Annotated in this window: 57 protein-coding genes (2 of these 57 cut by a window edge); 41 read left to right on the top strand and 16 right to left on the bottom strand. The window is 56.2% G+C overall.

Translation table 11 applies throughout. From position 1 onward, the window contains the following. The 10 genes from AC0L7R_RS01550 to AC0L7R_RS01595 form a co-directional block, all read left to right on the top strand. Positions 1-264, top strand: partial view of a hypothetical protein gene (locus AC0L7R_RS01550; RefSeq protein ID WP_473658499.1) — the 3' portion only. Its footprint begins 234 nt before the window's first position; only the last 264 of its 498 coding nucleotides appear in the window; the start codon falls outside the window, past its left edge; its stop codon occupies positions 262-264. Between the two features lie 16 nt (positions 265-280). After that, a complete protein-coding gene (locus AC0L7R_RS01555) occupies positions 281-1126 on the top strand; it encodes an ATP-binding cassette domain-containing protein (protein ID WP_473658501.1) in 846 nt (281 codons plus the stop codon). 39 nt (positions 1127-1165) lie between these two features. Then, positions 1166-2086, top strand: coding sequence for an ABC transporter permease (locus tag AC0L7R_RS01560; protein ID WP_348107030.1), 921 nt, complete (start codon positions 1166-1168; stop codon positions 2084-2086). Further along, positions 2083-2922, top strand: a complete 840-nt coding sequence (locus tag AC0L7R_RS01565; protein ID WP_473658503.1) for an ABC transporter permease subunit — start codon at positions 2083-2085, stop codon at positions 2920-2922. The genes AC0L7R_RS01560 and AC0L7R_RS01565 overlap by 4 nt, the downstream gene beginning before the upstream one ends. A gap of 55 nt (positions 2923-2977) precedes the next feature. After that, on the top strand, positions 2978-3970 hold the full coding sequence (locus tag AC0L7R_RS01570) for an ABC transporter substrate-binding protein (protein WP_348107032.1): 993 nt from the start codon (positions 2978-2980) through the stop codon (positions 3968-3970). A 164-nt stretch (positions 3971-4134) separates the two neighbouring features. Further along, complete coding sequence (locus AC0L7R_RS01575) at positions 4135-6126, top strand: hydantoinase/oxoprolinase N-terminal domain-containing protein (RefSeq protein ID WP_473658505.1); 1992 nt, start codon at positions 4135-4137, stop codon at positions 6124-6126. 74 nt (positions 6127-6200) lie between these two features. After that, positions 6201-6830: a CDP-alcohol phosphatidyltransferase family protein gene (locus tag AC0L7R_RS01580; protein ID WP_473658507.1), complete on the top strand. Its 630-nt coding sequence runs from the start codon at positions 6201-6203 to the stop codon at positions 6828-6830. A 3-nt stretch (positions 6831-6833) separates the two neighbouring features. Then, the gene (locus AC0L7R_RS01585) at positions 6834-8030 is read left to right on the top strand and encodes an ABC transporter substrate-binding protein (RefSeq protein ID WP_348107034.1); all 1197 of its coding nucleotides are present in this window, start codon (positions 6834-6836) and stop codon (positions 8028-8030) included. 21 nt (positions 8031-8051) lie between these two features. Next, entirely contained in the window at positions 8052-9746 is a 1695-nt protein-coding gene (locus AC0L7R_RS01590; RefSeq protein ID WP_473658509.1) for an ABC transporter permease subunit, read from the top strand. Next, a complete protein-coding gene (locus tag AC0L7R_RS01595) occupies positions 9739-10377 on the top strand; it encodes an ATP-binding cassette domain-containing protein (protein ID WP_348107036.1) in 639 nt (212 codons plus the stop codon). Before AC0L7R_RS01590 ends, AC0L7R_RS01595 begins: the two co-directional genes overlap by 8 nt. Before the next feature lie 75 nt (positions 10378-10452). Here the strand turns inward: AC0L7R_RS01595 and crtC are convergent, their stop codons facing one another. After that, positions 10453-11322 carry a carotenoid 1,2-hydratase gene (gene crtC / locus AC0L7R_RS01600; RefSeq protein WP_348107096.1) on the bottom strand — a complete coding sequence of 290 codons (870 nt, stop codon included), beginning with the start codon at positions 11320-11322 and terminating at the stop codon, positions 10453-10455. Further along, positions 11319-12824 (bottom strand): 1-hydroxycarotenoid 3,4-desaturase CrtD, encoded by a 1506-nt coding sequence (gene crtD / locus AC0L7R_RS01605; protein WP_473658511.1) that lies wholly within the window; start codon positions 12822-12824, stop codon positions 11319-11321. The genes crtC and crtD overlap by 4 nt, the downstream gene beginning before the upstream one ends. Positions 12825-12918: 94 nt before the next feature. On the opposite strand from crtD, the gene AC0L7R_RS01610 reads away from it, so the two are divergent. The 14 genes from AC0L7R_RS01610 to dxs all read left to right on the top strand — a co-directional run bounded on the left by AC0L7R_RS01610 (position 12919) and on the right by dxs (position 25080). Continuing rightward, positions 12919-13797, top strand: a complete 879-nt coding sequence (locus tag AC0L7R_RS01610; RefSeq protein WP_473658513.1) for a polyprenyl synthetase family protein — start codon at positions 12919-12921, stop codon at positions 13795-13797. Then, positions 13797-14939: a methyltransferase gene (locus AC0L7R_RS01615; RefSeq protein ID WP_473658514.1), complete on the top strand. Its 1143-nt coding sequence runs from the start codon at positions 13797-13799 to the stop codon at positions 14937-14939. Before AC0L7R_RS01610 ends, AC0L7R_RS01615 begins: the two co-directional genes overlap by 1 nt. Positions 14940-15043: 104 nt before the next feature. After that, positions 15044-15982 carry a chlorophyll synthesis pathway protein BchC gene (bchC, locus tag AC0L7R_RS01620; RefSeq protein WP_473658516.1) on the top strand — a complete coding sequence of 313 codons (939 nt, stop codon included), beginning with the start codon at positions 15044-15046 and terminating at the stop codon, positions 15980-15982. Then, positions 15979-16980, top strand: a complete 1002-nt coding sequence (locus tag AC0L7R_RS01625; protein ID WP_473658518.1) for a chlorophyllide a reductase iron protein subunit X — start codon at positions 15979-15981, stop codon at positions 16978-16980. Before bchC ends, AC0L7R_RS01625 begins: the two co-directional genes overlap by 4 nt. Continuing rightward, on the top strand, positions 16967-17113 hold the full coding sequence (locus AC0L7R_RS01630) for a hypothetical protein (RefSeq protein WP_473658520.1): 147 nt from the start codon (positions 16967-16969) through the stop codon (positions 17111-17113). Before AC0L7R_RS01625 ends, AC0L7R_RS01630 begins: the two co-directional genes overlap by 14 nt. Continuing rightward, positions 17103-18686 (top strand): chlorophyllide a reductase subunit Y, encoded by a 1584-nt coding sequence (bchY, locus tag AC0L7R_RS01635; protein WP_473658522.1) that lies wholly within the window; start codon positions 17103-17105, stop codon positions 18684-18686. Before AC0L7R_RS01630 ends, bchY begins: the two co-directional genes overlap by 11 nt. Next, complete coding sequence (bchZ, locus tag AC0L7R_RS01640) at positions 18686-20146, top strand: chlorophyllide a reductase subunit Z (protein ID WP_473658524.1); 1461 nt, start codon at positions 18686-18688, stop codon at positions 20144-20146. Before bchY ends, bchZ begins: the two co-directional genes overlap by 1 nt. Further along, positions 20143-20367 (top strand): cytochrome PufQ, encoded by a 225-nt coding sequence (gene pufQ, locus AC0L7R_RS01645; protein ID WP_247127855.1) that lies wholly within the window; start codon positions 20143-20145, stop codon positions 20365-20367. Before bchZ ends, pufQ begins: the two co-directional genes overlap by 4 nt. A gap of 122 nt (positions 20368-20489) precedes the next feature. After that, positions 20490-20648: a light-harvesting antenna LH1, beta subunit gene (gene pufB, locus AC0L7R_RS01650; protein WP_473658525.1), complete on the top strand. Its 159-nt coding sequence runs from the start codon at positions 20490-20492 to the stop codon at positions 20646-20648. Positions 20649-20660: 12 nt separating this feature from the next. Then, entirely contained in the window at positions 20661-20825 is a 165-nt protein-coding gene (gene pufA / locus AC0L7R_RS01655; protein WP_247127853.1) for a light-harvesting antenna LH1, alpha subunit, read from the top strand. Between the two features lie 128 nt (positions 20826-20953). Beyond that, positions 20954-21802: a photosynthetic reaction center subunit L gene (gene pufL / locus AC0L7R_RS01660; RefSeq protein WP_247127852.1), complete on the top strand. Its 849-nt coding sequence runs from the start codon at positions 20954-20956 to the stop codon at positions 21800-21802. Continuing rightward, positions 21795-22721: a photosynthetic reaction center subunit M gene (gene pufM / locus AC0L7R_RS01665; protein ID WP_473658526.1), complete on the top strand. Its 927-nt coding sequence runs from the start codon at positions 21795-21797 to the stop codon at positions 22719-22721. The genes pufL and pufM overlap by 8 nt, the downstream gene beginning before the upstream one ends. A gap of 11 nt (positions 22722-22732) precedes the next feature. Next, positions 22733-22969, top strand: coding sequence for an RC-LH1 core complex protein PufX (gene pufX / locus AC0L7R_RS01670; protein WP_247127850.1), 237 nt, complete (start codon positions 22733-22735; stop codon positions 22967-22969). A 188-nt stretch (positions 22970-23157) separates the two neighbouring features. Beyond that, on the top strand, positions 23158-25080 hold the full coding sequence (gene dxs / locus AC0L7R_RS01675; RefSeq protein WP_473658527.1) for a 1-deoxy-D-xylulose-5-phosphate synthase: 1923 nt from the start codon (positions 23158-23160) through the stop codon (positions 25078-25080). Here dxs and AC0L7R_RS01680 read toward each other — a convergent pair. From AC0L7R_RS01680 to chlG, 5 genes are all read right to left on the bottom strand, one after another. Next, positions 25073-26176, bottom strand: coding sequence for a methyl-accepting chemotaxis protein (locus AC0L7R_RS01680; protein ID WP_473658528.1), 1104 nt, complete (start codon positions 26174-26176; stop codon positions 25073-25075). The two genes, dxs and AC0L7R_RS01680, sit on opposite strands and share 8 nt — an antisense overlap. A gap of 68 nt (positions 26177-26244) precedes the next feature. Further along, positions 26245-26778: an isopentenyl-diphosphate Delta-isomerase gene (gene idi, locus AC0L7R_RS01685; RefSeq protein ID WP_473658529.1), complete on the bottom strand. Its 534-nt coding sequence runs from the start codon at positions 26776-26778 to the stop codon at positions 26245-26247. Next, positions 26775-27956: a geranylgeranyl diphosphate reductase gene (locus AC0L7R_RS01690; protein WP_473658530.1), complete on the bottom strand. Its 1182-nt coding sequence runs from the start codon at positions 27954-27956 to the stop codon at positions 26775-26777. The genes idi and AC0L7R_RS01690 overlap by 4 nt, the downstream gene beginning before the upstream one ends. Positions 27957-27958: 2 nt before the next feature. Continuing rightward, the gene (locus AC0L7R_RS01695; RefSeq protein ID WP_473658531.1) at positions 27959-29239 is read right to left on the bottom strand and encodes a PucC family protein; all 1281 of its coding nucleotides are present in this window, start codon (positions 29237-29239) and stop codon (positions 27959-27961) included. 1 nt (position 29240) lies between these two features. Then, complete coding sequence (gene chlG / locus AC0L7R_RS01700; protein WP_473658532.1) at positions 29241-30146, bottom strand: chlorophyll synthase ChlG; 906 nt, start codon at positions 30144-30146, stop codon at positions 29241-29243. A 144-nt stretch (positions 30147-30290) separates the two neighbouring features. On the opposite strand from chlG, the gene AC0L7R_RS01705 reads away from it, so the two are divergent. The 10 genes from AC0L7R_RS01705 to AC0L7R_RS01750 all read left to right on the top strand — a co-directional run bounded on the left by AC0L7R_RS01705 (position 30291) and on the right by AC0L7R_RS01750 (position 41257). After that, positions 30291-31979 (top strand): glycosyltransferase, encoded by a 1689-nt coding sequence (locus AC0L7R_RS01705; RefSeq protein ID WP_473658533.1) that lies wholly within the window; start codon positions 30291-30293, stop codon positions 31977-31979. A gap of 58 nt (positions 31980-32037) precedes the next feature. Then, positions 32038-32823 (top strand): hypothetical protein, encoded by a 786-nt coding sequence (locus tag AC0L7R_RS01710; protein WP_473658534.1) that lies wholly within the window; start codon positions 32038-32040, stop codon positions 32821-32823. Positions 32824-32829: 6 nt separating this feature from the next. After that, positions 32830-34200, top strand: a complete 1371-nt coding sequence (locus AC0L7R_RS01715; RefSeq protein WP_473658535.1) for a tetratricopeptide repeat protein — start codon at positions 32830-32832, stop codon at positions 34198-34200. Beyond that, complete coding sequence (locus AC0L7R_RS01720; protein ID WP_473658536.1) at positions 34197-34598, top strand: DUF6165 family protein; 402 nt, start codon at positions 34197-34199, stop codon at positions 34596-34598. The genes AC0L7R_RS01715 and AC0L7R_RS01720 overlap by 4 nt, the downstream gene beginning before the upstream one ends. Then, a complete protein-coding gene (locus tag AC0L7R_RS01725; RefSeq protein WP_473658537.1) occupies positions 34595-35362 on the top strand; it encodes an FkbM family methyltransferase in 768 nt (255 codons plus the stop codon). The genes AC0L7R_RS01720 and AC0L7R_RS01725 overlap by 4 nt, the downstream gene beginning before the upstream one ends. Positions 35363-35444: 82 nt before the next feature. Then, a complete protein-coding gene (locus AC0L7R_RS01730) occupies positions 35445-36293 on the top strand; it encodes a flagellar motor protein MotB (RefSeq protein ID WP_473658538.1) in 849 nt (282 codons plus the stop codon). An 84-nt stretch (positions 36294-36377) separates the two neighbouring features. Beyond that, positions 36378-37682: a flagellar hook protein FlgE gene (locus AC0L7R_RS01735; protein ID WP_247127837.1), complete on the top strand. Its 1305-nt coding sequence runs from the start codon at positions 36378-36380 to the stop codon at positions 37680-37682. A gap of 23 nt (positions 37683-37705) precedes the next feature. Further along, positions 37706-39142, top strand: a complete 1437-nt coding sequence (gene flgK, locus AC0L7R_RS01740) for a flagellar hook-associated protein FlgK (RefSeq protein WP_473658539.1) — start codon at positions 37706-37708, stop codon at positions 39140-39142. 1 nt (position 39143) lies between these two features. Further along, positions 39144-40151: a flagellin gene (locus AC0L7R_RS01745; RefSeq protein ID WP_473658540.1), complete on the top strand. Its 1008-nt coding sequence runs from the start codon at positions 39144-39146 to the stop codon at positions 40149-40151. A 14-nt stretch (positions 40152-40165) separates the two neighbouring features. Next, positions 40166-41257 carry a flagellar basal body P-ring protein FlgI gene (locus AC0L7R_RS01750; protein WP_473660337.1) on the top strand — a complete coding sequence of 364 codons (1092 nt, stop codon included), beginning with the start codon at positions 40166-40168 and terminating at the stop codon, positions 41255-41257. A gap of 177 nt (positions 41258-41434) precedes the next feature. Here AC0L7R_RS01750 and trhO read toward each other — a convergent pair whose 3' ends face one another. After that, on the bottom strand, positions 41435-42340 hold the full coding sequence (trhO, locus tag AC0L7R_RS01755; protein ID WP_473658541.1) for an oxygen-dependent tRNA uridine(34) hydroxylase TrhO: 906 nt from the start codon (positions 42338-42340) through the stop codon (positions 41435-41437). Between the two features lie 87 nt (positions 42341-42427). After that, on the bottom strand, positions 42428-43678 hold the full coding sequence (locus AC0L7R_RS01760) for an Hsp70 family protein (protein ID WP_473658542.1): 1251 nt from the start codon (positions 43676-43678) through the stop codon (positions 42428-42430). A 138-nt stretch (positions 43679-43816) separates the two neighbouring features. Here AC0L7R_RS01760 and AC0L7R_RS01765 point away from each other — a divergent pair, with 138 nt between their 5' ends. The 7 genes from AC0L7R_RS01765 to AC0L7R_RS01795 all read left to right on the top strand — a co-directional run bounded on the left by AC0L7R_RS01765 (position 43817) and on the right by AC0L7R_RS01795 (position 47877). Then, a complete protein-coding gene (locus AC0L7R_RS01765) occupies positions 43817-44347 on the top strand; it encodes a P-loop NTPase family protein (RefSeq protein ID WP_473658543.1) in 531 nt (176 codons plus the stop codon). Positions 44348-44357: 10 nt separating this feature from the next. Next, positions 44358-44948 (top strand): bifunctional nicotinamidase/pyrazinamidase, encoded by a 591-nt coding sequence (gene pncA, locus AC0L7R_RS01770; RefSeq protein ID WP_473658544.1) that lies wholly within the window; start codon positions 44358-44360, stop codon positions 44946-44948. A gap of 63 nt (positions 44949-45011) precedes the next feature. Beyond that, the gene (locus AC0L7R_RS01775; RefSeq protein WP_473658545.1) at positions 45012-45467 is read left to right on the top strand and encodes a hypothetical protein; all 456 of its coding nucleotides are present in this window, start codon (positions 45012-45014) and stop codon (positions 45465-45467) included. 1 nt (position 45468) lies between these two features. Beyond that, complete coding sequence (locus AC0L7R_RS01780; RefSeq protein WP_473658546.1) at positions 45469-46047, top strand: hypothetical protein; 579 nt, start codon at positions 45469-45471, stop codon at positions 46045-46047. Continuing rightward, positions 46044-46589, top strand: a complete 546-nt coding sequence (locus AC0L7R_RS01785) for an SCO family protein (protein WP_473658547.1) — start codon at positions 46044-46046, stop codon at positions 46587-46589. Before AC0L7R_RS01780 ends, AC0L7R_RS01785 begins: the two co-directional genes overlap by 4 nt. 3 nt (positions 46590-46592) lie before the next feature. Next, positions 46593-47057, top strand: a complete 465-nt coding sequence (locus tag AC0L7R_RS01790; protein ID WP_473658548.1) for a rhodanese-like domain-containing protein — start codon at positions 46593-46595, stop codon at positions 47055-47057. After that, the gene (locus tag AC0L7R_RS01795; RefSeq protein ID WP_473658549.1) at positions 47041-47877 is read left to right on the top strand and encodes an alpha/beta fold hydrolase; all 837 of its coding nucleotides are present in this window, start codon (positions 47041-47043) and stop codon (positions 47875-47877) included. Before AC0L7R_RS01790 ends, AC0L7R_RS01795 begins: the two co-directional genes overlap by 17 nt. A gap of 1 nt (position 47878) precedes the next feature. On the opposite strand, the gene mdoH is transcribed toward AC0L7R_RS01795, so the two are convergent. The 7 genes from mdoH to AC0L7R_RS01830 all read right to left on the bottom strand — a co-directional run. Beyond that, complete coding sequence (mdoH, locus tag AC0L7R_RS01800) at positions 47879-49777, bottom strand: glucans biosynthesis glucosyltransferase MdoH (protein WP_473658550.1); 1899 nt, start codon at positions 49775-49777, stop codon at positions 47879-47881. After that, a complete protein-coding gene (locus AC0L7R_RS01805) occupies positions 49765-51285 on the bottom strand; it encodes a glucan biosynthesis protein (RefSeq protein ID WP_473658551.1) in 1521 nt (506 codons plus the stop codon). The genes mdoH and AC0L7R_RS01805 overlap by 13 nt, the downstream gene beginning before the upstream one ends. Continuing rightward, positions 51282-52505 carry an OpgC domain-containing protein gene (locus AC0L7R_RS01810; protein WP_473658552.1) on the bottom strand — a complete coding sequence of 408 codons (1224 nt, stop codon included), beginning with the start codon at positions 52503-52505 and terminating at the stop codon, positions 51282-51284. Before AC0L7R_RS01810 ends, AC0L7R_RS01805 begins: the two co-directional genes overlap by 4 nt. 24 nt (positions 52506-52529) lie before the next feature. Beyond that, on the bottom strand, positions 52530-53903 hold the full coding sequence (locus AC0L7R_RS01815) for a tetratricopeptide repeat protein (RefSeq protein ID WP_473658553.1): 1374 nt from the start codon (positions 53901-53903) through the stop codon (positions 52530-52532). A 149-nt stretch (positions 53904-54052) separates the two neighbouring features. Next, positions 54053-55234, bottom strand: coding sequence for a CoA transferase (locus tag AC0L7R_RS01820; protein WP_473658554.1), 1182 nt, complete (start codon positions 55232-55234; stop codon positions 54053-54055). Continuing rightward, the gene (locus AC0L7R_RS01825; protein WP_473658555.1) at positions 55234-56847 is read right to left on the bottom strand and encodes a thiamine pyrophosphate-binding protein; all 1614 of its coding nucleotides are present in this window, start codon (positions 56845-56847) and stop codon (positions 55234-55236) included. The genes AC0L7R_RS01820 and AC0L7R_RS01825 overlap by 1 nt, the downstream gene beginning before the upstream one ends. A 28-nt stretch (positions 56848-56875) precedes the next feature. Then, positions 56876-57229: the 3' portion of a DUF302 domain-containing protein gene (locus AC0L7R_RS01830; protein ID WP_473658556.1), read on the bottom strand. The gene runs 111 nt beyond the window's last position; the window shows 354 of its 465 coding nt (coding positions 112-465); the start codon falls outside the window, past its right edge — the gene reads right to left on this strand; it ends in the stop codon at positions 56876-56878.

The following is a 57229-nucleotide window of genomic DNA, read 5'->3' on the forward strand; positions in this document are numbered from 1 at the left end:
GAAGAAATGGGTGAAGACACACGCACAGCCGAAGAGGCGCTGATCGCGAATGGCTACACAGTCGACACCATGAAAAACGAAGTCATGATGATGGAGTTTCACACATCCGGCCCGAAACGCTTGATCAAGATTATCCCGGCTGTGAACCCTACCGCATGGCCGCAATACCCCGAATCCGCTGGTGCGCCGCAATGGATATTGCATCACCCGCTCGCGATGACGGTCGCCGCTTTTGTTGGACCCCAAGACACCTATACGATCTGAAATAGAAAGAACGCGCATGCCCACAGTCGCCGAATTGGCCGCGAAACAACTAGGCTCTGGCCCGACAGGAACAAACCCTGCGGCAAGCGCTGTGATCACGGCCCGTAATCTGGATCTGACGTTTCAGACAAACGACGGTCCGGTGCATGCGTTGAAAGACGTGAACCTTGATATCAACAAGGGTGATTTCGTCAGTTTTATCGGGCCATCGGGCTGCGGAAAGACCACATTCTTGCGCTGCATTGCGGGCTTGGAAACGCCAACGGCAGGCGACATTTCGGTAAACGGTATGACGCCAGATGAAGCGCGACGCGCGCGCGCCTACGGCTATGTTTTCCAAGCAGCGGGTCTATATCCATGGCGCACAATCGGGGGCAATATCCGGCTGCCACTTGAAATCATGGGCTTCGACAAGGCCGAACAGGCCAAGCGCGTGGAACGGGTGCTTGATCTGGTGGACCTCAACGGATTTGATCGCAAATTCCCATGGCAGTTGTCAGGTGGGATGCAGCAGCGGGCGTCGATTGCGCGTGCGCTTGCGTTTGATGCCGACATCCTGCTGATGGACGAACCCTTTGGTGCGCTTGATGAAATCGTGCGTGATCACCTCAATGAACAATTGTTGCAGCTTTGGGCGCGGACCGAAAAAACCATTGGCTTTGTAACCCATTCGATCCCAGAGGCGGTGTATCTATCCACCAAGATCGTCGTCATGTCCCCACGTCCGGGGCGTATTTCTGACGTCATCGAAAGCACGCTGCCCCGCGAACGCCCCTTGGATATCCGCGATAGTCCCGAATTCATCGAAATTGCCCACCGCGTGCGCGATGGACTGCGGGCGGGGCATCAAGATGATGCGTAAGATCATGGTGTTTTGCACAAATAAAACAGAGGGCCGCGCATGAAGTCGATCCTTCCGGTTTTGACCGTCATCGGCGCGATCCTGTTGTTTTGGATCGTTTGTGTTCCAATGATGAACATGCATCTGGTTGCGGATCAGGCGCAGCGCGACGAACTGGTCGTCACGCCTGACACACCCGCCGCGCGGCAGGATTATTCGGGTGCGGGGCTTGCACTGCGCAACACACATTTGATCCCGCTGACCTACACCTTCGTGCGCCCCCGTCTGCCGTCACCGCATCAGGTGGCGGGCGAGATGTACGACACGATCATCGACAAGAAAATCACGTCGAAACGCAGTCTGGTTTATCACGGCTGGGTGACGCTCGCGCCTACTCTACTTGGGTTCCTGATCGGAACGGGGCTGGGCATTCTGCTGGCCGTGGGGATCGTTTACAGCCGTGTGATGGACAAATCGGTGATGCCGTGGGCGATCGTTAGTCAAACCATCCCGATTTTGGCGCTTGCCCCAATGATTATTGTCGTCCTCGGATCAATGGGCATTCAGGGGCTTTTCCCGAAATCGATCATCGCGGCCTACCTGTCGTTCTTTCCGGTCGTGGTCGGCATGGTTAAAGGATTACGTAGCCCTGACGGGATGCAGCTTGATCTGCTGCGCACATATAACGCTTCGAAATCACAAGGGTTCTGGGCACTGCGTTTGCCAGCCTCCGCGCCCTATCTGTTCGCTTCGCTCAAGATCGGCATCTCGGCTTCACTCGTTGGGACCATCGTGGCTGAACTGCCGACAGGCGCAAAAGCAGGCTTCGGTGCGCGCATGTTGGTAGGCGATCAATACGGGCAACCGCTTGTTTCGTGGGCGGCGCTGTTTGCGGCTGCATTGACGGCAGCGGCGCTCGTCGGACTATTCAGCCTCATCGAACGGATCACGCTGAAACGTATGGGGATGGCCGCGACATGATCGTTTTATATGCAATCCTGATTTGGGCCGCCGGATGGTGGCTGAATGTGAAGCTGGCCAATGGGCCGCAATCCGAAAACCCGATTGTAAAGGTACTGATCCCCGCGATTTTCGGGATCACCGTTATCATCGTGTGGGAACTGTTGGTGCGCGGGTTCGATGTGAACCCCGTAATCCTGCCTGCGCCGTCATCCATCGGGGCGCGGTTGATGGTCGAAGGACCGCGGCTGTGGGCAGATTTCCAACAGACGATCATCAAAGGGGCGATGACCGGATATATCTTCGGCGGGCTCGCAGCGTTTGGTGTGGCCATCTTGGCCGACAGGTCCGATTTCCTAACGCGCGGTATTTTGCCTGTCGGTGGCTTTATGGCCGCTTTACCGATCGTCGGCACCGCGCCGATTTTTGTGAAATGGTTGGGCAGCGATTGGGAATCCAAAGCCGCAGTCGTGGCCGTGATGGTCTTTTTCCCGATCCTCGTGAACACCGTCGCGGGGCTGAAAGATACCAGTGCGATGCAGCGCGACCTGATGCGGACATATGGGGCAGGTTATTGGCCGACGCTGTTCAAACTGCGCGTGCCTGCGGCGATGCCGTTTATCTTTAACGGGCTTAAGATTGCGACCACTTTGGCGCTGATCGGGGCCATTGTTGCTGAATTTTTCGGCTCTCCCACGGTCGGGATGGGTTTCCGGATATCAACCAGCTTTGGTCAGCTTGCGCTGGACATGGTCTGGGCAGAGATTGTCATCGCAGCCCTTGCGGGTAGTGCGTTTTATGGCGCGATGACTTTGATCGAAAAGCGGGTAACGTTTTGGCACCCGTCTCAACGATAGGACGACGATAAAAACGACGCCAAAATGGCGCGCATTTATGAACAAGGAGAGAGACATGAACAAGATTATGATCGCGGCTGCAATGGCGGCTGGTATGGGCACATCCGCTTTTGCGGACGGCCACGCAAACACCGTGACGCTGCAGTTGCAGTGGGTGACACAAGCGCAGTTCGCGGGGTACTACGTCGCACTCGATAAGGGTTTCTACGAAGAAGAAGGCCTTGATGTGACTGTTCTGGCCGGTGGCCCAGACATCGCACCGCCACAGGTTCTGGCAGGTGGCGGGGCTGACGCGATGCTGAACTGGATGCCGTCCGCGCTGGCCGCCCGTGAAAAGGGTCTGCCCGTTGTGAACATCGCGCAGCCGTTCAAAACATCCGGCCTAATGCTGACTTGCTGGAAAGACACCGGCATTGAAACCGTCGCGGATTTCAAAGGTAAAACCATCGGCGTTTGGTTCTTCGGCAACGAATATCCGTTCCTGTCATGGATGTCCCAAGAAGGCATTTCAACTGATGGCGGCGAAGACGGCGTGACGGTTCTGAAGCAAGGCTTCAACGTTGATCCGCTGTTGAACCGCGAAGCTGATTGTATCTCAACCATGACCTATAACGAATATGGTCAGGTGCTGGACGCAGGCGTGAACCCTGATGAACTGGTCACGTTCAAGTACGAAGAACAAGGCGTCGCGACGTTGGAAGACGGCATCTACGTGCTGGAAGAAAACCTTGAAGATCCAGTGTTCGTCGACAAAATGGTCCGCTTTGTACGTGCGTCTATGGAAGGCTGGAAATACGCGGAAGCCAATCCAGAAGAAGCAGCTGGGATCGTTTTGGATAACGACGAAACCGGTGCACAAACTGAGGCAGCTCAGGTGCGCATGATGGGCGAAATCGCGAAACTGACAGCAGGTTCCGACGGCACGCTTGATCCGGCGGACTACGAACGCACGGTGGCGACGCTGCTGGCTGGCGGGTCTGATCCGGTGATTTCTGCGGCTCCGGAAGGCGCATGGACACATGCGATCACGGACGAAGCGCTGAAGTAAGCAGGTTTTCGTTGAAATGATGCGCCTCGGTCTTTGTGCCGGGGCGCTTTTTCGTTTGTGCGGGAGCCTCCGGCGGGGATTTGGAAAGACCCAAAGAAACCAGATGTCGCATTTGGACTGGCAAGCCTTTGCGATTGCGGCATATCTGGCGCAAAGGAGAGCATATGGCTTATCTACTCGGCGTCGATACTGGCGGGACATATACCGATGCGGTCATCTTGGATGAAGCAGCTGACGCGATCGTCGCAACCGCGAAATCGCTGACTACGCGTCCTGACTTGTCCTTGGGCGTCGGGGCCGCGATGGATGCGGTGCTGGAAACCATTGATCCGGCGGACATCGCTATGGTGTCGCTGTCCACGACACTTGCCACGAACGCGCTGGTTGAAGGGCAAGGTGGGCGGGTTGCCCTGATCCTGATTGGTTTTGAAGAGGCAGAGCTGAACCGTGCAGGCCTGAATGACGCGTTGCGCGGTGATCCGGTTGTGTTTTTGGCGGGTGGGCATTCCCATGCAGGTGCGCCACTGCATGACTTGACCGAGGATGATGTCGCGACTGCCATCGCGGATTTACCTGATGGGTTAACCGGATTTGCAGTTGCCGCCAGTTTTGCCACCCGCAATCCCGAACATGAAATCATCGCGCGCGACACCCTTCGCCGCGCAACAGGTCTGCCTGTGACTTGCTCGCACGAATTGTCCCAAGCGCTGGGTGGTCCGAAACGTGCCCTGACCGCTTTGCTGAACGCCCGTCTCATCGGAATGATTGATGGGTTAATCACGGCTTGCGAAACGCACATGGCCGGACGCGGGATCAATGCGCGGCTGATGGTTGTGCGGGGCGACGGGGCGTTGGTGTCTGCCGACGTGGCCCGCGAAAAACCGATTGAAACGATCCTAAGTGGGCCAGCGGCGTCGATCGCGGGGGCTGCTTGGCTGACTGGCGAACAGAACGCTTTGGTTAGCGATATCGGTGGGACGACGACAGACGTTTGCCTGTTACGCGACGGACGCCCGCAAATTGACCCGCAGGGCGCGCGCGTCGGTCCGTTTCGCACGATGGTCGAAGCGGTGGCAATGCGCACAAGCGGGCTGGGTGGCGATAGCGAAGTCCATGTCGTCGAAGGGTTGCAGGCTGGGTTGCGGCTTGGACCGCGCCGTTTGATGCCTATCGCGCTTGCCGCCACCCATTGCCCCGACATCGTGCATTTCGCGCTTGATCAGGCGTTAAGTGTGGACCGTCCGCCGGTCGACGGTGGGCAGATTGTGATCCCGCTTTGGCCGACGTTCCCGCAAGGCTTAGACCCGCGCGAAACCATCGTTGCAGAACGGCTGCGGGAAGGGCCTGTCCGTTTCGGAGAGGCCGTGACGACGCGGATGGAAAGCCCCGCGTTGATGCGCCTTGTGGGTCGTGGTCTGGTGATGTTGGCTGGGGTGACGCCGTCTGACGCGGCACATGTCCTTGGCCGCGTCGCGACGTGGGATGCAGACGCCGCCGAAAAGGCGCTGATCCTGTTTGCGCGCAAACGCAGCGGCAGCGGTGACAAGATCGCACCTGACGCGCAGCACTTGGCGCAGATGATTGTTGATCAACTGACTGTGCAAACTGTTGATTGCCTACTCGAGGCGGCTTTTGCGGAAGACCACCGGAATTGGGACATGGACCCCGCTGAGCTAAGCCGGCACGCGTTGACCAAAGCCGGGCTTGATCAACATCGCGGGGTTATCGAGACGACTGTGAAACTCGGCGTGCCTGTCATCGGGCTTGGTGCGTCGGCGTCGTCCTATTACGGGGCGGTCGGCGACCGGTTGAACACGCGCATGATCCTGCCAGAACATGCAGGCGTGGCGAACGCCATCGGCGCTGTCGTGGGGCAGGTCGCGATGCATGAAACCGGCACGGTCACCAGCAACGGGGCAGAACACTTCGCGGCACTTGGGCAAAGCTTCACGGACCAAACCGCTGCGATGGCGGCACTTGAAGCACAATTAAAATCGACCGCGATCGACAAAGCAAAAGCCGCCGGTGTCGAAGACATCAGGTTCACCATCAGTCGGGACATCAAAGAAGCCACCGTCGAAGGGCAGCCCATGTTCCTTGAGGCAACCATCAAGGTCACGGCGCAAGGGCGACCGCGGATTGCCGATACGGCATAACCCGCCACTAACAGTTGTCTCACAATTCCGTCAGTTCAGTTGCGCGGATAGGGGGGATAGGTCAGAACAGCGGCATGATAGATGGCCGCGTTCGCACTTTAATTGATCCACCACTGAACGCCTTCGGGCGGTCGCTTGCCGCGCGCGGTACGACTGCAAATGGTGTGACGCTGGCAGGTCTCGGGATCGGTCTTATCGCGGCCCTGATGATCAGCTGCGGCCTACCGGGTCTTGCGGTGGTGCCGCTTCTGATCAGTCGGATCGCTGACGGGTTGGACGGTGCGGTCGCACGTGCGACACAGAAAACGGACTTCGGTGGATACCTTGATATTGCTGCAGATTTTCTGTTCTACGGGATGATCCCACTGGCGTTTGTCGTGATGGCCCCCCAAACAAACGGGCTGGCCGGTGCGTTTCTGCTGACGTCGTTCTACTTTAACGGAACGTCCTTCCTTGGCTTCGCGATCCTCGCGGAAAAGCATGACATGACGACACGGGCGCAGGGCGAAAAATCACTCTATTACTCCAACGGCATTCTGGAAGGCACGGAAACGATTGTCTTCTTCGTGCTCCTTTGCCTGCTGCCAGCATGGTTTGTGCCAATGGCTTACCTCTTTGGGACAGCTTGCTTTGCAACTGGAATCCTGCGCATCTATGGGGCCCACCGGACCTTTTCGACGACGACCACTCACCATGAGGACTAAACTATGAAATACCTTGCCGTTCTTGCAGCTTTGACGCCCTTCGCGGCCTACGCTGACGTTGATCCTGCTGATTGGGATGCGGTCATCGCCGAAGCTGATGGGCAAACTGTTTATTGGAACGCGTGGGGGGGATCGACCAACACCAACGATTTCATCGCATGGGTCGGTGAACGTGTGTCCGAGGAATACGGCGTCACGCTCGAACACGTCAAATTGACGGACACGGCCGACGCTGTGACCCGCGTCTTGTCTGAAAAGCAAGCAGGCGAAAACGACGACGGTGCGGTCGACATGATCTGGATTAACGGCGCAAACTTCGCGGCGATGAAAGACGCGGACCTGCTGTTTGGTCCATACGCAGAACAACTGCCGAACTGGGCTTTGGTCGATGTCGACGGTAAGACCGTCCAGACAGATTTCACAGTGCCAACAGACGGTTACGAAAGCCCGTGGGCGATGGCGCAGGTGGTGTTCGACTACGACACGGCAGACATTGACGCACCGTTGGCGTCCATGAACGACATTCTGGAATGGACCAAAGCAAACCCCGGTCGTTTCACCTACCCACAGCCGCCTGATTTCCTTGGCACGACATTCCTCAAGCAGGTTCTGGTTGATATCCTGCCTGACCCGTCCGTTTTGCAGGTCGCAGCAACCGATGAAACCTACGATGACGTCACCGCACCGCTTTGGGCGTATCTTGATGAACTGACGCCAAATTTGTGGCGCGAAGGACGTGCATATCCGCCAACAGGCACCGCGATGTTCCCGATGATCGCAGATGGCGAAATTGATCTGTCGATTTCGTTCTCTCCGGGGGCGGCATCTGCTGCAATTGCGAACTTCGAATTGCCCGACACGGTGCGGACATTCGTCTTGGAAAAAGGGACAATCGGCAACGCATCCTTCGTCGCGATCCCTTACAATTCAGGGTCCAAAGCCGCGTCCATGGTTGTGGCGAACTTCATCATGTCACCAGAGGCACAGGCGCGCGCGCAAAACCCTGATTTGCTTGGCTACGGCACCGTTCTGAACATGGATGCGCTGGACGCAGATGACCGTGCGCTGTTCGACGCGATTGAACTGGGCGTTGCGACACTGTCGCCTGCCGAACTTGGCGCGGCTGTCGCAGAACCACACCCAAGCTGGATGACACGCATTGCAGACGACTGGGCAGGCCGCTACGGCGTTGCGCAATAAGCTATTGGCGGGGCTACATAAATGAAGTCCCGCCGTTTTCTACCAATCCTGCCCGCGCTGACGCTACTAGCGATGCTCGGGCCGGTTTTGGCGGGGCTGTACGGAACTGTTTTACCGGCATTCGGACACTTGCCAGCGGCAGGTGAAACGGGTCCAAACCTAAATGCGTTCCGCGCCCTGTTCGTTTGGCCGGGCTTGGCAGACGCCGCGCGGCTATCGGTGACAACAGGTCTGCTGGCAACTGCGATATCGCTGTTGATCGTTATGCTCATCACCGCAGGTTGGTCCGGCACACCGGCCTTCCGCGCGCTCGAACGTCTACTGTCTCCACTTCTTTCCGTCCCCCATGCGGCAGCGGCCTTCGGTCTCGCGTTTCTCATTGCGCCATCAGGCTGGATCGCACGCCTGTTTTCGCCTTGGCTAACAGGCTGGGACCGCCCACCCGACTTGTTAATCGTGCAAGATGAATGGGGGCTGGCCCTGACGCTCGGCATGATCACAAAAGAGGTGCCATTCTTATTGCTGATGACCCTTGCGGCGCTGGGCCAAGCTGACGCTGGGCGGTCCGTGACCATCGCACAGGCCTTGGGCTACAGCCGCATGACCGGATGGCTGAAAACGGTGTTTCCAAGGGTCTATGCGCAGATCAAATTACCGATCTACGTCGTGTTGGCCTACGCAATGTCCGTCGTGGATGTTGCGGTGATCTTGGGGCCTAATACGCCACCTACGCTATCCGTCCAAATCGTCAAATGGATGTCCGACCCTGACCTTGCCATGCGTCTACAGGCCGCCGCGGCAGCGCTTGTGCAACTTGGTCTTGTCATCGGTGTGCTCGCCTTTTGGTGGTGCGGTGAAAAGGTGGTAGCGGCGCTGGGCAGGCGTTGGATCGCAGCGGGCGGTCGCGGTCGCGCGGACCGCGTGATCAGCGGCATCGCGATGGTGCTAGGCACGACATCCGCCCTCATGATCCTACTCGGCATTACGATCCTCGCAACATGGTCTTTCGCCGCACAATGGAGCTTTCCAAACGCGCTTCCCGATACCTTCACGTTGCGTTCATGGATGCGACATGGACCGGGGACAACCGATGCGCTGATCGAAACGGCGATTATCGCGATCGCGACGACATTCATCGCCATCACGCTGACCATTGGCTGTCTTGAGGCGGAATGCCGTTACAATCTCAAGTTCGGCAAAATCGGCACTTGGCTGCTATACTTACCGCTCCTCATTCCCCAAATCGCCTTCCTGCCAGGTCTACAAACACTGTTCCTTAATGTGGGGGCCAGCGTCGGGCGTTGGCCGGTTATCGCGGCACACTTGATCTTTGTTTTGCCCTACGTTTTCTTGTCGTTAGCTGATCCATTCCGCGCGTGGGATCCACGCATGGGCACCATCGCAGCAGCCTTGGGAAGCAGTCCAGACCGTATTCTGTGGCGGATCAGACTACCGATGCTTTTGCGCCCGATATTGACGGCAATGGCCGTCGGGGTCGCGGTGTCAGTGGGGCAATATCTGGCAACATTGCTGATCGGCGGCGGGCGTGTCGCAACACTCACGACCGAAGCGCTGGCGCTTGCATCGGGGGGCGATCGGCGTGCAATCGGGGCATACGGATTGATGCAAACAGGTGCGGCACTGGTGCCTTTTGCACTGGCGCTTTTGATCCCGACATTGGTCTGGCGGAACCGAAAAGGATTACGACATGGATAAAGGTTTGACGCTATCGGACGTGCAGATCCATAAGGGCAACAAACCTTTGGTTGGCGTGTCGCGGCACATCGCACCAGGCGAAGTTTTGACGATCATGGGTCCTTCTGGCGTCGGGAAATCGACATTGCTTGCTTTTGTGACCGGTACGCTGGCATCTGATTTCAAATCAACCGGAGCGGTCATTCTGAACGGCAAAGATATCACCGCAACGCCACCGCATCTGCGGCGCGTCGGTATTTTGTTCCAAGACGATTTGCTGTTCCCACATCTTTCTGTCGGGGCGAACTTGTCGTTCGGATTGCCGCCCGGCGGCAGCAAATCAGCGCGCAACGCAAAGGTGGATGAAGCGCTGCAAGAAGTAGGTCTTGACGGTTTCGCCGATCGCGATCCTGCGACGCTTTCAGGTGGGCAAAAAGCACGCGTGGCATTGATGCGCATGCTGCTTTCCGAACCCTGTGCGTTGTTGCTTGATGAACCGTTCTCTCGGCTGGATACCGCGTTGCGCGCGCAGGTGCGCGAGATGGTGTTCGCGCGGGCCAAGGCACGGGCGCTGCCGATCTTGATGGTCACTCATGATGCAGAAGACGCGCAGGCGGCAGGCGGTGACATCATCGTTCTCGAAGCAACCTAGATTTCGGTCCGCATACAGTCCCTCGGGCGTTAACACATTGTAACCGCAACGGGCGTCTTCCCCGCGGGGAAGGTTTCACCACGCCCAAGCCGCCCGACGTGGAACACGACAGGCCAGCATCGGCTTCAGAAACGGCGATCTAAAACGGTCCAAATCTAACGCTTCGTGTACGCCGGTGACGACTTCGCCATTGATTTGGGTTTGAACGGCAGACCGCGAATAGAATGGCGCATCTAGCATCGGCAGCACTTGTTTAGGCACGACGCCGACGTCGGCCCGCGTTGTGCGTTTGACCTGCCAAAGTGACCGTTTGAATGGCACTGCTGGCGGTGCGTCAATCAACTGCGCAGCGCCCGTTCGATCAAATGCAATTGCGGTATCAATGACAGTGCCATCGCGCCGTTGTGCATCATAGATACAGGTCGCACCGGCAGCAGTCGGATACCGCCCCCATGTCCAGAATGAAAAGTCTGTTTCAAGCGCACGTGTCCCGAAGTTCGCATCGAAATACCCGTGCCCGTCCCATTGCCAACCCTCCGCTTCTAACGCCACTGATATGTCGCTATCCGGTGCAAATGGCCGCCAGATATGTGCGCCATCTTCGGTCAGCGCTAATTCGACCGATGTGATCGCTTTGGGTGTTACGGTGATTGTCCCTCGCACGCGTGACACAAGCGGTAAGCTGCTGATCTCGTTGATCGAAATGATCAGCTTATTACCATCCCAGTGCATCTCTGATGGGCCAACTTGCAGCGTGTCAACGGACGTGCGCAGCGCGTCGCGCCCCCTGTCCGTCATGGTGAAACGCCCGCCCTTGCCATAGGTCGCGACGTTGATGCAGCAGTGGTTCGCAGGGTCGCGCCGCCCTGACCATTTGTACCACGGCGAAAAAACCGACCCGATAAAGCCGATGACGGAGACGGCCTTTGTCCCGCACGCGCTTATGCCGTCGACATACCACCATGCATAGCCATCTGACGGAACCGCGAGGTCAAAGTAAGGTCGGTCATGATCGCGTCTGCCACGTGCCGTCCTGAGAGCGTCGCCATCGGCACCCCCGCCCCCGGATGTGCCCCGCCGCCGCACAGGTACAGCCCCTTGATCCGGGTGCGTGCCGTCGGACGTTTGAAAGCTGCCATCATTCCACGTGGGGACCGCCCGTAAAGGGACCCCAGACTGCCGGGAAACAGCGTCGCAAAGTCTTGTGGCGTGGTCAGCGCGTCCACTTGCGGCGCGTGATCGAACGTGAGGCCAAATGCCTCTAACCTTTGGAAAGTCTGCGCGTGACATTCTGCGATCTCCTTTGGCGATTGCGACAGATCGGGGGGTGCGTTGCGAATAATCTCAATGCGGCCCGTACCTGTTTCGGGGTGGTCCTGCGAACACAGATAAAGGGTCGCATCATCAGGTGTGCGTCCGGCGGATAGGGCTTCAAATTCGGCGCGTTCGTTTTGCGCGAAAAATACCGTGTGATGCGCCAAAGGTAAGCCTTTCGGGGTCGCGGCAAAGGTATGAACATGTGCCGACAAGCTCCTTGGTGCGACGGACACTTCTGGCACGGCTGACGTGATTGCGTCCCCCAGCAGGCCCGTTTGCAAAGCGCGGGGATCGCCGTTGAAAATGACAGCGTCAGCACAGATGCGCCCTGTAGGGGTTTCAACGCCAGCGGCCCTTCCGCCTTGTTGGCTGATCCGCAATGCTGGTGTGTCGTAATGAAACGTCGCGCCTTTCGTCTCTGCTAGGGCGGCGATTGTCTGCGCGATCTGATGCATGCCGCTTTTGACCGACCAGACTCCTGCGGCTTCCGCATGCCAGATCAGCGAAAGAAGGGCTGGCGACTGAAACGGTGATCCGCCGACATATGTGGCGTACCGGCCAAAGAGCTGCACCAATTTCGGATCGCTGAAAGAGTTGCGCAGCAGTGTATGCAGCGACCGGTGCGGTGCCATGTCAGCCACCAGTTTCGGTTGCCGCAAGACGCATTTCGCAAGCGCCATCGGCTGCGGCGACGGATGCTGCATCATCGGTGCGTCAAAAGCCGAAAACAGACGCCTCGCGCGGTCTGAAAAGGTCAGGAATTCTTCGCGGGCGCGGATGCCCAATGCTTGTTCGATCTCCTCTGCTGACGCGTCGATATCTGCCATCAGGTCAAGCGTTTGACCGTCGTCCCAGTAGTGGCGCGCCAAGGTATCAAGCGGTTGTAACGTGATGTGGTCGCTTAGTGTTTCGCCCACATCCGCGAACAGATCTTCGAACACATGTTTCATCGTCAACACGGTTGGACCCGCATCAATCGGCCCCGCGGCAGATGGCACCGTCCGCATTTTCCCGCCCGGTCCGCTGTGGGCTTCCAACACCGTCACCTCATAGCCCACGTGCGCCAATCGCAGCGCTGTGGCTAACCCGCCGATGCCCGCGCCGATGATGATGACCGATGGTGTTTTCATGACTGCTCCTGTCCAGAGTGTTGACTCGTTGCAGTAATATGTCCAGTTTAGTTTACATATACGCTGTCATGCGTAAGTGACACACGAGGATATCATGAAGATAGCGGAACGGATCGATGCGACGATGGCAGACGCTATTCGGTCGGGGCAGGGCGGGGTCGCGCCAGCCAAATTGTCCGCTGCGCTGAACTATGCGGTCACGCCGGGTGGTGCGCGCATTCGACCGACGATCTTGACGTCGGTTGCTTTAGCCTGTGGAGACGACAGGCCCGCGTTGACAAATGCCGCTGGCGTGGCGCTTGAACTTATTCATTGCGCCAGCCTCGTGCACGACGATCTGCCTTGCTTCGATGATGCGGACATGCGGCGCGGTAAACCCGCACTGCACAAAGCGTTTTCCGAACCGCTAGCGGTTTTGGCGGGCGATAGTTTGATTGTCATGGGGTTTCAGATTTTGGCCCGCGCTGCAGGCGATGTGCCACAGCGCACCTTAGGCCTGATCGATATCTTGGGCACCCGAACGGGAATGCCCTTTGGGATTTGTGCGGGGCAGGGATGGGAAAGCGAAGCGACGATTGATCTTTCCGCCTATCACCAAGCAAAAACAGGTGCATTGTTCATTGCGGCGACGCAGATGGGGGCGGTGGCCGCTGGACAAGAACCGGGACCATGGGAAGAATTGGGTGCGCGTATTGGCGAGGCGTTTCAGGTCGCAGACGATTTACGGGACGCCTTATGTGATGAGGTAACACTGGGCAAACCCGCAGGTCAGGATGATCTGCATGGGCGTCCAAATGCTGTTGCTGTTTACGGCGTGCAGGGTGCGATCCAACGGTTCGATAACATTTTGGGCGGGGCAATTTCGTCCATTCCCGCTTGTCCGGGGGAAGCCGCCTTGGCTCAAATGGTGCGCGCTTATGCGGATCGATTGGTTCCTGCAGATGCACGACGGCCGCGTGTTGCGGGCGAATAATGGCGGACACCGCATTTCCAGCCGATAAAGTGACCACGCAGAGCGGACCTAAGACCAGCCGCTGGTTGCGTCTTCTGGCGAACCCGAAATTCCAGACATGGGCGGCGCGTTTCCCGCTGACGCGACGGTTGGTGCGGCGCGAAGGCGAGGCGATGTTTGATATCGTCGCGGGGTTTTGTCATGCGCAGATTTTGCAGGCCGTCGTAAAATTTCAATTGCCTGATTTGCTGCTTGAACAACCAATGCCAGCCGATGCGCTGGCACGTGCTTGCAACGTTCCGAATGAACGGATGATTGTCCTAATCAACGGCGCTGCTGCGCTAAAGCTGGTTAAGGTACGACGCGACGGCTTGATCGGTTTGACGAGCAGGGGTGCAGCGCTTGCTGGGGTGCCCGGTCTACAGGGGATGATCGCCCATCATGATGTCCTTTACCGTGATTTATCTGATCCAGTTGCGTTTTTTCGCGGTGAAACCGAAACAGAACTAGCCGCATTTTGGCCTTACGTGTTCGGCGCAGATGGTGCGACGGATGCGTCAGTCACCGCGCGCTATTCGGAATTGATGGCTGATAGTCAGTCTTTGGTTGCCGCCGACACCTTGGATATTGTCCCGCTTCACGGGGTGCGCCGTTTGATGGATGTTGGCGGCGGAACGGGTGCGTTTTTGTCTGCTGTCGGCGCGCGCTATGGCGATATGAACCTGACGCTGTTTGACCTGCCTGCCGTTGCGCCTTTTGCGCAGGATCGATTCGATAAGCTTGGTTTGACCGGGCGCACGCGCATCGTTTCGGGGTCATTTCGCAACGATCCTTTGCCTGATGATGCCGACATGATCAGTCTGGTGCGGGTGCTTTACGATCACGACGACGACACAGTTCGGCGGCTTTTACGCGCGGTTTTTGCGGCGTTACCGGCAGCAGGACGGGTCCTGATTTCTGAACCGATGACGGGCGGGGTACAGCCGGAAAAGGCCGGAGATGCCTATTTCGCACTGTATTGCATGGCGATGCGGACAGGACGCGCGCGGTCGTCTGCCGAAATCGCAGCGTTGCTATCCGATGCAGGTTTCACCGATGTCCAAATCCCCCGTGCGAAGCGTCGTTTCATCACGTCCGCTGTCGTCGCTGTAAAGCCAGCCTGACACAAGTGCTGTCCATAATGATTGACATAGTGATGTGTCAGGCTAAACTGACACAAAGACAAAATGTCGCATCGTGATTCACGCACCGCGACGGGGAGAAATAGTTGGAAACGCAGGCGGTTATCTTAAACGCACCGGGCAAGCTTGATCTTGATGTCGTGGGTATGACGCCGCCAACTGCGACCGATATTGTTGTCGCCGTCCGCCATTCTGGCATCTCTACCGGTACTGAAAAACTGTTTTGGTCAGGTGACATGCCGCCGTTTCCGGGCATGGGGTACCCGTTGATCCCGGGCTACGAAGCGGCTGGTGAGGTCGTCGAGGTGGGTCGCGATTCCGGTTTTCGGGTCGGCGAACATGTGTTTGTACCGGGTGCCAGTTGTTACGAAGGTGCGTTTGGTCTGTTTGGCGCTGCCGCGGCGACTCTTGTCACCGATGCGGACCGTGTGACGCGGATTGATCGCGGTCTGGGGGCTGCTGGCGCGTTGCTAGCGCTTGCCGCGACTGCGCGACATGCCATGGCTGGTGAAGGAAAGGCGGTTCCTGACCTGATTGTCGGGCACGGTGTCTTGGGGCGGCTCTTGGCCCGTTTGACGGTTGCCGCCGGTGCGCCTGCCCCGACAGTTTGGGAAATTGATCCGGCCCGCATGCATGGGGCGGATAGGTACGATGTTGTGCGCCCCGAAGATGACGCGCGCCGCGACTACCGGTCGATCTACGATGCCTCCGGTGATGCCGGCCTGTTGAATGACCTGATGGGCCGTATCGCTAAGGGCGGCGAAATTGTTCTGGCGGGTTTCTATACGGCCCCGATCAGTTTTGCGTTTCCGCCTGCCTTTATGAAAGAGGCGCGTTTGCGGATCGCGTCAGAATGGGTCGCTGACGACATGACTGCGACGAAGGCTTTGGTCGAAAGCGGGACGTTGCGCCTTGATGACCTGATCACGCACACCGACACGGCTGCCAATGCGCCGGACGCTTACACGACGGCGTTCACGGACCCCGCATGCCTGAAGATGATTTTGAATTGGAGCGCTGCATGAAGGATGAAATCCCGAACCTGAAGGACTACGACCAAGCGCTCCGTGATGAAGCGGCGGAGCCGTCGTTGGAAGTGCCGCAGGGCGAACCAACCTCAAAAACGCAGATCATCGCCATTTACGGCAAAGGCGGGATCGGCAAATCGTTCACGCTCGCGAACCTGTCACACATGATGGCTGAAATGGGCAAGCGCGTGCTGCTGATCGGGTGTGACCCCAAGTCAGATACGACCAGTCTGCTTTTCGGCGGTAAAGCCTGCCCCACCATCATCGAAACCTCTGCGAAAAAGAAGATCGCGGGGGAAGAGGTCAAGATCGGTGATGTCTGTTTCAAGCGCGGTGGCGTTTTTGCAATGGAACTGGGCGGGCCCGAGGTCGGACGGGGTTGTGGTGGTCGCGGGATCATCCACGGGTTCGAATTGCTCGAAAAATTAGGGTTCCACGATTGGGACTTTGATTATGTGTTGCTCGATTTTCTGGGCGACGTTGTTTGCGGCGGCTTCGGTCTGCCGATTGCGCGCGATATGGCGCAGAAAGTTATTCTTGTAGGCTCTAATGATTTACAATCGCTATATGTTGCTAACAATGTCTGTTCGGCAGTCGAATACTTCCGCAAGCTTGGAGGTAACGTTGGGGTTGCCGGTCTTGTTATTAACAAGGACGATGGAACAGGCGAAGCGCAAGCATTTGCCAAGGCCGTAGATATTCCCGTTCTTGCGGCGATCCCGCAGGACGACGATCTTCGTAAAAAATCAGCAAATTATCAAATCGTTGGCACCAAACAAAGCCAATGGGGTGAAATGTTTGAAGGACTGGCAGAGGCGGTTGGCGTAGCCCCACCCGTTCGGCCAACGCCGCTGGATCAAGATGGTTTGTTGGGCCTTTTCGACGCCAAAGATACCGGCGCGGATTACCAACTGATCCCAGCAACTGACGTCGATATGCGCGGCAAAAACGCGAAACCCAAAGAAAGCTTGGAGGTCATCTATGATGAAGTCTGAGTCTGAAAATGTAGATATCTCAAACATCTACGCGTTGTTGCTACAAGCCATGCCAGAAATCGCGACGCGTTTGCAGCAAGATGATCGCGAAACCGAAAATCGGCCAGAAACACAGCGTGCCCATGACAGCTGATAACGACATCCAAGGTTATGACGTGGGCTATGACGCCGCCGGAAACGTGCAGATCACGGCTGGTGACGGGCGGTCAAACGTCGATGAAACCACAGCCCTTCAAGGCGGATGCACTGCTGGCGCTACAACGATGAAAGCTGCCGCAGTCGCTGCCGGTCAATCCGAAATGCTGGACCAATTCGCCCGCGACTACCCGCAAGGTCCGCATGATCAACCGCAATCCATGTGTCCTGCCTTTGGGTCGTTGCGCGTTGGGCTGCGAATGAAACGCGTGGCGACGGTGCTGAGCGGGTCGGCGTGTTGCGTTTATGGGTTGACGTTCGTGTCCCATTTTTACGGCGCGCGACGGTCCGTGGGTTATGTGCCGTTCAATTCGGAAACACTGGTAACGGGCAAGTTGTTCGAAGACATTCGCGCCAGCGTCCACGACATAGCCGATCCCGACAAATACGACGCGATTGTTGTGACAAACCTATGTGTGCCAACCGCGTCTGGCGTGCCATTACGGCTTTTGCCTAAGGAAATCAACGGCGTCAGGATTGTTGGCATTGATGTGCCGGGTTTCGGCATTCCCACACACGCCGAAGCGAAAGATGTCCTCGCGGGGGCCATGCTTAGCTACGCACGTGAAGAAATTAACGCAGGACCGGTCCAAGCGCCCGTTGGCGGAAAATCTGATCGGCCGACCGTCGCCTTGTTAGGCGAAATGTTCCCTGCGGACCCTATGATGATTGGGGCGATGTTGGCCCCGATGGGCCTTGCCGCTGGTCCAACTGTGCCGACACGCGAATGGCGCGAACTATATGCGGCACTTGATTGCAGCGCAGTTGCCGCGATCCATCCGTTCTACACCGCGTCGATCCGCGAATTTCAGGCGGCAGGTCGTCCGATTGTCGGGTCCGCGCCTGTCGGCTACGACGGGACGGCAGCGTGGCTCGCGGGGATTGGTGACGCATTTAATATCAAACCGGATCAAATCGCAGCCGCGCAGAACGCGTTTTTGCCTGCAATCAAAGGTGCACTGGCTGGTGCCCAGATCAACGGAACAATCACGCTGTCCGGTTACGAAGGGTCCGAACTGTTGGTGGCCCGCCTGCTAATCGAAAGCGGCGCGCAGGTGCCATATGTCGGCACGGCTTGCCCGAAAACACCTTGGTCTGCTGATGACGCAGCATGGCTTGAAGCCAAAGGTGTCACCGTGAAATTCCGTGCGTCGCTCGAGGATGATCTGGCTGCAGTTGATGCGATTAAACCCGATCTCGCGATTGGTACGACGCCTGTCGTCCAGCACGCCAAAGAACGCGCCATTCCGTCGCTTTACTTCACGAACTTGATTTCCGCGCGTCCTTTGATGGGGCCTGCCGGGGCAGGGTCGCTTGCGCAAGTGGTCAACGCGGCCATCAACGGCGCGGAGAAAATGAACAAGATGAAGGCGTTTTTTGAAGGTGTCGGCGCGGGCGACACAGCTGGCGTTTGGTCAGATAACCCGAATTTGCGTCCTGATTTCCGTGCCGCACATCAAAAGAAGATCGACAAAGCAGCCCGCGTCGCCAAAGCGCAGGAGATGATCTGATGCTTGTCACCGATCATGATCGCGCGGGCGGATATTGGGGTGCTGTTTACGCATTTTGCGCCGTCAAAGGCCTGCAAGTGGTGATCGACGGCCCAGTCGGCTGCGAAAATCTGCCTGTGACGTCCGTCTTGCATTACACCGACGGCCTGCCGCCGCACGAATTGCCGATTGTCGTAACTGGCCTTGGCGAAACCGAGATGGGCGAAGGCACCGAAGAAGCGATGAAACGCGCTTGGGACGTGCTTGATCCCGCTTTGCCCGCCGTCGTTGTGACAGGGTCAATTGCCGAAATGATCGGTGGCGGGGTCACCCCGCAAGGCACAAATATCCAACGGTTTTTGCCACGCACGATTGATGAAGATCAGTGGGAATGTGCGGATCGTGCGATGACGTGGATTTTTACAGAATTTGGCATGACCAAGGGTCGGATGCCGCCGGAAAAGAAGCGCGACGAAGCCGCAAAGCCGCGCGTGAATATCCTTGGGCCGATGTATGGCACGTTCAATATGCCCTCCGATTTGGCAGAGATACGGCGTCTGGTCGAAGGCATCGGCGCCGAGATCAACATGGTCATGCCGCTGGGTGCGCATCTGGCTGAAATGCGCAATCTGGTGAACGCGGATGTTAACGTTTGTATGTACCGCGAATTTGGGCGCGGGCTGTGTGAAGTGTTGGGGAAACCCTATCTGCAAGCACCGTTTGGTATCGATTCAACAACGAAATTCCTGCGCAGTTTGGGCGATCTTACGGGCCTCGATCCCGAGCCCTTCATCGCGCGTGAGAAGCATTCGACGATCAAACCTGTCTGGGATTTGTGGCGGTCCGTCACGCAGGATTTCTTTGCGACTGCGGAATTCGGCATTGTCGCGTCCGAAACCTACACGCGTGGCATCCGCAATTATCTTGAAGGCGATCTTGGGTTTCCCTGCGCGTTTGCGGTGTCGCGGTGTCGCGGTAAGAAGACCAATAACGACGAAGTCCGCAGTCTGATCCACACAAAGCGGCCCTTGGTTGTTTTAGGGTCGATCAACGAAAAAATGTATATGGCAGAAATGAAAGCGGGCTTTGGGCCTGCGCCGAATTTCATACCTGCCAGTTTTCCTGGCGCGGCGATCCGGCGACATACCGGGACGCCGTTCATGGGCTACAGCGGTGCGACGTATCTGTTGCAAGAGGTCTGTAATGGGCTGTTTGACAGCCTGTTCCATATCCTGCCGCTGGCTACGGATATGGACGAAACGGATGCCACTTTGACGCCCTTGCGGCGCGATTTTCCTTGGGATGCAGATGCGCAGGCCAAGTTGGATCAGATCGTAGCATCGCATCCAATACTCACACGAATTTCCGCAGCGAAAACGCTGCGTGATGCGGCTGAACGGGCCGCTCTCGATGCAGGGGCCGACCGCGTGGTTCTGGAAACTGTCGAGACATTGCAGACTTCAACGGGAGGACGATCATGACCGATTTCACCACAGATGCGCCACTAGTGCGCGAAAAGACGGCCCCGCCGACGCGTGAATACTACGTCTATTTCGGCATCATCTTTCTGGCGACATTGCCGCTGTCGGCTTTGACGTGGACGCTGACCGCTGCGCGTCAAATGGCCTTTCCGGACAAAGGCCCAGTCGCACGGGCATGGACTCAAGCCCGCATCATTACGCCGCATATTTTCTCGGCCTGAGATCACTGCGCATAGTTTCGTCGTCCCCCCTCGGTACGGCGGATTAGGGCAGGGGATGAGCCCCTGTCGTAACCCAGCCGCGGGGGGTGCGCGGTGTCAGAACCAATATTTGGAGACAAAACATGGCTGACAAATCTGACCTGTCTTTCACAGGTCTCACTGACGAGCAGGCCCAGGAGCTGCACTCAGTCTATATGAGCGGTTTCGCGATCTTCACGATCGTCGCGGTCATCGCTCATTTTCTGACGTACATCAAGCTCCCTTGGTTTGCTTGGGGTTAAGGAGACCTATCGATGGCACAGTTCTATAAGATCTGGTTGGTATTCGACCCGCGCCGCGTGTTCGTGGCACAGGGCGTATTCCTATTCTTGCTAGCTGCGATGATTCATCTCGTCCTGCTCAGCAACCCCCAGACAAATTGGTTCGAGCGCGCATTCGCAGTTGAAGCTGCTGAATAAGCGCCTCGTGATCCTTCAAAAAAGCTGCGGGCGGACAACATCTGCCCGCCCGTAGCAAACACCAATGAAGAGAGCGACAGGACAGGCCCGGCGTGGCCGCGCGGCCTGTCATGGATGGAGTAAGACACATGGCGCAACTCAGTTTTGAGAGAAAGTATCGCGTCAAGGGCGGCACCCTGTTGGGTGGGGACCTGTTCGACTTCTGGGTTGGCCCGTTTTACGTGGGCTTCTTTGGGGTCACCACGTTCTTTTTCGCAGTCCTTGGGACGATTTTGATTTTTTACGGGGCCAGCCAAGGCCCGACGTGGAACCCGTGGTTGATATCAATTAACCCGCCACCGCTTGAATACGGCTTGGGCGCCGCACCGCTATTGGAAGGCGGCTTGTGGCAGTTGATTACGATTTGTGCTGTTGGTGCCTTTAGTAGTTGGGCGCTGCGTGAAGTTGAGATTTGTCGCAAATTAGGCATGGGAATACATGTTCCTTTAGCATTTAGCGTCGCAATCCTTGCCTACGTCACACTCGTCGTCATCCGTCCGGTGTTGCTGGGCGCATGGGGGCACGCGTTCCCATACGGTATTTTCAGCCACCTCGATTGGGTGAACAACGTGGGCTACGCCTACGGCAACTTTCACTACAATCCGGCCCACATGATTGCGATCTCGTTCTTCTGGATCACGGCTGTGGCGTTGGCGCTGCATGGATCGCTGGTCTTGTCCGCTGTGAACACGCCGAAGGGCACAGAGATTAAATCACCTGATCACGAAGACACCTATTTCCGCGATCTGATCGGCTATTCGATCGGGCCGTTGGGGATTCACCGGCTTGGCCTTTTCCTCGCGTTAAGCGCTGGTTTCTGGTCGGCGGTCTGCATCGTGATTTCAGGCACCGTCTGGTTCGATGTGTGGGCTGACTGGTGGTATTGGTATGTCGATCTGCCGTGGTGGGTCAATCTGGAGGGCGGCATCAATGGCTGAGTATCAGAACATCTTCACCCAAGTTCAGGTTCAAGGGCCTGCTGAAATGGGCGTCTCTGGCGGTGCAACCACCGACAGAGAACGGACCAAAAGTGCGGGCTTTTCCACCATCGCTGGGTGGTTCGGAAATGCCCAATTGGGTCCCGTTCATCTTGGGTCATACGGGCTTGTTGCGGTCGTATCTTTTGCAGCATGGTTCTTCATCATCGGGATGAATTTCTGGGCGCAGGCGGGTTACCACCCCGGTGTCTTTGCCCGCGACCTGTTCTACTTTTCACTCGAACCGCCCGGTCCTGAATATGGTCTCGGGTTTGCGCCCCTCGCCGAAGGCGGTTGGTGGCTGATCGCCAGCTTCTTCTTTCTCGTCGGCTGCTGCACATGGTGGATCCGGACGTACAATCGGGCCGCAGCCCTTGGCATGGGGATGCACGTTGCTTGGGCCTTTACTGCCCTTCTGTGGTTGATCTTTGTGTTGAACTTGATCCGGCCGATCATGATGGGCAGTTGGTCAGAGGCAGTGCCTTACGGCATCTTCAGTCACCTTGATTGGACGAACCTGTTCTCCATCACGCACGGCAACCTGTTCTACAATCCGTTCCACGCGCTTTCGATTGCGTTCTTGTACGGATCAGCCCTGCTGTTTGCGATGCATGGCGCGACGATCCTTGCGGTCAGCCGTTTTGGCGGGGAACGCGAAATCGAACAGATTGTGGATCGTGGAACAGCGTCTGAAAGGGCCGCTTTGTTCTGGCGCTGGACCATGGGCTTTAACGCCACGATGGAAGGTATCCACCGTTGGGCGTGGTGGTTCGCCGTGTTGACGCCATTGACTGGCGGGATCGGCATTCTGCTGTCCGGCACGGTTGTTGAAAACTGGTTTGTCTGGGCGCAGGTCCACGGCTTTGCACCTGTGAATTAAGGAGAAACGCAATGAGCGACGATAATGATATCCTTGGCACGGACGGGCGCAGCCGACTGACAGCCGACATCACCTTTTTGATGCTCAAGGGTGGGGGGTACGCCTTGGTATTTTGCCTCGCACTTTGGTTGCTGTTCGCAGTCTTGGTCGGCATCAGCAAGGTCTTGCCGGAAGACAGCAAATTCAATCCTGATCCTAACTTGCAAGGGTCGCTTGCACTGCCCACGGCACCCTTGCTGATCACGTAAAGCATTGGTCGCCGGCGGCGCAGATGCCACCGCCTGCGACCTACGCCGTCGGGCCACCCTCCCTGGTCGGTCCGTCTTGAGGGGGTCCACACCCTTTCAGTTCCCTCCTGTTGGCTACAGGATCTTGGCGTCGCAACTTTAGATTTTCTATTGGTGCGGCGCCTTTTTCATTGCGAAAGGTGGCTCCAATGAACCGTTTTCCGACGCCGTTCCTCGATAAAATCGCAGGCCCCGCTGACCTGAAAGGGTTGCCTGATAGCGCTTTGAAATCGCTCGCAGACGAAGTGCGTAACGAAGTCATCAAAGCTGTATCGCAAACTGGTGGCCATCTTGGATCGTCATTGGGCGTGGTGGAATTGGCCGTCGCGATCCACGCGGTGTTTGATACGCCGCGGGACAAATTGGTCTGGGATGTTGGGCATCAGTGCTACCCCCATAAGATACTGACGGGCAGGCGTGACCGCATGACGACACTGCGCCAAGAAGGCGGGCTGTCCGGTTTCACAAAACGCGCCGAAAGCGACTATGATCCATTTGGCGCGGCGCATTCATCGACCTCAATTTCGGCCGCCCTTGGCTTTACTGTCGGGCGGGATATGGGAATGCCGACGGGTGACGCAATTGCGGTCATCGGCGATGGATCAATCAGCGCTGGCATGGCCTATGAAGCGATGAACAACGCGGGTTCTGAAGGGCGACGCATGTTTGTCATTCTCAACGATAACGAGATGTCGATCGCGCCACCCGTGGGTGCGATGTCGAAATATATGTCTTCGCTCTACGCATCACCCTTGGGCGACATGCATCGTATGGCCGAAGGGTTTGAGGCCGCTCTTCCTGGTCCACTCCGTGACCACGCGCGACGGGCACGGCAGTTGGTCACTGGTGCGACGGGCGGGCAAAGCACGCTATTCGAAGAGCTTGGTTTTTCTTACATCGGTCCAATAGATGGCCATGATATGGACCAAGTGTTGCAGGTATTGCGGACTGCCAAAACACGGGCAACGGGCCCTGTTTTGATTCACGCCTGTACAGTGAAAGGCAAGGGGTACGCGCCTGCAGAAAGCAGCAATGATAAATACCACGGTGTGTCCAAATTTGATGTTGGCACGGGCCAGCAGGCGAAATCCCGTCCTAATGCGCCAAGTTATACGAAGGTTTTTGGAGGCGCACTAACCGTTGAGGCGCAGCATGATCCTACAATTGTCGCTGTGACTGCGGCAATGCCGTCCGGTACCGGCCTTGATATCATGGCCAACACATTCCCCAAAAGGGTTTTTGATGTCGGGATTGCCGAACAGCACGGGGTGACCTTTGCAGCGGGAATGGCTGCCAGCGGGTTAAAACCATTTTGCGCGATCTATTCCACCTTTTTGCAACGAGGATACGATCAGGTTGTGCATGATGTTGCTTTGCAAAATCTCCCAGTGCGTTTTGCGATTGATCGGGCGGGATTGGTCGGGGCGGATGGGCCGACCCATGCGGGTGCCTTTGACATCGGCTATCTGACTGCCTTGCCAAACATGGTGGTCATGGCTGCCGCCGATGAAGCAGAGCTGATGTCGATGGTGCGGACAGCGGCCGCCCACGATACCAGCCCTATTGCATTCCGGTATCCACGTGGCGAAGGCGAAGGTGTCACTTTGCCCGCACGCGGGGAAATTCTTGAAATCGGCAAAGGGCGCATTGTGCAGCAGGGCGAAGACGTTGCGATTTTGTCGTTCGGGGCGCATCTCGGTGAAAGCAAAAAGGCCGCCCAATTGATTGAGACGCAAGGGTATTCAGTGACAATTGCTGATGCGAGATTTGCGAAGCCGTTGGATTACAAAATGATCACCGACTTAGTGCGGCAACACCGGGCGCTGGTGACTGTCGAACAGGGCGCGAAAGGCGGGTTTGGCGCGATGGTCCTTCATCTGCTGGCCAATGAGGGGTTTCTTGATGGGCGTTGCCAAGTGCGGACCATGACTTTGCCAGATCGCTTTATTGATCAAGCTGCGCCAGATGCGATGTATGTCGACGCAGGGTTGGCTGCCGTTGATATTGCCGCGTCAGCGCTGCAAGCGATGGGTCAGCGGGCGCATCGCGGCCGTGCGTCGGTTTCTAGCTAGCTTTCCGAAAAGCGATGTCAGCGGGCGACATATACCGCAATGCGTCTTCGCAAAGTGTGATGTTATGCGCAGATCCGGTGACGGCCGCTTCGGTATTGGCTTTGATTTGACTGACATCGCGCGTCAATGACGCAAAGCTGGGAAGCTGGGCAGCAATGTTGGCGCGAAAGCTGGATAACTGTTGGCTAAGCCCGTTGATTTCCTGTTCAGCGCCTTCCGCGACTTGAACGCTACTATCAGTCTGGGAATACGCCTGCCGCAATCGTGTTTCCACGCTACTCACCTGACTGGTTAGTCTTTCAAGCGTGTCTTCTAATGTCCCCAAGACATTCGCAATCGTTGCAGTGTCGATGTTCGATTGTTCAGCCAGCGCACGTACTTCTTCAGCGATAACGCTAAAACCCCGACCGGCGTCACCTGCGCGCGCTGCTTCAACAGATGCGTTCAGCGACAAGAGGCGCACCTTCATACCCAATTCGTTGAGTGCTGCGGTTGCGTCCTTTACAGACGCAAACTGAGCCGAAAAATCACGCGCAATCGCGATGAACTTGGTTACGTCTTCAACAACATTTGCGGTGTCTTGGCGCAGATCGCTGATGCTGGTTGTTACCTGATGTGCATTGGTCTGTACGGTTTGAATTGCGGACGAAGTGTTGTCTGCATCTGCGCTAAGATGGCTCACATCGTCATTTATTTTTTCGCACCTCTGAATGAGATCATCGATGAAATGCACGCGTTCAGTCGATGATGTGTTCACGCGCAAGGCATTGCTTTTAATTTCTGAGATTGTCGCCTGTGCATTGGTGAAATCGAAACTCGGTTCGGGTTCAGCTGGGGGTGCAGGCACGGCAAATTCAGGCTTGAGTATCAATGTTTCAGGTTGATCAGGCGTAATCTTATCTGACTGCGCCTGGCCTGCCCAAACAGTTGCTATAGCAACCAGAAATGGCATCGCAGTCGCCATACCGATCCGAAGCCAATTCAACGTCGTAGCGTCCGTCAGGGCGCCAAATTGGGTCAAAGCGGTCGAGACCACAGATGCTAGAACGGAAAAGAGCAACGCGTAAAGAAGGATGCCGTTAGATATTCTTGGCACGGGGAATCACCTGAATTAGGACAATTTTGGTGATAATCCTTTAGAAACCATAAGGTGGCGTTAACGGCCTAACCGACGCGCGCCATATCGCCAAAAATAAGCGACATATGATCTGCTAAATAAATGCGCAGCCATGGCGTATAATTATCGGGATGCCGTTCGACCTCTGCGGCTAGATCGTAGATATCAACCCAACGCGTCGCCATGACTTCATCAGGGTTCGGCGCAATGTTTAAGTCCGACTGTGCTTCAGCCACGAACACCGCCACGACTTCGTGTTCGATGAGGCCGTCACCGACATCCGCGCGATATTCGATGGTGTCTTTGTAAACCGGAAATAGACCCTTAATACCAAGCTCTTCGTCCAGCCGGCGCACGGCGCAATCGGCGTCGTTTTCGTCCCAATCCGGATGGGTGCAACACGTATTCGCCCACAGGCCCGGCGTATGGTATTTGTGCATTGCGCGCTGCTGGATCAGAACGCGCCCTTGGTTCATGACAAACACACTCACGGCCTTATGCTTTAACCCGCGCACATGTGCGTCCAGCTTTTCAACAGGCGTCAATGTGCCGTTTACCCAGGCCGGGATCATGATCGTCATGTGCGCAGTACGGAAACCAGTCCAGAGAGATGTGCCAAGTTTTTCAGTCCGATTTTTAAATGGGCCATTGGGCGGGCCTTCACAAGCTTCTTGTTCATATAAGCCTCAAAGGTCAGCTTTTGCACGTCGACATCATGACACAGGGACACAAAACGTTCGCGGCGTTCGTCGGAACGGTAATACGCATTTTGCATCGCACCCAAAACCCTGAACACTTGCTTATGTTCGCGCATGAACAGCTTCCGCGCCAGTTGCAGGTCTTTGACGCGTCCGGACGCGAGGCTGGCCGCAGCAGCCGTCGCCGCAACACGTCCCCCGACCATAGCGTAATAAATGCCTTCGCCAGATGAAGGCGCGACAACACCGGCGGCATCGCCAGCGAGCACAACATCCTTGCCATTGTCCCACCGTTCCAAGGGTTTCAAAGGGATCGGCGCGCCTTCTTTGCGGATGGTTTTGCAGTCCGTCAGTCCGGCGGTTTCGCGCAAGGATGCGGTTGCAACCTTAACGTCAACAGACTTGATCATTGACCCCATTCCGATGCTGGCCTGCCCACCGTGCGGGAATATCCAGCCGTAAAAGTCAGGCGAAATCGCGCCATCATAGATCACATCGCAGCGCTCCGGATCGTATGTTTCTGTCTTTTTCGGTGCTTCAATAATCTCGTGATAGGCAATGACATAAGGGATTTTGTCACCGCCGGGGACTTCGGCTTTGGCCACACTGGACCGCGCGCCATCCGCGCCAATGACAAGTTTGGTTGTCAGTTTCGTGGTATTGCCGCCGATTTTGTCGCGGAACAGAACATGCGTACCCTCCGCATCACGTTCAATTTTTGTAAATGTTCCCGTGTAAGGATGCACGCCAGCGGCGACCGCGCGTTTGCGCAGAAAGGGGTCAAAGCATTCGCGATCCACCATCCCCACAAAGCCGTTTTCAATTGGGATATCGACGTGGCGTTGCGTTGGGGAAATCATGCGAGCCGTATTCACTTTGGCCACGATCATGTCGTCAGGGATAAAGAAATCAGCAATCAGGCGTGGTGGGATTGCCCCGCCACACGGTTTGATCCGTCCATCACGATCAATCATCGCGACCTTGTGCCCAGACCTTGCGAGGTCTTCAGCTGCGGTCGCACCAGACGGGCCGCCGCCAACAACAACAACGTCATATGTCATGATTACTCCCCCGGAACCATTGCAGCCCGTGGCGGGCTGCGGTCCATGATTTTTGCAGCCATCAATGTGGCCGCGATGAACAATGCGCCTTCAAATATGAAAACGAATCCAAATGCTTGGGCGTCTGTCGTTGCAAGGCGTAACAAATCGACCATCGCCGCACCGATCAGTCCGCCGAATCCGGCGGCGACAGCCTGTGCCGCCCCCCAAAGACCCATGCGGGTGCCTTCGCGTTGTGTATGGCCTTCGCCCGCCAGTGCCATCATCGACCCAATGGCCGCGACCGCGAACATGCCGTTAAAGAACCCGAGTGCGACGACCGCTGGCATCAACGGCGCACCCGGCCCGATAGGGCCAAGTAAAGTGATCACGGCTAATGCTGCGGCCGATCCCATACAGCCCGCCATGACCCAATTGCGCAATGATCCGCGTTTGAACCCCGTTGCAATGATCCCGACTGTCAGCATCCCGATGAAAACGCCGCCGTTTTGCGCCCCTGACAAGGACGTCGATTCACCCGGCGTGAAGGCAAAAACCAAACCAGCATAGGGTTCGAGGATCAGTTCCTGCATGAAATATGCGGTCATCGACAGAAAGACGAACAATGTGAAGTTTCGGGCTTTTGGTTCCGACCAGACGTCGCGCATGCCGTCCCAAAACGGTGTTGCGTCAGGCGTGCGCACAATCGCAAGCCTTCTTTCGATGCCCCAGACGGCGAGCACGGTGATCACGACTGCTCCGGTCACCACAACGCCTACGATTTTCAGCAAAAGTGCGGGCGTGTATGGATCAAGCAGTGTTCCGACGACGCCCGCCGACACAGCGATCCCAAAGATCATCATGAGCCACGTGATCGTCGCGGCTGCCGCCCTGCGCATCGGTGCGGTTGTCGTCGCCAATAGCGCCAAAAGCGATGTGCCCGACGCACCAACGCCAAGCCCGATCAATGCGTAGGCAACGATCGAAAGCGCTATCCCAATTGCAAACGATGTGGCCAATACTAACACGCCAACTGCTGCGAGCATTGCGCCTGCGGCCAAAGCAACCATCCCGCCAATGATCCATTGCGTGCGGTGTCCGCCTGCGTCCGATACGAACCCCCATTTAGGTCGCGTCATTTGGATGCCGTAGTGAAGCGCAACCAGTAAACCGGGCAAAACGGCAGGCAGCGATAGCTCTACCACCATCAACCGGTTCAGCGTGGATGTGGTCAACACGACAATCGAACCAAGCGCCATTTGCACGATGCCAAGTCTTACAATCTGAAGCCATGATAATGTCATTCTAAATGCCCCGCAGTGCAAAGGCGGCGATCATCATGCCGCTGATGTAAAAGAGAATTCCCATGCCTTGATACCAAGGGGTTCGCCCTTCAGGGTCGCGCAGCAGCACTTGCATGGCACCCATTTGAATGCCCAGCATGGCGACAACGCCAAGCGCGTGGAACGGTTTGCCCCAGACAGCCAGCAACGCGATCACAGCGACTTGGGGCGCGACCATAACGATACAGGCAATCCGCGCAGCTTTGTCCGCGCCCAACATCACAGGCAGCGATGAAAGGCCCATTTGGCGATCACCGCGAATGGCCTTGAAGTCGTTCAGCGTCATGATCCCATGCGCGCCGATCCCATAGAACAGCGCGATTAGCAGAACCGGCCCGCTTGGGGCACCAGCGGACATTACCGCAGCCCCCGTGACCCAAGGCAACGTTTCGTAGGCAAGCCCGCACAATCCGGGGCCCCAGATGCCGGACTTCTTCGCCCGAATAGGCTCTGCAGAATATGCCCAAGCAGCAATAACCGCGAGGATCGTTGCTCCAAACCCCCAAGGCCCCAGCAGTGACCCGACCCAAAGTGATAGAACCGTCATAAAAAGGGCGATCCACAGGCCCCACGTTCCGGGGATGCGTCCGGACGGAATGGGGCGATCCGGTTCGTTGATCGCGTCCACGAAACGGTCGCACCAATCATTCGCGGCTTGGGACATGCCGCATACGATTGGACCAGCAAGCACGATTCCCCAGATCACCAGACCCCAGCGTCCCGAAGGAATCGCGCCTGCGGACACAACACCGCATAGGTAAGCCCACATCGGCGGAAACCATGTGACGGGTTTGATCAGTTGCAACACCGCGCGGGGCTGCGGGTATCGCCGTGTGGGCGAGATCTGTAAGGTGGATGTGACGCTCATGTGTCAATTAAAGTGGACATATTGAGTCTATGCAAGTGTAAATTGAAGTTTACACATGTCGCCCGCAACGCGTCCTTGGTCCAGCCTGCTTGATCGCAAAGCGATTTGTGGACACAGTGGGACGTCACTGTTTTAGGTTTTGTCATGTCTCGTTCTACATCACCGACTGCGTTTTTCTTCCATGCGGATGCGATCGAAGGCGATGGGCGTGACCTCGTTGGTCGCCGATCTGCGGGACAATCGTTTCTGCGGGGCTACCTTGATCATGCGGCTGACAATCCGGTGCGTGTTTTGGCGCAAAAGAAACGCGATATTGAAACGTTTCAGACCCTCGCGCGCAATATGGGGTCGCAAAGCGATATTGACGGGCTGACATTGCGCGGGCGCGATGACTTTACCCGTTTTGGCACCATCTTTTTCCCCGGCCCGGGCTATCTTGACGCGGCGTGGCGCAGGCAACATCTGGATGTAACGGCCTGTTCGCTCGTGGGGATCACGCATACGGTGTCGACCAAGCGGGTGATGGACAGCCTGTTTCATCTGATGTTGCAGCCGATCAAACCGTGGGATGCGCTGATTTGCACATCGCGTGCCGTGCAATCAGTGGTGCAAACGCAATTGGATCAGCAGGTCGATTACATCAAAGCACATTTTGGCGCGTCGCGCGTCACAGTCCCGCAGTTGCCGATGATCCCGTTGGGCATTCATGCGGCAGATTTTGCGCATGAACCTGATGCAAGGGCAACGCTTCGCGATACGTACGGTGCAACCGAAGACACCGTCGTCGTCATGTCGATGGGCCGCCTGACCGTCGTGGAAAAGGCGAATCCGATCCCGTTATTCATGGCCTTGGAAGAGATCGCACAAGCGACAGGCAAGGACATCCAGTTCTGGCTTGTCGGCTGGGCCAGCACGCCGGATGAACATCAATTGCATGTGGATGGTGCGGCTGCCTTTTGTCCGTCCGTCACGGTTCACATGATTGATGGTCGCGATGCGGATATTCGTCGGACGATCTGGTCTGGTGCGGATATCTTCACGCTGCCCGTTGATAATATCCAGGAAACCTTTGGCCTCGTTCCTGTCGAAGCGATGGCCGCTGGTTTGCCCGTGGTGATGCCAGATTGGGACGGGTTCCGCGACACGGTGTTGGACGGTGAAACCGGATTTCTGATCCCGACGATGATGGCGTCGGCCAGTGGGATTGGCCGTGATATCGCTAGGCGTTTCGCGAATGGCACCGATGGATACCTGCAATATCTGATGATGATCGAACAACAGACGGTTATCGATATGCGGGCCTATGTGACGGCATTGACCGAATTGATCCTGAATCCTGATTTACGGCAGCGGATGGGACAAGCAGGGGTACGACACGTGCGATCAAACCTGGATTGGACAAATGTTGTGCCGCGCTACCAAGAACTCGCCGACGAACTGGCGCAAATGCGCGGGGCTGCGGGCGCTGACGATGCAGGCACGCGATCCACCAATCCAACAGAGATTGATCCATTCGCGCTTTACGCCAGTTATCCAACACAATCGGCGCAGCCGACCGTCACGGTCACCCATCGCAAACCTTTGACCGCCGAGGCATTGCATTTGTTGGATAGCCTTAACGGGCGTCATCTGTACCGCCGACGTTTGCTCCCCGATGTCCAAACCCTGCGAATTGCGGAACTGGTGGCGCAGGCGGGGACAACTGATGCGGCTCAAGTGGCTCTACAGGCGGGTGTTTCGTTGCCCGCGACGCTTGGAACGCTTTTGTTTCTGGCGAAATACGATTTCCTTACCATTGACGGCTTAGAACAAAATAACGCCCGAATTGGGTGATATTCACCCGTCTAAGCTGCAAAAAAGTAGCATTGAAGAGCAGTAAAAGGGACAGCACATGCAGTTGTCAGTGAATTTTGAAAATACTCGCGGAACAGAACCGGGGTCTGGACCTGTGCAGGTCGGGTGGTTTCTGACCACTCAAAAGGGCGGCATCATTTACGATCCGCCGACCCGTGTCCGATCCGCCGACGTGAACAAGAAGCACGCGAAATCCGCGTCGCGTTGTCCGGCTGTGATCAATCTAGAAAGCCGGTATTTCGCGATCAAATGCCCCTTCGACATCAACATCGGTTTTGCGCGCGACAAAGACGGCAAACCTGTGCTGCGTAATCTGTCTGGCGAAGCAAGCGCCGTGCGGGCCAGCAAACTTGGCCAAAAGCTGCACATCACGAATGAAGTCGAATGGCGTTACCCCGGCGTGCCGTCAATCCAGCTGGAATTGCCCTACGTCTTTATCGCGGATGAACCGGTTTACATGTCGCAGGTTGCGCCGTTCATGCATTACGCCAAAGAACCGCTACCCGGCACGATCTTCGGTGGACGGTTCCCGATCAATGTCTGGCCGCGTCCATTGATGTGGGCGTTTGAATGGCACGACACCAGCAAACCGATCAAAATCAACCGCGGTGATCCGTTGTTTTACGCTACTTTTGAAACGATGCCGCAGGACCGCAGCGTTGTCGTGTCAGAGGTCGAAGTCACTCCAGAACTCACCGACTACATGGAACTGATTTCGGGTGCGGTGAATTACGTGAACCAGACGTTTTCGCTGTTCGAAGCGGCAGAGGCGCGACGCCCTGAAACGCTCGTGAAGCCCATCAAACGTAAGTCGGGCGGTTAAGCAACCATGGCGTCCCGCGTTCTAACAAAAGACCAAGCAGCATTACGTCGTGCGGCCCACAAGGCGCATACCGATGGCGCGCCCGATGCCGTGCAGGCCTATGCGGCCTATCTTGCGCAAGTGCCTGAAGATGGGCCCATTTGGTCAAATCTAGGCGCGTTGTTCCGTAAGCAAGGCCAGTATCATCAAGCGTTGCGTGCCCAAGAACGGGCGCAACGTTATGCGCCGAACGACGTTGGCCTGCGGAACAATTACGCCAATATTCTTAGTGATTTAGGCCACTACAACAGGTCCATCGCTGCACGTCGTTGGATTTTGGAACAGCGGCCAGATGATACAAACCAAAAGGCCATGATCGGGCGGTGCTTGCGCGGTCAAGGTGACTATCGGGGGGCGATTGATCACCTTTCCAGCGTCATTCCGGATCATCCGGACGACACCGAATTGCAAATGCAGCTGGCATTCGCGCAATTGGGCGCTGGATCATACAAAGAAGCTTTCGACACGTATCGGGCCCGTTGGAATACGGATGAACTGACGCCGCGCAACATCCCGTTCCCTGAATGGGCGGGTGAACCGTTGCAGGGCAAAACGATCCTTGTGCTGCCAGAACAGGGATTTGGCGACGCTATATTGTTCATGCGGTTTCTACCTGCGCTCAAGGCGCTGGGCGCGACTGTCTGGGTTCTGGCTGAAAAACCGGTCTACCCGCTATTCAAAGACCTTGAATCTGCGGATTGGGTCGGGACGACCGTGCCACCAAATGCTGCGGTCGATTGCTGGATCAACCTGATGGACATGGCCCGCGTCCATTTCGCTGATACAAACGATGTGCCGGCGCCTGCGCGTCTGGCGATCCCGGACGATGCACATGAACGGGCTGCAGCAATCGTCGCCCCGTTCAAAGACGTGATGAAAGTCGGCGTCGTTTGGACCGGTTCTGTGACGTACAAAGGCAATGGTTTTCGGTCCTTTTCACACACCGAATTCCTGCCGCTGGCGGATATCCCCGGTCTGCAATTGTTTTCGCTCTACAAAGGTCCTGAATTGGCCAAGTTTCATGCGGACGGAAGTGACGCGTTCATCGTGGATACGGCCGCAACGGAACGTAATTTTGGTGATAGCGCCGCGATGATGCAACAAATGGATCTGGTCATCAGCTCCGATACGGCCACAGCACATCTGGCGGGTAGCCTCGGCGTCCCCACTTGGACCATCCTGCATTGGGATCCGTTCTGGGTGTGGCGACACGCAGGGGATACGACGGACTGGTATCCGGGAATGCGGCTTTTCCGTCAGAGCAAAGCCTTAGAATGGACCGATGTATTGGCAGAGGTCGGCACCGCGCTACGTGCCAGAATTGGAGACCGCGCATGAACGATATTTTAGTACCAATCGCCCCCGGCGAACTCATTGATAAACTCACAATTCTGCAGTTGAAGTTGGAAAACATAACCGATCTGGAAAAGTTGGCTCATGTTCGGCACGAATTTGATGCTCTGCAAGGCGTCGCTGACAGCGCCTTGCCGCCTTCGGATGCGCTTCAGCAGCTTTGGCAACGCCTGTACCAGATTAACGCGGACCTGTGGGTCATTGAAGACGATATCCGTGAATTCGAAGGGCGCGGCGACTTTGGACCCGGTTTTGTTGCGCTGGCGCGGTCCGTCTATGTGACAAACGATGAACGGGCGGCCATCAAGAAAGAAATCAATCTGCTTCTGGGGTCCGCAATCGTGGAAGAGAAATCTTATTATTCACCATCGGAGAACGCATGATTTCTCAGCGACGCATGGATGAAATCCGCCGTGAACTGATGAGGGCGCAATCCGAGATCAGTCAGGCGTTGAAATCAGAAAAGACCCGCAAGCGTGCCGATCTCAATCGTAAGGCCCATGAAATCCGGCAAATGCTGACGCCAGCCTACGCGTTCATGTCGCAAGCCGGACAAGACGTCGTCGTGGACCGTCATTTTCGCCAGAAACGGGGCGGCACCTTTGTTGATGTCGGTGGATACGATGGCGTGACGGGGTCGAACACGGTTTTTCTTGAACAATGGCGCGGTTGGACCGGCGTTTTGGTCGAACCGGTTGCCACGAATCTGGAACGGGCCAAAGCGGCACGCAGTTGCCCCTGTCTGGGGTATGCGGTCGCCGATCAGGAAGGAACGGCCGAATTTATCACCGTTACCGAAGGTTTTACGCAAATGAGTGGTTTATCGCATAGCTACGATGAAGCGATGCTGAAACGCGTCCGCGACAACCCGCGCCACAAAGAAACCACAATTGAAGTCCCGACAAAGCCGCTTGCAGCGATCCTGATTGAGGCTGGTATCACTGATCCAGACTTCGTGTCGCTTGATATCGAAGGTGGCGAACTGGCTGCTTTGCAAAGCTTTCCCTTTGCGGATCACCGCGTCGGCATGTGGTCGATCGAAAACAACACCGGCACCCGCGAGATCGTCGAACTGATGCGCGAACACAATTACGACTTAATCGATTTCTGTGGGCCGGACGAGATTTACGCGCTGCGCAAGAACTAAGAATCTCATAAAAATCAGTATTTAAGGCTCTCTTTACGCGCCGCACCCTTATTGGCTGCAAGTCAACAAAAGGGTGCACAAAATGAGCGCAGCAGCAGGCGATAACCGTCCGATCATCATTAAGAAGAAGAAGGTCATTCAAGGCGGCGGTCATCACGGCGGCGCATGGAAAGTGGCCTACGCCGACTTCGTAACCGCGATGATGGCGTTCTTCATGTTGATGTGGCTGCTCAACGCATCCAGCGAACAACAACGCGCTGGGCTGGCCGATTATTTTGCCCCGACTGTGACGATCAACAAAACCTCTGGTGGCGGTGATGGCATGTTCGGTGGCGACAGCACGACCTCTCAAGACAACCTGCAAAAAGACGGGGAAGGCGCCAGCATGCGGCATTCCGGCGAAGAGATTAATTCAGCCGAAACCCCTGACGAGGCGCAAGCAGGCGGCGAAGAACAGGCGATGGTCAAAGCGCTTGAAAACCTTGAAGAAGAACTGATGGGGCGCGGTGGCGAAAGCATCATCGCGGAACTCGCCTTGCGTCACATTGTGACACGTCAAACTGATGAAGGTCTGGTGATTGAATTCTACGACCTACCCGATGCGTCATTGTTTGTAGAAGGCACGGATGAACCGATGCCTGTGGCCTATGACATCGCCAAAATCCTCGCGGACATCATACCGATCGTTGATAATCCGCTCGCAATCCAAGCCCATGTGCGGACCCAACCCATTGTTGTGCGTGATAATTCGGTTTGGGAATTGTCGACGTCACGGGCGACAAAGATGCGCGAACTCCTCGAAGCGGATGGGTACAATCCCCAAAAAATCATGCGGACCACTGGTGAAGCGGACCGTGATCCGGTCGCCGAAGACCGTACAGATGTCCGCAACAACCGGATCGAAATCATCGTTCTCAGAAGTGATATCTAAAATTTGCGGCATTAGGGGGGCGTTAAGGGGAAATCGGATAGGCGTGAAAGGAAGCAGTCATTCCTGAAGCAGAAAGGCCCCGATATGACGATTTCCTCTTCCCTCAACGCTGGTGTTGCGGGGTTATCCGCCAATGCCACGCGGTTGGCCACAATTTCAGACAACATCGCGAATTCTTCGACGTTTGGGTATAAACGGGCCGTGACTGATTTTCAGTCTTTGGTGATCTCTGACAGCAATAGCCGTTACACAGCGGGTGGCGTGCGCACCACGACCGGGCGTTTGGTGGATGAGCGGGGATCGCTGGTGTCGACATCGAACTCCACAGACTTGGCGGTACGTGGTCGGGGCATGTTGCCTGTAACAACAGAAGCGTCAGTTCAGGTTGGAAACGGTGAAAATCCGCTATTGCTCGCGACAACAGGGTCATTCAGGGCTGATGAAGAAGGATATTTGCGCAGTCCCGCGGGTCTTGTCCTGCTGGGATGGGCCGCAAATGCAGACGGCACGATCCCGACGCAACCGCGCGATTCTGTGGACGGGCTTGAACCGATCAAGATCAACAGCAACCAATTCGCGGGCGAACCAACGACCGAAGTTGACCTTGCCGTAAATCTTCCCGCGACATCTACAGAAGCAGGGTCGACCACCGGCGCTGAAACCCTATCGATCGAATACTTTGATAACCTCGGCAAGTCGGCAAACCTGACCATGACATTCAGCCCGACGGTGCCCGCAACAGGCACGGCGAACGAATGGCAGCTACAGATTTTCGATTCGGCTTCTGGCGGTACGCTTGTTGGCGACTACCAGTTAGACTTTGATCCTTCGCGCGCGGGCGGCGGTACGCTACTCAATGTGACCGACAACCTTGGGACCGCGCCCTATGATCCCGCAACGGGGTCAGTGACGCTTGCCGTCGCGGGTGGGCCGTTAGAATTGACTGTCGGAACATTGGGCAGTGCGACCGGCTTGACCCAATTGTCTGACACCTTTGCACCTACGTCCATTTCCAAAAACGGGTCCGCCGTTGGTAGCCTGACTGCAATTGATGTGGACGCAAACGGGTTCGTGCGGGCGTCCTTCGACAGCGGTATCAATCGGGTCTTGTATCAGGTGCCACTTGTGGATGTGTCCAACGTGAACGGATTGGAAGCGTTGGATCAACAAAGCTATCGGGTGTCCCCGGACAGCGGCAGTTTCTTCCTTTGGGACGCGGGGGACGGGCCAACCGGTGATGTCGTCAGTTTCGCGCGCGAAGAATCGGCCACGGATGTTGCGGGCGAACTGACGCAATTGATCCAGACGCAACGGGCCTATTCGTCAAACGCCAAGGTCATCCAGACCGTGGACGAAATGCTGCAAGAAACCACAAATATTAAACGCTAACCCTTCCTTGAAAGGATGAAGACATGGCTATTTCCAGCGCCTTTAACATCGCATCTGGTGGTTTAACCGCCTCTGCACGCATGGCAGAAGTCGTGTCTTCCAATCTGTCGAATGCTTTGACCGACGGATATGGAAAGCGTGAACTGACGCTTTCATCGGGCATCCTTGGGGGTGTCAAAATAGACGGAGTCTCCCGTCTTGTGGACGCGGGCGCTTTGCGAGAACGGCGTAATGCAGAGGCTGATGTTGGGGCCCAGCAACGTGGCGCGACGGCGCTGTCGCAACTAGAGCAAGCATTCGGACCTGTGGGTGATCCAAGTGGGGTCGCAGGTCGCATCGCTGCTCTGGAACAATCGTTGATCAGCGCCAGCAGCAACCCTGCGTCTGAACAGCGTCTTCAAACGGTTTTGTCGCGTCTCGAAGACGTAACAACCGCGATGCGTTCGGATTCTGACGCAATCCAAACGCAACGCCAGGACGCTGACAAAGCAATCGCATCTGATGTTGAAACTCTCAATACGACTCTCAAACAGGTCGAAAAACTGAATGCAGATGTTACGCGGTTGATTGGGTCTGGGAATGATCCTTCTGCAGCAATTGATGCGCGCCAGACGGCGATTGATAAAATAACCTCAATTGTCCCCCTCACTGAAATTGATCGAGGGCGCGGCCAAGTGGCGCTTTATACAAAAAGCGGCGTTGCGCTGATTGATGGATCGTCCGCAACTTTTGGTTTCTCTCCGGTCGGGACGATCGTCGCGGACATGACTTTAGCGTCAGGGGCTTTGGCTGGCGTCACTCTCAACGGCGACCCTCTTGACTTAGGCAACGGGTACGGCCGGATGAAAGGTGGCTCTCTAGAAGCCGCGTTTGTTTTACGGGACCAGACTTTGACTGGACTTCAAACTGGTCTGGACGAAATGGCCGCTGATTTGATCCGACGATTTGAATCCCCATCAACGGACCCAACTTTGACTGTCGGTGACCCAGGTCTTTTCACGGATCGGGGTGCTGCCTTTGATCCGTTGGACATCGGTGGGCTTGCTGCGCGCTTGACGGTAAACACGAACGTGGACCCGGCGCAGGGCGGTGCGCTCTCGCGCTTGCGGGACGGTGTGAATGCGGCCGTTTTGGGTCCAGTAGGCAACAACGCTCAGATCGACAGCTGGCTAGGTGCGTTACAAGATCCCGTCGCGCTGGTCGGCGGGGGAACGGCGCGCAGCGCCGTTGGTCACGCAAGTGATCATATCAATACCGTGGGGCGCCTACGTTTGGATGCCGAAGAAACCCTTGGCTTCGAAACGGCCCGATTCGACAGCCTCAAAACAGCAGAGCTCGCCGGTGGTGTCGACAGTGATCAAGAACTCCAAAATCTCTTGAGAATAGAACAATCCTACGCGGCAAATGCACGTGTGTTACAAACGCTTGACGCCATGATGTCACGCTTAATGGAGATTTAATATGAATTACGCATCTCTCGGCGATGGCGTCCGTCAATTCCAACAAGCGCGCCAAAATCTGTCCATCAAAACGAACCTCAATACCCTCGTGAATGAGCTAAGCAGCGGTGAGAAAAGCGATAAGGTGAAAGCCACAAACGGAGATTCATCCCGCTTCAGTGCAATCGACAACCGTTTGAAAGTCCTTTCGTCGCAAGCCTTTGTTGCGAAGGAAACCCAACTTACGCTTTCTGCGATGCAAACCGCTCTAAACAACTTTGATGCGCAGCGCGGCGCGCTTGCTGATCAGCTATTACCGATCACGCCTGACAGTCCCGATTTTCAAGTCACACAAGCCGCTGCTGCAGGACGTTCCCGCCTGGACGGATTGGTCAATAAACTGAACACCAAACTCGGTGACGATAGCCTATTTGCAGGAACGGCCTTTGATCACGCCGCCTTGACGTCAGCTCATGCTATGTTGACGGACATAGTTACTCAAATCGGGGGGGCCACGGATACCGCGACGATACTATCAACCGTGGACACGTGGTTCAACGACCCGGCGGGCGGCTTTGCCACCCTTGGTTACACTGGGGATACGGGTGCGCAGCAGCAAAAACGACTGGATGGCGACAATAAAATTGTGATCAATGCAAGAGCAGACGACGACGGTATCAAATCTGTCCTGAAAGGCGCTGTTATTGCTGCCCTTGTTGACGACATCCCGGGGATCGACAAGTCGGTCAAGACGAGCTTGCTATTTGAAGCGGGACTTCAATTGCAATCCGCCGCAAGTGACGTCGCTGGAATTCAAGGGCGTCTGGGTTACGCAGAAGAAGAAGTCGAAAGAATTTCCGTGGCACAAAGTGCAGAGCAAGCCGCGCTAAATATTGCCCGTAATCTAATCACGCAGGCAGACCCATATGATACTGCTTCCGAATTACAGGCAGTACAGCTGCAACTTGAAACACACTATGCAATGACGGCGCGCCTGTCGCGGCTAAGTCTGTCGGAGTATTTACGTTGATTTTCCTCAAGCGCATTCTGATTTGGTCATTCTGTATACTCGTGCCGGTTGCTACTGTAGCTACACCTATCCGCTTGAAAGATTTGGTAGAATTCGATGGTGTGCGATCGAACGATTTGTTGGGCTATGGCTTGGTCGTTGGTTTGAATGGGACGGGAGATGGTTTGCGAAACGCGCCGTTTACCGAAGACATCATGACGAACATCCTAGAACGGCTTGGCGTCAACGTTACAGGTGAACAGTTCCGGCCAAAAAACGTCGCAGCAGTTCTCGTCACCGCCAGTCTCCCGCCATTTGCTCGGGCCGGTAGTCCGATGGATGTGACTGTGTCTGCAATCGGGGACGCGACAAGCCTTCTTGGTGGGACTTTGATCATGACGCCATTGAATGCGGCTGATGGCGAGATCTACGCGGTTGCCCAAGGTACAATTATTGCGGGGGGCGTGACCGCCGAGGGACAAGGTGCGCGTGTAACGCAGGGCGTCCCGACAGCGGGGGTCGTTCCGTCCGGGGCTATTATCGAACGAGAAGTTGATTTCGATTTCGCGGGGCTCACCAGTTTACGTCTTGCGCTCCGAACGCCGGATTTTACGACAGCTGCCCGCATCGAACAGGCGATCAACGCGACTTTTGGGAATCCCGTGGCTGTCATGCTGGATGCGGGAACCGTCCGGATTGATATTGCAGGTACGCATGCAAGGTCGCCCGCACACGCTTTGGGACGTATCGAGAATGTAATGGTCGAACCGGAACGGCGTGCGCGTGTGGTCGTTGACCAAAGATCAGGTACGATCGTAATGGGAGATGACGTTAGGATCAGTCGTGTCGCTGTCAGTCAGGGTGGATTGACGCTACGAATTGAAGAAGCACCACTGGTCTCGCAACCAAATCCGTTTTCGCCAGGTGAGACCGTTGTTGTCCCGCGCACAAATGCTGGGATCGAAGAAGAGCCGGGTATTGGGCTTGCGGAAATTCGCGAAGGCACATCATTAAGTGAAGTTGTGGCGGGTCTAAATGCGTTGGGCGTTGCGCCGCGCGACATGATCGACATCCTAAAAAGCATTAAGGCCAGCGGAGCCTTGCACGCTGAATTTATTGTCCGCTAGTTTCGCGTAAGCAGCTAGAAGGCCCGAAATACCAATGCAATTGCGCCAATTGGCGGGTCATTTTACCGATTATCGAACGCGACAGGCCCTGCGTTAACTTGCCCTGTTCCAACTTGAATAGCGCTAGTCGTTTGGAACGGACCACCTTGGACGCGTTCGCCCAAAAAAGATCTGAGACTACAGGCTACCCATGTGTTTCTCACCGCGCAACCGCGCCAAAGCCACCTGTTTCTGTCTTTCGCGGAACCGTTCTTTATCGTCTTCCGATTTTTCATCAAAACACTGGTGGCACGACACCCCTTCTTCGTATTCGGCGCGGTTCTGATCTTCAGGCAGAATCGGGCGGCGGCATGCATAACAGAGCATATGTGGGCCTTCTTCTAACCCGTGCCCGACGCTAACCCGCGCGTCAAAAACAAAACACTCTCCGTCCCAAGTGCTTTCTTCTTTAGAGACTTCTTCAAGGTATTTAAGGATTCCACCCTTAAGGTGGTAAACATCCTCTACGCCTTGACCAATCAGGAAATTTGTAGACTTTTCACACCGAATGCCGCCCGTGCAGAACATCGCGATTTTCTTGTTATGAAAACGTTCCTTGTTTTCTTCCCACCATGCAGGAAATTCACCGAAGCTTTTTGTTTCAGGGTCAATGGCGCCCTCAAACGTTCCAATGCCCACTTCGTAATCGTTACGTGTATCAATGACAGCGACATCCGGTGACGTGATCAATGCGTTCCAATCTGAAGGATCGACGTAGTGGCCGGTGCCCGCCAGCGGGTCGACATCGGGTTGGCCCATGGTCACAATCTCGCGCTTGAGACGGACCTTCATCCGATTGAAAGGCGGCGTGTCAGATAGGCTTTCTTTATGCTCAAGATCGGCGCAACCAGGTAGACCGCGCAAATGTGTGAGCACGGCATCGATGCCAGCACGGGTTCCGGCAATCGTGCCGTTCACGCCTTCATGGGCCAGCAACAATGTGCCGCCGATTCCGTGCGTCTTGCACAATTCCAACAATGGTTCACGCAACCCCTTGGGATCAGCGAAGCGGGTGAAGTGATATAAGGCAGCGACGATATACATAACTTTGGATTACGCCTGTCCAGCGCAAGGGGCAAGAGCATGCATGTCGAAACGCCGTATGTCATTCACAGCGTTAACAATAAGACCTTAGCGCCGTCCGTCAGCTGCAGCGGCCGCGATGGCTAGACCACTTGCAACGGCCGTAAATGCTTCGGAATCGACGAAACGTGCATCGGGGAACAGGCCCTGCATTTCGTCGCGGACGACATGCATCAAGCTTGACCCACCCACGAAGACAACGCTGTTTATTTTGTCCGGCGTGATGTCGGCGCGTTGGAGCGTTTCGATCGCGCATTGTCGGATCGCTGCGCCATGGTCCGACAGCGTATCGCGTAGAAGCGTGTTGGTCATTTTGGCCCGCAGATTGGGTTCCAGTACGGATAGATCGATCGCCGCGTCTGACGCGTCGGGCTTGTTCACCATGATCTTGCCGCGTTCCACGGCGAATGCGATGTCGTGTCCCAATTCCAGATCCAGCGTGTCGTACAGCCGCTGAAACAAAGCTTTATCGACGCCCTGTTTCGCAAAAACGGTCGCCATCCTGCGGGTTTCGGCGTTGTATTGAAACGGAATTTTTTCCCAACTGGCCAAGTCGTTATAGATCGCATTGGGGGCAATGTAGGTGCCCGGTCCCATATCATTACGAATTTCTGCACCGCGCCCCAGCAGCGGCATCACGCGCGCAAGGCTGATTGACTTGTCAAAATCCGTTCCGCCAACACGGACGCCATGGGACGCGACGATATTGGTTTCATCGTTTTCGCGCGTGAAGATCGAAAAATCGGACGTCCCGCCGCCAATATCAACAATCAGCCCAAGACCTTTGGTCGTTCCCGCGGCAAGTGCTGCGGCCTCTGGTTCGAACAAAAATTCAACGCTATCAAAGCCTGCGATCCCGTATGCTTCGCGCAGGTCCACCAAGGCTTGTTCATTGCGCGCGGCATCTTTGGAATGAAACAAAACAGGGCGACCGGACACCGCATGCTTTAACGACAATCCGGTCGCTGTTTCGGCGCGTTCGCGGATCGTGCGCAGAAAGCGCGCGACCACCTCAATTAAGGTCAGTGTTTCATAGGCAACCTGACGGCGTTCGCGCATCAACGGTGTGCCAAGTACTGATTTCAACGCACGCATGAAACGGCCTTCGCGCCCGTCGACCAGCGCGGCATTGGCAGCGGATCCGTAGGTCGTCACCTTGCGTTGTGTGTCGAAAAACACCGATGTAGGCAGCGTCGTTTGCCCCGGTTCGACTTCAATCAGATAAGGGCGATCACCCGCCATCACGCCTGCAGCGGTGTTGGAGGTGCCAAAATCAATGCCAAGTGTTTGGGGAAACATGTGCCGCTCCATTGCCGAAAAACGCGGCGATAAATCAATCAACGTGGACTGCCAAGCCCTGTTGGTCTTGTGCGTCGAAAAATTGAAAGGCATGTTCGCCTCATGATTGATTTTGACCCACAAAGAACGGTTCGCTCTATGCGACGCGTTATGATCAACGGCGGGCCGGGGTCAGGTAAAAGCACGCTTGCTCGCGCGCTGGGACAGGCGACTGATCTCCCTGTTTTTCATATGGATCAGATACATCACATGCCCGGCTGGGTGCCACGACCGCTGTCCGAAAAGGTTAAGCTGGCCAATGAAATTGAAGCAAAAGACGCTTGGATTTTTGAAGGGGGGATGTCTGCGACTTATGACAATCGCGCCGCCAATGCCGATACGCTGGTTTGGATCGACTTGCCCGTTGGCCTTCGGTTCTGGCGGGTTTTAAAACGTCTGGTCACGTCTTACGGCAAAACGCGCCCTGATTCCGCACCAAACTGTCCCGAACGGATTGATCGCGACACAGCCGCCTTTTGGAAATGGATCTGGGATACGCGCAAATCCCATCGCGTGCGCCTGTTGCGCATGATCGCCGAACATCCCCATTTGACCGTCATTCACCTAAAAAGCCGTCGGGCCGTGGGTGACTTCTTTGCTCAGATCGGGCAAAATCCGCGCAAGTTTTAAAGGAATAGCCATGCAAGCCCTCATCGTGATCGACGTACAAAATGATTTTTGCCCGGGTGGTGCGCTCGCCGTGGCCGAAGGCGACCTTATCGTGCCCGGTATCAATGCGCTGATGCAGGATTTCGGTGCGGTAGTCTTGACGCAAGACTGGCATCCCGCAGGCCATTCGTCCTTTGCTTCGACGCACGACGCGGCCCCGATGAGCATGATGGACATGCCTTACGGCCCCCAAGTTTTGTGGCCGGATCACTGTATTCAGGGCACCGACGGCGCTGCATTTCATAAGGATTTGAACACGAATGCAGCGGATTTGATCATTCGTAAAGGGTACAATCCGGCCATCGACAGCTATTCGGCATTTTTTGAAAACGACCATGAAACGCCAACGGGTCTGCACGGATATCTGCAAACACGTGGCATCAATGATCTTGTGATGGTTGGCCTTGCGACTGATTTTTGCGTGAATTTCTCTGCGATTGATGCGGCGCAACTTGGCTACAAAGTCACAGTGAACACGTCGCTTTGCCGCGCGATCGACTTCGACGGGTCCTTGGATGTCGCAAAGTCCGGGATGGAAAAGGCTGGCGTCACTCTGTTGTGACTTGCCTTTAATGGGCTGACCTAGGGTACACTGCTGACAATCGCATCGCAGCAGGAGCCCAATATGAAACATATCCAAAAGCTAGCCGCGCTTATGGCCGTTATAGCTGGCCCTGCCGCCGCCGCTGACGAAGGCACGCGTGTCCAAATCACCGGCGAGATAATGGATACGTGGTGCTATTTTTCGGGCGTGATGGGTGGTCCTGACGCCGTCGTCGGCACCGCGCACCACACCTGTGCCTTGTGGTGTTCGGCGGGGGGTATTCCGGTTGGTTTGCTCGGTGATGACGGCACGGTTTACATGGTTCTCAAGATCGAAGACGACGACGAAAGTGCGGGTGGTGACACCCAACTGCGCCTCGCCAGTCACACGGTCACGGCTGATGGGATGCTGTATGAACGTGACGGCCTGAATTATTTGGTGGTCGAAGAAGTCGTCGAAGACTTTGATATCCAAGTCTTTAATGCCGAAGGCTACGGAACGGTTCCGCCTTTCGCCATTCCGGAAGGGGATCGTTAAGATGTGGAAGTCTATACTCGTCCTGAACACATTCCTCGCAGCGCCTGCATGGGCGCAAGATGTCAATTTCGAAGAAGGATCAGAAGCACTATCTTGGAACCTTTATGCTGAATACCCCGCACGTTTCGAAGCAACGGTCGTTGATCTGTTGTGCGAGGTCGCGGGTCAATGCACGGACAACTGCGGCGATGGACGACGCCAGTTAGGTCTGCTGCGTAGCGTTGATGGTGTCTTGGTCTACCCGAACAAAAACAGTCAAACCGTCTTTTCCGGTGCGACTGTCGAACTGCTGCCCTACTGCGGTCAAAACGTCGAAGTTGACGGTTTAGAACTCTACGATGAAGACTTGGGTGCGGTGAACATCTACCTCGTCCAGAAAATCAGGCGGGTTGGCGAAGACGAATGGGTCACCGCGAACAACTGGACGAAAAACTGGGCAGAAGAAAATCCAGATGCAGCGGGACGGGGCCCGTGGTTCCGTCGGGACCCGCGCGTCTTGGCTGAAATCGCTTCTGAAGGGTATTTTGGCCTCGGCATTGCCGAAGATGAAGCCCTGAAAGATGTGGTATTCCCAGAATGAACCGTCTCGCCATTCTATTTGCGCTGATGCCCATGTTGGCGTCTGGACAGGGGCTGCCGTTCTTGGTCGGCGGCGCTTACGCACTGACGGATCAAAATGGCGCGCAACGGACACAGGTTGATCCCGACGGGCACGCGCAATTGTTGTTCTTCGGCTATGCGAATTGTTTGCAAATCTGTTCGTCAGTGCTGCCGCAAATGGCTGATATCACGGATGAACTGGCGACAGATGGACACATCGTTCGCCCAATCATGATCACCGTTGATCCAGAAATAGACACTGTCGATACACTGGGCCCTGCGCTCACGACGTACCACGACGCATTCGTCGGCTTGACCGGCACCGAAGCTGAACTGCAGGTGGCCTACGACGCCTTTTCGGTGGAAAAAGAGTTCCTGTTCGATGACCCCGAATACGGGCCGGTCTACGCGCATGGCAGCTTCATCTATCTGCTCGACGGCGATGGAACGACACTGACGTTGATCCCACCGGTGCTGTCGGATGACGAAATCATCGCGATAATTTCAAAGTATATAGGCTAATTCATGGACAGACGTGCGTTTCTTGGGGGCGGGGCTTTGGTCCTTTTATCCGCCGGTGGTTTTGTTGCCGCTGACGGGCAAAACTTGTTCTACTCCGCCATTACCGAAGATTTCCCGGGTGGAATCCTCACAGCTCCAGAGGCGTTCGATCAGACTTCGCGGGGCGAAATCACGTTGATCGATATCCGCCGTCCTGATGAATGGGCGCGGACGGGATCGGGGGAAGGCGCGCACCGGATTGATCTACGCGACGACGATTTTGCGGCGCGTGTCCAAGCAGCAGCTGGCGGCGATCTGAATGCGCCCGTTGCGTTGATTTGCGCCCGTGGCGTGCGGTCGGCACGGGTATCGAACCAGCTTATCCAAGCCGGTTTCACCAACATCATCGACATTCCCGAGGGGATGTTAGGCTCGGCCGCAGGGCCGGGATGGATCGCGCGAGGATTGCCGCTTGTCACAGATAACTAAAGGCGCTGCAGCGCTGTGCTTGACGCTTGTTGGGTCAACGGCACAGGCTGGGTGTGGCCCCGACCCCGATCCATGCGACGTGCCTTTGGGCACCTATCACATCGCGCTGCCTGACACCGCGAATGGTCCAATTCCCGCGCTGATGTTCTTGCACGGTGCAGGCGGGTCCGGCACGGGTTCGACCCGGTCTGGCGGCATGGCCGATAATCTTAACAGTCGCGGTTACGCCGTCATTGGCCCGAACGGTTTGCAGCGCGAAAACACGCGTTTTGGCCCAGGTTGGTCATTTCACCCCGATCGTCCGCAACAACGCGACGAAATGGCGTTTCTGCTGCAAGTCGCTGAAGATGCAGCTTCGCGGTTTGGGGTGGATCGCGATGCGATCGTCCTTGGTGGGTTTTCGATTGGCGGTTCAATGACCAGCTATATCGCCTGTGACGATCCGACCGCGTTTGCGGCCTATGTGCCCGTTGGTGGCAGCTTTTGGCGACCGCACCCTGTGGATTGCGCAGGGCCTGTACAACTGCTGCATACGCATGGCTGGAAAGACAAAACCGTGCCGTTAGAAGGCCGCCCATTGGGGAATGGCACTATCCTGCAAGGGGATGTTTGGCATGCAATGGGTCTGTGGCGTGCGGAAAATGGGTGCGATGGGCTGCGGGCCGACACCTTTGACACGTCAGGTGATTTTTGGGTGCGAACTTGGGAGGAATGCGATGCAGGCACAGCGCTTGAATTCGTCTTGCATCCCGGCGGTCACGGTATCCCGCGCGGTTGGTCAACCTACATGCTAGACTGGTTCGAAGCGCTGTCTGATTGATCTATTCAGCGGCGATGCCATTTTCAGGCGTCGCCAGCACAGCTGCAAAACGCTGCCGTTCCGCCATTGCCACGCGAATAATGCGCGGGGCATTCAGGTGTTCGGGCGTCCCCATTTGCCGACCGGACCAGCCTTTTGCACCAAGGTTCACACCGCTCAGTGCCGACAGCGGCACAGCGCCAATCAGGCTGATCGCAATCGGCAAAAGCCAAAGCGTGACAAGGCCTTGGGTCATGCCCGCGATCATCGCGGCCCCCATGATCGTTTCAACGATGTGGAACTTGATCATCACGCCAAGGCTATATGTGCCGCCCCGTCGTTGCTGTGGGTTCCACTTTTCCTGATATCCGATCGCTGTGCGAAGGACTGCAATCGTCTGCTGAACCATCATGATTGGCGCGTACAAAATCGACAGCATGATCTCGGCGACTAAAGACCCCAAAAACTGGAATAGCCCGCCCATGTCGCGCATCGTGATGCCCGAACGAGACGCCGCAGCGGCGCTCATCAGTTTGGGCGCCAGCAGCATTCCGTACATAAATGCCAAGATCGCGAGCGAATTTGCGGTCGACATAACCGGCCAGCTCACCTGCGGATCAAAGCCGGAAAAATAGCGGATCGCGTTGGTTTCTTGGCCATTACCGACCAAAGCCCACACCAGCAACAAGGCGAACCATGCAGGCGACATCAGATAACCCATTGCGCCGCTAATCAAATGAAACCGCGACACGGCGTGAAATCCACGGGACCCTAGCAGACCGAGGTGCTGCAGGTTCCCCTGACACCAGCGGCGGTCGCGAAGGACATAGTCAATCAACGTCGCAGGGACTTCTTCATAGGACCCGCCGATGCGCGGCAAGAACCGAACAGACCAGCCAGCACGGCGCAGCAGCCCCGCTTCGATAAAGTCGTGGGAAAGGATCAAGCGCCCGTTGCCCTTACGGTTTTTCACCTTTGGCAGACCGGCGCAGGACGCAAACGCGGCCGACCGGATGATTGCGTTATGCCCCCAGTAGTTGCCTTCGCGGTCGGTCCATTTGGCCAAACCTTCGGCCAACGCAGCGCCGTAAACGCGGTTCGAAAACTGTTGGACTCGACCAAAAACGGACTGTGCGCCGAACAATGTCGGGAACGATTGGATCAACCCAGCCGAAGGATCACACGCCAACGCATCGGTCAGGCCGATAATCGCTTCGCCAGCCATCAAACTGTCGGCGTCCAGCACCAACATGGCGTCATACGCGCCGCCCCAGTTTTCGATCCAGTCTGCCAGATTGCCAACTTTACGATCCACATTCTCGATACGGCGGCGATAAAATACTTCGCTGCCAAGACCCATTTGGGCGCGCAGTGCCAAAAACGCCCGTTCTTCTTGGTCCGCAATCACAGGATCACGCGTGTCGGACAGGATAAACAAATCAAAGCTATGAACGTGTTGTTGTTCGTCCAAAGCCTGCAACATCGCGGCCGCATTACCGAACACGTCCGCGGTGTCTTCGTTGTAAACAGGGATCAGCAAGGCGACCTTCATCGCGGGCACCGGGCCGTCGTGCGCGATGCGCGGGCGCGCCCACAGCAGGTTCGCAACGCCAAGAAACGACGTGCTGACAGACAGTGCGATCCAGAAGAACGTGAAAGCGATCAGGGCGATCACGACCCCTTCAAAGGCCGAAAACCCGTCCATCGCGAACCAGTCCGTGAAGGCCGCGATCAACGCGCAAGTTGCTGCGATTGCTGGCAAAAACGTTGCTGCCCGCCACCAGACCGTACGTGATTTTGCCGTGCCCTGCGCAGGGGCGGTCGCATCCCGATAGGGCTGGTCCAGTGACTGGATCGGCATCGCACGCGCAGCTTCGGATGGCATCCATCCGGCTTGGTTTTGGCGGTCTAGATCGTCCATCTATAAAGCCATACCTCGCTGACAGGGGTTCCGTTCACATGCATTTGCGCCCGCATTTCCACGGCCTGCGCATCGCCCGGCAATAGCGAAAAGGCAAGCCGTACGCCGCCAGTGCCAGGATTGCGCTGCAATATGCCTGGAGAAATCTCTCCGGTATTTGATCTGATCGTCAGGCTGACCTCGTCCAGGTCGTCCGGCAAATCCGGGTGATCGGTGAAATCGATAGCGAAGACGGTTTTGACCTGATCGAACCCTTTACCAACGCGGGTGTTCGTCACGCGCGCCACCTCTGGCAGACCTGTCGGTTCATCGCCCCACGCCATCGTATAGCTGAACCGATGCTCGGACCCCGTCATCAACGGTTCCGACGGACGCCAGTACGCTACGATGTTGTCGTAGATTTCCTTGTCCGCGGGAATTTCGACAAGTTCCACGACACCTTTTCCCCAACCTTCTCTTGGGGTGATCCACAAAGACGGACGGCTCTCGTAATGCGCTTCAAGATCGGCGTAGTCATCTGCGGTCCGGTTCCGCTGCATCAGACCAAAGCCCTGCGGGTCCATGTCGGTGAAAGACGACACTTGTACGCGAGTCGGGTTCGCCAACGGCCGCCATATCTTTTCGCCGTTACCGTTCAGGATCAGCAAACCTTCGCTGTCATGCACGGCGGGACGGAAATCATCAAAACGGTTCCGGTTCGTTTCATCAAACAAGAACATTGACGTCAGCGGGCCGACCCCGACATGCATCAGATCAACACGCGGAAACAGCGTTGCGTCAACGTCCATGACGGTCGGTTCACCAACGTCACCATGACCAATGCGGAACGTGTAGGCACCAGTCGTAGACGGCCCATCCAGCAGGGCATGCACGACATATTCGGTATCGCCGGGCTTCGCGGCTTCGATCCAGAATTTCGTGAAATCTGGAAATTCTTCGCCATTCGGATCGCCCGTGCGCAAGGCAAGACCACGCGCGGATAGTCCGTAAGTTTGACCGTTCCCGATCGCACGGAAATAGGACGCACCTTGGAACACGACGAATTCTTCAAAAATATCAGGTCTGTTCAGCGCAGCACGCAGCCGGAACCCAGAATAACCCATCGTATCGCCAATCGGCAGATCGGGGAATTCGTCGGTGGTATCAAACAGGTTAATGTCAAAACCGAGCGTCTTGGCCATACCGTCTTCGACAAGGTTCACCTGCGCGGGACGCGGGACATAAAGGCCAGCGTTAAACAGGTCCATTTTCAGCGGACGATCTTCATCGACCCAGATGCCGTTGCGCGGATCGAACCAGATGTGGGCAAACTGATCATAGGTCAGATCAAGCCATTCCTGCGGGATTTGCGGCACAGGTTCATACGCAGATTGGGCCAGCGTACGGGCCATATCAACGACAGTGTCGGGCGTGAATGGGGCCTCTGCGATCACCAATTCAGGCTTGGCCCATGCGGGGCAAGCGGCGGCAGCGGCCATGCTGGCAAGAAGAGCGCGTCGTGAAATCATCCTGTTGCAGACTTTCTCCAAGGTTGGCTTTTGAACCAAGCGGCGGTGTAGGCGATGAACACTAAGAAGGCCCATCCAAGAATATTTCCGGCAGCGACCATCGTGTGTGACTTGAAGGCCGTGACATCATCAGCCGTCGTTCCTGTTTCAGTAAGGATCGCCCCTACAAAAATCGAGAGCATCATCGACACGATAAACACGGCAAGCGATTGTTGGCCGACTTTCGTCAGCAACGCGATCAGTGTTTCGCCGATCCTTGCCAACACGTTGCGGCCCGTGATGATCAAACGCCGTCCACCATCGCCAGCGACCGCATAGGCAAGGTAAGCAAGCGCCAGAAAATGGGTGTAACGGGCAAGACCGAAATCGGTTTTTGTCACCAAATGCGGATTGGCGCGGCGCCAATCACCGGCCCAGCTAAACCCCCATTCGCGTATTGCGACGTGCGATAGCGTCATCATGCCAAGCACGATAATCGCAGCGATCGTCACCAGCACGGCGTTCACCGGCGGGCGTGGAATCCAACCGCGCACCAGCGCGAAACCTGTGAAAAACACCAATTGCCACGCGAACGGGTTAAAAAACCACGGCCTATCGCTCGTCAAAGAGGCGGGAAGGGATACGGCAAATTGTTCAATCCCAAGCATCATCATGATACGTGTTTGCGCAATAAACCAAAGGGCGGCACAGAACGCGAAAGCCAGCCCAACATGCACCGACGCTAGCCCCATAACGATCGGCATCATCAGCAGGATGGCGATATACATCGGCAAAATGTCGAAATAGTTCGGCACATAGGTCAGGGTCAGCAGCCCGAACAGATGGTCCTTAGTATCGTTGAAAAACTGACCAAGATTCAAACTATTCACGTAGTTCTTTTCGAACCCGAAACTGTCGAGCGCGATCAGCATGAACGCCAAAGCGAAGAACAAACAGATATGCGCCCAATAGACCTGCCAGCACCGGAAAAGCACCCGCGCGGTGCCCAAAACCCAGCCGCGCCGGTCATAACTGCCGCCAAATGCAATGGCTGATGCCATGCCCGAACAGAACACGAAGATTTCTGTCGCGTCAGAAAATCCGAAACGACCGGGAATCCAGTCGCCCCAGAAATTTCCGGGCGTGTGCGACGTGAAAATGATCAACATCGCGATCCCGCGATAAAAATCGAGCCGCGGATCGCGCACGCGTGGGGGCATTGAAGAAGAGGCAGTGGCCATCAAAGGGTGTCCTTGGATCCGGTTTTATTGGGCCGGAAAACGGGCAGCAACACCAGCGGCGGCACGGCCCTTTGAAATCAAGGACCGGCGTGCAGCGGCATAGCCATCTTCGTGGCCATTCCGACGCATTGTACGGGCGGCAAGGATGTCTTCGGCTTCGTCCAAGTAGCCAGCGCGAATACCACTGTCGATAGTTAATCGTTCAAAAACATCACGCTGGGCATGTGACCCACCGGCATCTTGCATGGTTTTGCGCGCACGGGCGAGATTGACGAAGGCTTTGTCAAATTCTGCCTCGCCAAAGGCCTCCAGCCCAACGGCCGCGGCAACGCCGGGGGCGGCCATAGCTTTTTGCATGTCGTTTTTGCTCTCGGATGCATCGCGGTGCAAACGTCCCAAAAGCGTCGCGATCTCGGTTTCGCGGTTGTCGCCAACAAGGGCGAGCATGTAGTGCAGATCAGCGAAGATCAGACAGCCATCTTCGGTACGGTTCGCCGACAGATCAGCCAGTTCTTCCCAGCGATCACCGACATTGACCCCGTCCAATTCCAACCGAGACAGAAGCGATGTCGCGTTAGAAATATCGCGGTAGTCATCCGTTTTGTCCTGACGGATTTCACGGTCATACAGGTCCAAAACGGTTTCATGCTGGCCCAGATCTAAGTGCATCAACGCCTTGTGCCACCACACGTGGTAGCGGAAGTTGTTACAATGGGACCACGCGTTTTCACGCCCTGTTAGCCATTCGATCCCGCCTGCGGCATCCGCTGTCATATCGTGCACGTGGGCAACCGCGTGCAAACCCCACGCATCGTCAGGCGAAATCAGCATACCTTCGCGACCAACCGACTTCGCGCGGGAATAATCGCCTGTTTCTTCCAGCGCAAAAGCGTAGCACCCCATTAAATACCCGCGACCCGGATGATCAGGACCATAAGCAGGCATCACCTTTTCCAGCATCTGGCGCATGCCGACGTTATCGCCGACGACAAAACGTGTGGCGTGATCAAGTTTGACTGCAAGAATATCGTCCGGTGCGGCAGCAATGATCGCTTCGAAATGAACCAGCGCGGCCTTTGGCTGTCCAACAACCCAACAGGCCAGTGCGTCAATGAAATGCTGTTCTCTGGTGCTGACCGGCGTGGCTTGCGCGGCGGCACGGGCGGCGGCGAGCGCTTCAATCGCGGTTTCCATCAACTCGCGGCGCCCCAAAAGCGTGTAGAACATTCCCTTCACGGCCTGCGCTAAGGCAAAATCGGGTGCCGCGGTCAGCGCGTCACCCAAATGATTGGGCGTTGCTGCGCCGTGCGCCAAAAACGCTAACTGTGTCTTGTTCCACGCGTCCAAAGCGGGGCCCGCAGCCACGGTCGTTGTTTGGCCAAAAATATCCTGCGTCATGCGTTCGTCCCGTTCTACAAAAAGATACTACACGGACACGCCGCGCTTCTGTTAAGTCTGACATACAGGGTGTGCAGCAAGATTTAATCTCACAGACCCGTGAATAACGGACCTGTTATCTCGGTGACAGCGGGTAAGTGATTGTTAAATCAGCTTTTCGGCTGAATTTCGCCTAAAACGTGTTCTGTGTCCTGCCCGAAATGTGGGGGCGGGCGACGATAGGTTACAGGGGTTTTCGACAATTTCAGGGGATTCCCGATGACCCGCACTTCACCGTCTTTCGTATCTTCACACGGAATCGTCGCGATCATGTCGCGGGCTTTGACCTGATCACTGCCAAAAACCTGATCCAACGTTTGCACAGGACCAACAGGCACTTTGCGTTCCTCGAGCCCCGCAATCACGTCATCCATCGGCAGCGCTGCCAAAAGCGGAATGATTTTCGCGAGAAGACTGTCACGGTTTTCAATGCGCGCCGGATTGGTTGCATACATCGGATCATCGGCCAGATGCGCGACGTCCAGAAATTCGCAAAACCGGCGAAACTGACTATCGTTTCCGACCGCTGCAATCACGTGACCGTCGTTGGTCGCAAAAACCTGATAGGGCACGATATTGGGATGACCGTTGCCACGCCGTTTCGGCAATTCGCCGGTCGTCAGGTGGTTGACGCCTTCATTAATCAGCCACGCGATCTGACTGTCGACAAGGGCGACGTCGATATGTTGGCCTTCACCGGTTTTGTCGCGGTGACGTAGCGCCGCCAAAATCCCGATGGTCGCATACATGCCGCACATCACGTCGGCGATCCCAACACCAACCTTCATCGGCTCCCCGTCCGGCACGCCAGTCAGGGACATCATGCCACCAAAACCTTGCGCCATCAGGTCGTACCCCGGTTTGTTCGCATTCGGTCCGGTTTGACCGAACCCAGAAATCGAACAATAGACAAGACCCGGATCATTCTCGAGCATCGTCGCAGCATCAAGCCCGTATTTGGCAAGTCCGCCGGGTTTGAAATTCTCGATGACAACATCACATTCTGCGGCCAAAGCGCGGATCGTGTCTTGGCCTTCGGGTGTCGCGATATCAACGGCCACGGACAGCTTGTTACGGTTCGCGCACATGAAATATGCGCTCAGGTCAGTTGGTTCACCATCCGAACCTTCGGCAAAAGGTGGCCCCCAACTGCGTGTATCATCTCCGCCAGTACCGGGGTTTTCAATCTTTAACACTTCAGCGCCAAGATCACCTAACAATTGCGTACACGTCGGGCCCGCCAAAATACGGGTCAGATCAAGGATACGCAGACCATCCAGTGCACCCGCCATCAGATACGTCCATCATATGCATGTTTGTCGATCACAGCCGCGATCAACGTGTAATTGTCAGCTGTTTGCGCCGCCTCTAATGCAGCGCGTAGTTCCGTCCTATTTGTTACAGTTGCACCATGTCCGCCAAACGCGCGCCCGATGGCGGCATAGTCATGGCCCCTGAAATCAACGCCATTGTTCTCCAACTTACGACCGCGTTGTTTCAAATCAATTAACGCGAGCGATTGATCGACAAACACGACGAAAATCGTGTTTTGGGCATTTTCAGCCGCAGTTGACAGATCACCAGCCACCATCAGCAACCCGGCATCGCCAGAAAAACTAACTACAGTGCGCTCAGGCGCGGCGAGTTTGGCTCCAATGGCAAGCGGCACCGCGCATCCCATCGTGCAAAGCGCGGTTGATTGCAGCAAGGTCCGCGGGTCGGCGCATTCCCACATCTGCGACAGCAAAATCCGGTGCGCCCCACTATCAACGGTCGCAATCGTGTCCATCGGCAATGCGTCGCGACATTCAGCAATCACAGCGCCGGGGCCCCATTCTTCATCACGGGGAAAAGCGGCGGAAAGCGCTGTCTTTACGTCCGCAATTTCACCGTCTGGCCATGTCGTGCAAGGCGGAATGCCTTCGGATAAGGCGGCAAGCGTAGCGCCCGTGTCGGCAATAAAGCTAAGCGTGGCTTGGTGCATAAAGTGATGGTTGGGCGCTGCTGTAATATCAATGACATTCGTCACCATCGGATCCCACGCATTCTGCCAACCGGGTCGCATTTCAATGGGATCATAGCCGACACAAATGATCAGGTCGGCCTCGTCAACGAAGGGCAACAAGTGTTTGTCGGCCAAAGGCGATAGGCCAGCACCGCCAAGACAAAGCGGGTGATCCTCAGGCAAAACGCCTTTCGCCTTGTAGGTCGTGATGACAGGAACGCCGTGAATTTCGGCAAACGCGCGGAGTGTTTCGGTGGATTTGTCTTTGATAACATCCAGACCAACAATCATCACCGGACGGCTGGCCTCGGCAAGCCAATCGCGTGCGGTGTTCAAATCGGTTCCGATGGGAACAACATCACTCGCAACAGCGCGGCGGAACGGTGCAGGCACGGCAGGGGCGTCCGCAACCGAAATCGGCACGTCGATTTGCACAGGGCCAGAACGCCCTTCAGTCGCGATACCAACCGCTTTTTCGGCGATAATCCCGGCGGCAGCAGCATCCAGCGTGAACGTTGCCTTTGTGATCGGGTCGAAAACCTTCCGATGATCAAGCACTTGGTGGGTGTATTGTTCGGCCTCCGCGGCATCGACACAGCCCGTCAGCACGATCAATGGAACACGATCCTGTTCCGCGTTCGCAACAACGTTCACGCCGTTCATCGCACCTGGACCAACTGTCGCGACCAAGATCGCAGGCGCGCCGTCCACGTGATGCACCCCTTCGGCCATAAAACCGGCGGCATTTTCGTGCCGTGCCAGATGAAACTGAATGCCGGCGGCCTCCAACGCGTCGATCAGCGTCAAAACTTCGCCACCGGGCATGCCGAATGCGTGCCGGCACCCTGCTTCATACAATCGACGGGCAAGCACATCAGCGGCGCGCAAAGTCTCGGTCATGTTGTATCCTTGATCTGTTTAGAATGTCTTAGCGGGCGGCGGTGGCAATCGCCAGAAAAATGGCGTCCAACTCGGTCGCGGCGGCCAAGAGATCGGGCTCTGCGTCATCGGCATAGGGGGCGAACACAAACGAAGGTGTCTTATAAGACAGGGTCGCAGCGGCATCTTCTGTCTCGGTAAGATAGAACCGGATCGGGGCTTCGATCATCGCAGGCGTGGACAGATTTAGGATGCGGACGGCGAACAGATTGTTGAAAACCCCAACGACACGGTTATTGGGAATCGTGATGCCACGGTTCGCAGCAGCACCAGTCGGGCCCGCTTGGGTCACGACGGCCATCTGATTGGCGCTGACCGCCTCGCGCAAATCGCTCAGCAAAAC

It is taken from the genome of Yoonia sp. D2-7, assembly GCF_055809435.1.

What these genes read in the sequence shown, in the direction of transcription:
- chlG (WP_473658532.1), bottom strand. Translation starts at nt 30,146, where the DNA reads ATGAGCGTCACATCCACCTTACAGATCTCGCCCACACGGCGATACCCG.
- AC0L7R_RS01570 (WP_348107032.1), top strand. Translation starts at nt 2,978, where the DNA reads ATGAACAAGATTATGATCGCGGCTGCAATGGCGGCTGGTATGGGCACA.
- AC0L7R_RS01760 (WP_473658542.1), bottom strand. Translation starts at nt 43,678, where the DNA reads ATGTTTCCCCAAACACTTGGCATTGATTTTGGCACCTCCAACACCGCT.
- trhO (WP_473658541.1), bottom strand. Translation starts at nt 42,340, where the DNA reads ATGTATATCGTCGCTGCCTTATATCACTTCACCCGCTTCGCTGATCCC.
- AC0L7R_RS01785 (WP_473658547.1), top strand. Translation starts at nt 46,044, where the DNA reads ATGAACCGTCTCGCCATTCTATTTGCGCTGATGCCCATGTTGGCGTCT.
- pufA (WP_247127853.1), top strand. Translation starts at nt 20,661, where the DNA reads ATGGCACAGTTCTATAAGATCTGGTTGGTATTCGACCCGCGCCGCGTG.
- AC0L7R_RS01610 (WP_473658513.1), top strand. Translation starts at nt 12,919, where the DNA reads ATGAAGATAGCGGAACGGATCGATGCGACGATGGCAGACGCTATTCGG.
- AC0L7R_RS01580 (WP_473658507.1), top strand. Translation starts at nt 6,201, where the DNA reads ATGATAGATGGCCGCGTTCGCACTTTAATTGATCCACCACTGAACGCC.
- AC0L7R_RS01575 (WP_473658505.1), top strand. Translation starts at nt 4,135, where the DNA reads ATGGCTTATCTACTCGGCGTCGATACTGGCGGGACATATACCGATGCG.
- pufL (WP_247127852.1), top strand. Translation starts at nt 20,954, where the DNA reads ATGGCGCAACTCAGTTTTGAGAGAAAGTATCGCGTCAAGGGCGGCACC.
- AC0L7R_RS01735 (WP_247127837.1), top strand. Translation starts at nt 36,378, where the DNA reads ATGACGATTTCCTCTTCCCTCAACGCTGGTGTTGCGGGGTTATCCGCC.
- bchZ (WP_473658524.1), top strand. Translation starts at nt 18,686, where the DNA reads ATGCTTGTCACCGATCATGATCGCGCGGGCGGATATTGGGGTGCTGTT.
- AC0L7R_RS01825 (WP_473658555.1), bottom strand. Translation starts at nt 56,847, where the DNA reads ATGACCGAGACTTTGCGCGCCGCTGATGTGCTTGCCCGTCGATTGTAT.
- AC0L7R_RS01565 (WP_473658503.1), top strand. Translation starts at nt 2,083, where the DNA reads ATGATCGTTTTATATGCAATCCTGATTTGGGCCGCCGGATGGTGGCTG.
- AC0L7R_RS01595 (WP_348107036.1), top strand. Translation starts at nt 9,739, where the DNA reads ATGGATAAAGGTTTGACGCTATCGGACGTGCAGATCCATAAGGGCAAC.
- AC0L7R_RS01590 (WP_473658509.1), top strand. Translation starts at nt 8,052, where the DNA reads ATGAAGTCCCGCCGTTTTCTACCAATCCTGCCCGCGCTGACGCTACTA.
- AC0L7R_RS01805 (WP_473658551.1), bottom strand. Translation starts at nt 51,285, where the DNA reads ATGATTTCACGACGCGCTCTTCTTGCCAGCATGGCCGCTGCCGCCGCT.
- AC0L7R_RS01725 (WP_473658537.1), top strand. Translation starts at nt 34,595, where the DNA reads ATGATTTCTCAGCGACGCATGGATGAAATCCGCCGTGAACTGATGAGG.
- AC0L7R_RS01810 (WP_473658552.1), bottom strand. Translation starts at nt 52,505, where the DNA reads ATGGCCACTGCCTCTTCTTCAATGCCCCCACGCGTGCGCGATCCGCGG.
- pncA (WP_473658544.1), top strand. Translation starts at nt 44,358, where the DNA reads ATGCAAGCCCTCATCGTGATCGACGTACAAAATGATTTTTGCCCGGGT.
- dxs (WP_473658527.1), top strand. Translation starts at nt 23,158, where the DNA reads ATGAACCGTTTTCCGACGCCGTTCCTCGATAAAATCGCAGGCCCCGCT.
- AC0L7R_RS01625 (WP_473658518.1), top strand. Translation starts at nt 15,979, where the DNA reads ATGAAGGATGAAATCCCGAACCTGAAGGACTACGACCAAGCGCTCCGT.
- mdoH (WP_473658550.1), bottom strand. Translation starts at nt 49,777, where the DNA reads ATGGACGATCTAGACCGCCAAAACCAAGCCGGATGGATGCCATCCGAA.
- AC0L7R_RS01715 (WP_473658535.1), top strand. Translation starts at nt 32,830, where the DNA reads ATGGCGTCCCGCGTTCTAACAAAAGACCAAGCAGCATTACGTCGTGCG.
- AC0L7R_RS01745 (WP_473658540.1), top strand. Translation starts at nt 39,144, where the DNA reads ATGAATTACGCATCTCTCGGCGATGGCGTCCGTCAATTCCAACAAGCG.
- flgK (WP_473658539.1), top strand. Translation starts at nt 37,706, where the DNA reads ATGGCTATTTCCAGCGCCTTTAACATCGCATCTGGTGGTTTAACCGCC.
- pufX (WP_247127850.1), top strand. Translation starts at nt 22,733, where the DNA reads ATGAGCGACGATAATGATATCCTTGGCACGGACGGGCGCAGCCGACTG.
- AC0L7R_RS01815 (WP_473658553.1), bottom strand. Translation starts at nt 53,903, where the DNA reads ATGACGCAGGATATTTTTGGCCAAACAACGACCGTGGCTGCGGGCCCC.
- crtD (WP_473658511.1), bottom strand. Translation starts at nt 12,824, where the DNA reads ATGAAAACACCATCGGTCATCATCATCGGCGCGGGCATCGGCGGGTTA.
- AC0L7R_RS01705 (WP_473658533.1), top strand. Translation starts at nt 30,291, where the DNA reads ATGTCTCGTTCTACATCACCGACTGCGTTTTTCTTCCATGCGGATGCG.
- bchY (WP_473658522.1), top strand. Translation starts at nt 17,103, where the DNA reads ATGACAGCTGATAACGACATCCAAGGTTATGACGTGGGCTATGACGCC.
- AC0L7R_RS01555 (WP_473658501.1), top strand. Translation starts at nt 281, where the DNA reads ATGCCCACAGTCGCCGAATTGGCCGCGAAACAACTAGGCTCTGGCCCG.
- AC0L7R_RS01765 (WP_473658543.1), top strand. Translation starts at nt 43,817, where the DNA reads ATGCGACGCGTTATGATCAACGGCGGGCCGGGGTCAGGTAAAAGCACG.
- AC0L7R_RS01695 (WP_473658531.1), bottom strand. Translation starts at nt 29,239, where the DNA reads ATGACATTATCATGGCTTCAGATTGTAAGACTTGGCATCGTGCAAATG.
- AC0L7R_RS01790 (WP_473658548.1), top strand. Translation starts at nt 46,593, where the DNA reads ATGGACAGACGTGCGTTTCTTGGGGGCGGGGCTTTGGTCCTTTTATCC.
- idi (WP_473658529.1), bottom strand. Translation starts at nt 26,778, where the DNA reads ATGACGATCATGATCCCGGCCTGGGTAAACGGCACATTGACGCCTGTT.
- AC0L7R_RS01820 (WP_473658554.1), bottom strand. Translation starts at nt 55,234, where the DNA reads ATGGCGGGTGCACTGGATGGTCTGCGTATCCTTGATCTGACCCGTATT.
- AC0L7R_RS01560 (WP_348107030.1), top strand. Translation starts at nt 1,166, where the DNA reads ATGAAGTCGATCCTTCCGGTTTTGACCGTCATCGGCGCGATCCTGTTG.
- AC0L7R_RS01730 (WP_473658538.1), top strand. Translation starts at nt 35,445, where the DNA reads ATGAGCGCAGCAGCAGGCGATAACCGTCCGATCATCATTAAGAAGAAG.
- AC0L7R_RS01630 (WP_473658520.1), top strand. Translation starts at nt 16,967, where the DNA reads ATGATGAAGTCTGAGTCTGAAAATGTAGATATCTCAAACATCTACGCG.
- pufB (WP_473658525.1), top strand. Translation starts at nt 20,490, where the DNA reads ATGGCTGACAAATCTGACCTGTCTTTCACAGGTCTCACTGACGAGCAG.
- AC0L7R_RS01710 (WP_473658534.1), top strand. Translation starts at nt 32,038, where the DNA reads ATGCAGTTGTCAGTGAATTTTGAAAATACTCGCGGAACAGAACCGGGG.
- AC0L7R_RS01780 (WP_473658546.1), top strand. Translation starts at nt 45,469, where the DNA reads ATGTGGAAGTCTATACTCGTCCTGAACACATTCCTCGCAGCGCCTGCA.
- pufQ (WP_247127855.1), top strand. Translation starts at nt 20,143, where the DNA reads ATGACCGATTTCACCACAGATGCGCCACTAGTGCGCGAAAAGACGGCC.
- AC0L7R_RS01615 (WP_473658514.1), top strand. Translation starts at nt 13,797, where the DNA reads ATGGCGGACACCGCATTTCCAGCCGATAAAGTGACCACGCAGAGCGGA.
- pufM (WP_473658526.1), top strand. Translation starts at nt 21,795, where the DNA reads ATGGCTGAGTATCAGAACATCTTCACCCAAGTTCAGGTTCAAGGGCCT.
- AC0L7R_RS01585 (WP_348107034.1), top strand. Translation starts at nt 6,834, where the DNA reads ATGAAATACCTTGCCGTTCTTGCAGCTTTGACGCCCTTCGCGGCCTAC.
- AC0L7R_RS01775 (WP_473658545.1), top strand. Translation starts at nt 45,012, where the DNA reads ATGAAACATATCCAAAAGCTAGCCGCGCTTATGGCCGTTATAGCTGGC.
- AC0L7R_RS01690 (WP_473658530.1), bottom strand. Translation starts at nt 27,956, where the DNA reads ATGACATATGACGTTGTTGTTGTTGGCGGCGGCCCGTCTGGTGCGACC.
- AC0L7R_RS01720 (WP_473658536.1), top strand. Translation starts at nt 34,197, where the DNA reads ATGAACGATATTTTAGTACCAATCGCCCCCGGCGAACTCATTGATAAA.